Here is a 42,366-nt window from a genome sequence, read left to right on the forward strand (position 1 = left end):
CACCCTCTCTATCGAGGAAGGCGCCATCCAAGCATGGCCCGGTGCCTGGGCCGGCAAGAACTTCCACGACATCCTGATGAACCTAGGCTATGACCTAGACTCGCCCTGGCAGGACCTACCGCAAGAAGACCGCGACTGGATCCTCTTCACGGACGAGCGCCCCGTAGTCACGGTCAAGCCTTTGCGTGGCAAGGACCAGATTCAGCGCAATTATGAGGGAACGTGGCGCTCGGTGGCCAGCTATCTCAATAAGACGCTGGCGGAGACCCAATCGGATACGCTACGCAAGCGCACCCTGTCCTATATGGAATCCCGCGAGTGCGAGACCTGTGGCGGCCGCCGCCTCAACCCGGCCGCACTGAAGGTGACCTATGCGGGCATGCCTATCGATGAGCTGGGCGCGCTGCCGCTGGATAGGGTGCATGAGGTGCTCAGCAAGCAGAACCCGGAGGAGAATTCGGCCGAGGATTTGCTCCTGCGGCAGATTTTGCCCGCGTTGACCTCGGCGCTTGAACTTGGCTTGGCTCACCTCAGCCTGGATCGGCCGACGCAAAGCCTGTCCGGCGGCGAGATGCAGCGCATCCGTTTGGCGGCGCAGCTGCGCTCTGGCCTCTTCGGCGTGGCCTATGTGCTCGACGAGCCCTCGGCCGGCCTGCACCCCGATGAGCGCGACGCGGTCATGGATATGTGCCGCCGTTTCATCGCGGCCGGCAACTCCGTGCTCTTGGTGGAGCATGACATGGATTTGGTCGCGCAGGCGGACTGGCTGGTTGACGTCGGCCCGCTAGCAGGCGAGCGCGGCGGCAACGTCGTTTATTCGGGCCCGGTCGCAGACTACGACGCGGATACCCCTACCGCCAACGCGCTGGCTCACCGCACGTTCGCGCTTGCCGACGACCCCCGCACCCCCTCCTCCCACCTTGCCCTGCGCGGCATTAACGCACGCAGCATCGACAACCTGGATGTGGACTTTGGCTTGGGCCAATTCACAGCGGTCGCCGGTGTCTCCGGTTCGGGCAAGTCCACCCTGGTCAGCACGGTGCTGGCTGGCCTGCTGCGACAGTCCGCCACGGCTGTTTCCGATGAGGAAGAGACCGAGGACAAGGGCTGGTCCGTGGAGAGCACGGAGGGCTTTGAGCGAGTAAAGCGCGTCGTGCAGATTACCCAGAAGCCCATCGGCCGCACCCCGCGTTCCACGCTGGCAACCTATACCGGGCTTTTCGATAACGTCCGTAAGCTCTTCGCCTCCACCGACGAGGCCAAGCAGCGCAAGTGGACGGTCTCGCGCTTTTCTTACAACGTAAAGCAAGGCCAGTGCCCCACCTGCGGCGGCGCGGGCAAGATCGAGGTGGAGCTGGTCTTCTTGCCAGGCTCGTACACCACCTGCCCGGAGTGCGACGGCGCTCGCTTCAACGACGAGACCTTGGAGGTGACCTGGCAGGGCCGCACCATCGCGGACATCTTGGAGCTCACCGTAGATGAGGCCGCGGAGGTCTTTGCCGAGGAAGAAAAGATTTACCGCGCCATCGCCACGCTGCAGGCCGTCGGTCTGGGCTACCTCCGCCTGGGCCAGGGCGCGCCGGAGCTGTCTGGCGGCGAGGCCCAGCGCATCAAGCTGGCCACGGAGCTGCAGCGCTCCCGCAACTCGCGTCGCGGCCACACGGTCTACCTGCTGGACGAGCCCACCACGGGCCTGCACCCAGCCGATATCGACCTGCTCAATACCGAGCTGCACAAGCTGGCGGATGCGGGCCATACGGTAATCGTCGTCGAGCATGATCTTTCGGTCATGGCGCATGCGGACCGCATCATTGAGATGGGCCCGGGCGCTGGCGAAGATGGCGGCCGCATCATCGCGGATGCCACCCCGGCGCAGGTCGCCGCAGAGGATACCGCCACCGGCCGTGCTTTGAGCGCACGCCAAGCGCACTAAGCGGCGAGCCTTAGCTGCCCGTAAGCTGTGGGATTCCTCTCTGGGATCTCACAGCAAAATGGGGTAGAGGTAGAGGGTATGACTACTAAAGGCCCTCATGGCGATAATAATGAAACCCGCAGCTGGTCCAGCCCGGCGGATGATGCCACGCGCCAGATAGGCCGTGTGCCCGATAATGCCGCCGGCCCCAGCCGCGACCAAGCGCGCCGCGAGCACCCCAAGCAGTACTTCCCAGGCGAGCAGCAGCCGCAGAATGAGACTCGTCAATTCGATGCGGCCGCTGGCTATCAGCAGGGCTACGGCCAGCAGCAAAGCTACGGCCAGAACTATCAGCAGCCGGCCGGGCAGGCATATGGCCAGCAGTACGCGCAGCAGCCCGAGTACGAGCCGGTGCCGTCGAACTATGATCCGGACCAGCCGGAAAAGCGCAAGAAGAAGGGCGGCGGCGGTGGCGCCATGGCCGGCGTCTTCGCAGCCATCGCGGTACTTGCAGTACTGGCCGCGGCGGTCCTGTTTTTCCTATGGCGCAATGCCGCGGACGAGGCGGATAAGCCGGACCCACAGCCGGTGACGGAAACGCTGACCACGGAAGTTCCCACCACCGTGACCCAGACCGAAGAGCCGGATACGCAGGATGAGAACTCCAATAATCTGCCGAAGCTGCCGGACTTCCAGAATGACCTGCCGTCCGATATCCCGACCGAGCTGCCACCAGAGGTACAAGACCAGCTGGATAAGGGTAGCGACGTGGACATTGAGGGCCTCCTCAATGACCTCCTGAGCGGCGGCGAGCAGTCGGCCAACCAGCAGGGCGCTCAGAACTAAGCGCCCAGCACCTGCCCGGTAAGGGAAATGGCGCGCGGGCAGGTAAAATCGGGCGGCATGAATGAATCGATGCAGTTGGCTGAGAAGGTAGCCGCCCAACTGGCGCGCCACCTCACGGATGTCGTCCTGTGCCCTGGTTCCCGCAACGCGCCGCTGTCGCTGGCGCTGCTGGCGCGTGATGATATCCGCGTACACACCCGCCTGGACGAGCGCGGGGGAGCGTTTACCGCCCTGGGTATGGCGCGGGTGCAGCGCCGCCACGTGGGCGTGGTGATGACCTCGGGAACTGCGGTAGCCAATACTTTGCCGGCCGTGGTGGAGGCACACTATTCCCATACGCCGCTGGCGATTATTAGCGCGGACCGGCCGGAGCGCCTGGTGGGCACGGGGGCGTCGCAGACCATCGAGCAGCAGGGCATCTTCGGCGTCTATGCGGACACCACCCAGGTCACCGGCGCGGACGATATCGCGGCTATGGCCCAGCGTTTCCGCGAAGACCTACAGGTACACATCAATGTGGCCTTTGATGCCCCGCTTGTCAGCGCCACCCTGCCAGACCACACCTCCGGCGACGGCGTGCGCGAGGCCGCACCAGCCTTTGTCGACCACGGTGAGGTGGCCGTGGATTTGAGCAAGAACACGCTGGTCATTGCGGGCGACGAGGCCTGGGAGGTAGAAGGCCTCCAAGACGTGCCGACCATTGCGGAGCCGAGCGCGCCGGGCCCGTATCATCCGGTGCATCCGGCGGCGGCACATATCTTCCGCAAGGCGCAGGTCTCCGCGAATGATTATGTGGTCAATACCAAGGTGGAGCAGGTCATCGTCGTAGGGCATCCGACGCTGCACCGTGGCGTGCTAGCGCTGATGAACGATCCGGATATTGAGCTGGTGGTGCTCTCGCGCACCAAGGACTTCACCAACCAGCGCGGCCAAGACGCTCGGCTTGGCACCACCGTCAAGGTCACCGGTGAGCCGAGCCGCGAGTGGATGAAGATCTGCGAAGGCGCAACCGATATGGCTGGGCAAGCCGTGCGCGAGACCCTCGAGGATGAAGAACTGGGATTTACCGGGCTGCACGTCGCGGCCGCGGTGGGCGATACGCTCTCCGTCAATGACACCCTGGTGCTCGGCGCTTCGAACCCGGTGCGTGATGCCTCCATGGTGGGCCTGCCTTTCGACGGCGTGGATACCTACTCGCCGCGCGGGGCGGCCGGCATCGACGGCACTATCGCCCAAGCCATCGGCATTTCCTTGGCCACACAATCGCTGGATCCCACCAACTGGCGCGCCCCGCGAGTTATGGCGCTCATGGGCGATGTCACCTTCTTACATGACGCAAATAGCCTGCTCATCCCGGAAGACCAAGCGCGACCGGAAAACCTCACCATCGTGGTGGCCAATGACAATGGCGGCGGCATCTTTGAGACCCTGGAACAAGGCGCCGATGCGCTGCGCGAGTCCTTCGAGCCGGCGTTTGGAACGCCGCATGGGGTGGACGTCGGCAAGCTGGCAGAAGCCTATGAAGCAGACTACCGCGAGGTGACCACCCCGCAGGAGCTATTGGATACGTTGGCGGAGCTGAAGGAATACTCCACCGGAATTACCGTCGTGGAGGCCAAGACCACCCGTGCCACGCGCCGGGCGCTCAATGAGAAGCTCACAGCAAAGGTAGGCCAGTAAGTGGCCCCGCCGCAGCATAAGCCGCACGCGGCCGTGGTGCCGCGCTATACGCCCGCGGTCTATCGCCGCCGCCTGCACCAGCTGACGCTGGCGCTGTATTTAGCCGCGCTGGTGGGTGTGGTGGGCATGGTCATTGGGCCGGCGCTGAATGACCACGCCATCGCCAGCCACCCCGCGCGTGCTTTGGCCACGGTCAAGGATGTGGGCATGCTGCGCACCACGGTGGATTTCCAAGACAGTGAGGGGATTTACCACACCCCACAGCACGGGCTGCTCTATCCCAGTGGGCTGGGCGAGGGGCAGCAGGTGTGGGTGCAATACGCTCAAGACGACCCAGACCTGGTCAAGGTCGAAGGCCGCGAATGGACTCTGGCCATTATCCCGGCGCTCTCGGTAGGGATAGTTGCCACGCTCATCGCGGCCGTGATGTGGAAGCTGATTAGCTTCTTTACCCGCCGCGCGGAGAAATAATTAACCAAGATTTTCCGCTGGCTTCACCATAAACTTAAGAAAATGGGCCATGATGGTGGCATGCGTGTTGCGATCGTGGCTGAATCCTTCCTCCCCAATGTCAATGGTGTGACCAACTCCGTGCTGCGCGTTTTAGAGCACCTGCACGAGACGGGCCAAGAGGCCATCGTCATCGCGCCGGGCGCCCGTGAGGGGCAGGAGGAAATCCCGGACTACCTAGGATTTCCCATCTACCGTGTGCCCACCGTGCGCGTGCCGCTGGTGGATTCGCTGCCGGTGGGCGTGCCTACCACAGCGGTAGATGAGGCGCTGCGTGACTTCAAGCCGGATATCATTCACCTGGCCAGCCCCTTCGTACTCGGCGCGGCGGGCGCCTTCTCCGCCCGCCAGCAGCGCATACCGGCCGTGGCGCTGTACCAGACCGATGTTGCCGGATTTGCCACCAAGTACCATGCCTCCGCGCTGGCCTATGGCGTGTGGGAATGGCTGCGCACGATTCATAACTCTTGCCAGATGACCCTGGCACCGTCCTCACTGACCATCCGGGACTTGGAAAAGCACCACATCAAGAATGTGCGCCATTGGGGCCGCGGCGTGAACGCGGAGCTATTCCATCCGTCCAAGCGCTCTGACGAGCTGCGCCGCAGCTGGGATCCGAGCGGCACCAAGAATGTGGTTGGATTTGTCGGCCGCCTCGCCGCGGAAAAGGGCGTGCACCGGCTCTCGGCGCTCAATGGGCGCGAGGATATTCAGCTGGTCATCGTGGGTGATGGGCCGGAGCGACCGCTGTTGGAAGCCCAGCTGCCCGGCGCCGTCTTTACCGGTGCGCTGTCCGGCGAAGACCTCGCCGCCGCCTATGCTTCCTTGGACGTCTTCGTCCACGCCGGCGAGTTCGAGACCTTCTGTCAGTCCATCCAGGAGGCGCAGGCCTCCGGCGTGCCGACCATCGGGCCGCGGGCTGGTGGCCCGGTAGACCTCATCGACGAGGGCTATAACGGCCTTCTGCTGGATGTACAGACCTTTGTGGAAGACCTTCCCAATGCGGTGGACGCTCTGCTCAATCCGGAGATCCACCAGGAAATGCGAGACAATGCCCGCGAGTCCATTTCCTCCAAGACGTGGAAAGCACTGTGCGAGCAGCTCGTGGGCTATTACGAAGAGGTACTGGAGGATACTCGCCGGGTGCCACTGACCATTCTGGGCCAGCGTCCGGAGCTGCCGCGATGGGCGGCTCGTGCCCTTGGCGCCCGCGTAGCCTAGACTGATCATTTGTGTCTAAGGCAGATCTGGATAAAAAGCCCTTCGATGTGGCGCGCATGTTTGACGCCGTGGGCGAGAAATACGACCTCACCAATACCGTGCTGTCCTTTGGGCAGGACGCGCACTGGCGCAAGCGCACCCGCGAGCGTTTGAACCTTAAGCCGGGCGAGAAGGTTCTCGACCTCGCAGCGGGCACGGCCGTGTCCACCGTGGAACTTTCCAAGTCCGGTGCGTGGTGCGTGGCGTGTGATTTCTCTCGTGGCATGCTGGCCGCCGGCCGTGAGCGCGACGTGCCCAAGGTGGCTGGCGATGGCATGAAGCTGCCGTTTGCGGATAACACCTTTGACGCCGTGACCATCTCTTATGGCCTGCGCAATATCCACGACTTTGAGCTCGGCCTGCGCGAAATGGCGCGCGTGACCAAGCCGGGCGGGCGCCTTGCGGTGGCGGAATTTTCCACCCCGGTGGTACCGATTTTTGGCACCGTGTACAAGGAATACTTGATGCGCCTGCTCCCGCCGGTAGCGCGCCTGGTCTCTTCTAATCCGGAGGCTTATATCTACCTCGCGGAATCCATTCGTGCGTGGCCGGGGCAGGAGGAGCTTGCCGCGGTTATCAATCGCAATGGTTGGGCCGAGGCCGGCTGGCAGAACCTTACCTTCGGCATCGTGGCGCTGCACTCGGCGGTAAAGCCAGCTTAGGCGCTGCTCCGCCCGTGCCTGGGGGAGCAGGGGTTAAGTCGCGGTTGAATCCCAGAGGGGCGTATCGCGGCGAAGGGACGAGACCGTGCGGCCGGCGGCGCGCCAGGTGCGTGCGATGAGGTCGCGGTCATCGTCAGTAATGAGGTTGCCCATCAGGCGCGCGGCGGCCGGCATGAGCATGCGGCCGATGGGTCCGCGCAGGGCCAGTGGGCCGGCCAGCGGTAGGAACTGCGGATAAGTGAGCAGGCGCGCGGCCGTGCGGGCCAAGAGGAAGGACTCGCCGTAGTGCTCGCGCAAGACGGCCGGCCAGGCCAGGGTGAAATCCTTCGGGCCGAGCAGGGCTACGGCCAGCGCGGCGGTCTCTAAGCCGTAATCGATGCCCTCGCCGTTGAGGGGATTGATGCAGGCGGCGGCATCGCCAATGATCATCCAATTGGCGCCGGCGACGTTGGACACCGCACCGCCCATGGGCAGCAGGGCAGAGGTGACGTGCTCAATCTCGCCGAGTCCCCACTCGGGGCGCTGTTGGGCGGCGTAGAACTCGAGCAGCTTCTTGGTGTTGATCTTGGCTGGGCGCTGCGCGGTTGAGAGCGCGCCGAGGCCGATGTTGACCTGACCTAGCTCGGCGCCGAGCGGGAAGATCCAGCCATAGCCGGGTTGCACCTCGCCGCCTTCGTCCTTGAGCTCAACGTGGGAGTGCATCCAGGGCTCGGTGGCATGCGTAGAGGAAGCATAGGAGCGTGCGGCAATGCCATAGACCTCCTCGCGGTGCCAGGTGCGGCCGAGCTTCTTACCAAAGGTAGAGCGCACGCCATCGGCCACGATGACCCACTTGGCATGCACGGTGGCCTCGCCCACGCGGAAGGAGGTCACGCGGTTTCCCTCCATTACCGGATCGGTGGCGGGGGTGCCGGTGAGGAGGGTGGCGCCGGCTTTCCGGGCGGCGTCGGCAAGCAGGGCATCAAAGCGGAAGCGCGGCAGGGCCGTGCCGACCTGGGAAGGGTAGGTCTTCGGCCAGGGCGCGGTAATATCGCCGCCGTAGCCGTGCAGCTTCAGGCCGCGATTGCGATAGGAGGCGTTGACCGCAATGCCGAGCTCATCGAGCTGGTGCATTGCGCGCGGGGTGAGCCCGTCGCCGCAGGTTTTATCGCGGGGAAACGTCGCGGAATCAATAAGGAGGGTGTCATAACCGGCGCGTGCGGCATGAATCGCGGCGGCGGCTCCGGCCGGCCCAGCGCCAATGATGGCGACCTCGACATAGGTTTGGGAATCGATCTGCTCCGACATGAGGACTATCATTGCATGAGTTCGACCCCTCGAGTGTGTTTAGGGGCGCAGTTTGGACTACGGTAGGTAGTCGATTATCTCTGGCTTTTAGTTGCAAGGAACACTATTTAATGACTCACGGTCAATCGCATGCCACGCACGTGGATCTTGGTGATCCGCAGCTCAATGAGCGCATTGGCGCGGGCATGAAAGCAGTAGAAGACAAGCTGCGCAGTGAAATCGACCGCGGCCAGGACTTCTTAAAGGATAAGGTCAGCCACCTGTCACAGGCCGGTGGCAAGCGCTTTCGCCCCATGATGGCGCTGTTGGCCTCCGAGTATGGTCCGCGTCCGGGCTGCGAAGAGGTTGTTAAGGCCGCCACCGTCGTGGAGATGGTGCACGTGGCCACCCTTTATCATGACGATGTCATGGATGAGGCGGACCGCCGCCGCGGCGTGGAGTCTGCCAATTCGCGGTGGAATAACTCCGTGGCCATCCTCGCCGGCGATGCGCTCTTGGCGCACGCGTCCCGCCTGATGAGCGAGCTGGATACCCACACCGTGGGCCACTTTGCCGATACCTTTGAAGAGCTGGTTACCGGCCAGATGCGCGAGACCATCGGCGCGGGTGAGGCCAATGCCGTGGAGCACTACACGGCCGTTATCCGTGAAAAGACCGCGGTGCTCATCGCCTCTGCTGGTTACCTGGGTGCCTACCACTCCGGCGCCTCGGCCGAGCATGCCGCAGCCCTGCACCGCATTGGTGGTGCCATCGGCATGATCTTCCAGATTGTGGACGATGTCATCGACATCTTCTCTGACCCAAAGGAATCCGGTAAGACCCCGGGCACGGACCTGCGCGAGGGCGTATTTACCCTGCCGGTTCTCTACGCCTTGGAGGAAGAGGGCGAAGTGGGCGACAAGCTGCGTGAGCTGCTTACTGGCCCGCTGCATTCCGACGCCGAGGTGGAGCGCGCCATCGAGCTGCTGCACCAATCTGGTGGCCGTCAGAAGGCGCTGGAGGACATCAAAGCCTACCTGCGCACGGTGGAGGAGCAGCTCGCCGTGCTACCGGAGAACTCCGCGAGCCAGGCCTTGCGTCAATTGGCGGATTACACGGTGCGCCGCGTGGGCTAGCTGCTTGGCGACGCCCCTCTTTCCCGCCCATTCTTCCCCCATGCGCTGGCGATTTGTAGGTGGGAGGGTGGTTCGTAGTAAAGTACTTACTCGCACCACACAGTGCATGCCAGGTTGCCCGAGCGGCCAAAGGGAGCGGACTGTAAATCCGCCGGCATTGCCTTCAGAAGTTCGAATCTTCTACCTGGCACAGAATGAACCCCGCAAGCAAAAGCTTGCGGGGTTCCGTCGTACCTGCGGCTACATCTTTTAAATCCCGAAGTAGGCGCGCAGGTCGGCCGCTATAGCATCGAGGCGGTCGGCGTCGGGGGATTCGAGGTAGCACTTCAGCTTCGGCTCGGTGCCGGAGGGGCGCACGATGACGCGGTCATCGTTGTCGGTGAAGAACTTGGAGCCTTGGGCGAATTTCTCCACCTTTGCTACGGGGGAGCCAGCCAGTTCAGTGGGCGGGGTGGAAGCGACCTTATCCATCGCTTGGGCGATGATGCTGAGGTCATCGACGCGGAAGGTCAGCGGCTGGGTGTAGAGGGCGCCAACGGTGGCGTAGATGCCCTCTAGGCGCTCTAGCAAGGTGGTTCCTGCGACCTTACACTCGGCCGCGAGGCTGGCGAGCACTACGGAGGTAGCGACGCCGTCCTTGTCGCGGACAGCGGTGGGGTCGGGGCAGAATCCAATGGCTTCCTCATAACCAAAGGCGAGGTCCGGGGTGCGGGCGATCCACTTGAAACCGGTGAGGGTCTCCTCGTGGCCGAGGCCATAGTGGGCGGCGATGCGCCCGAGCAGGCGGGAAGAGACGAGCGAGTTGGCGAAGTTGCCTGTCGCGCCCTGACGGGCAAGATAGTCGCCCAAAAGGGCGCCGGTTTCATCGCCGGTGAGCTGGCGCCACGAGCCAGAGGAAGTGGGCACGGCGGCGGCGCAGCGATCCGCATCCGGGTCATAAGCGATAAGAATATCGGCGCCGATCTTCTCAGCGTGGCAGATGCCCAAGTCGAGGGCGCCAGGCTCTTCCGGGTTGGGGAAGGAGACGGTGGGGAAATCAGGATCCGGTTGGGCCTGCTCAGGAACCAGGGAGACGCGGAACCCGCAGCGGGTCAGTAGCTTTTCGCCCAAGGCGGCACCGACGCCGTGCATGGCGGTCAGCGCGATGGTGACATCGGTTTGTGTGCCCACGAGCTGCGCGGCGCGGTCGAGGTACTCGGCGCGGGTATCGACGTCCGCGATGTTCTCGGTGGTTAGCGGGATTTCATCGGCATGGGGTGCCGCGGCGATGGCGGTGGCGATTTCGGCATCGGCGGGAGAGACCAGCTGTACGCCTTCTGCTGGGCCGGTGGCGATGCGGCCGCCCAGGTAGACCTTGTAGCCATTATCGGCCGGCGGGTTATGCGAGGCAGTGACCATAATGCCGGCATCCGCCTTGAGCGAGCGGACCGTGAACGCGGTCAGCGGAGTGGGGTTCTGCGCTGGCAGAACCAAGGCCTTGCCGCCGGCCGCGGAGATGACCTGTGCGGCATCGCGCTGGAACTGCGCGGAGCCGTGGCGGGCATCGCAACCAATGGCTACCACTGGGGTGTCCACGTGCTGTTTGAGCCAGGAGATTAGCCCATAGGTGGTGCGGATGATTACGGCGCGATTCATGCGGGACTCGCCCGCGCCCACGGCGGCGCGCAGGCCCGCGGTGCCGAAGGCGAGGGGACCGGCGAAGGCGGCGGCGAGCTCGTCGGTATTGCCCTCTTCAATCCAGGTCATCACCTGGCGGGCGGTGTCCGGATCGGGGTCGTGCTCGGCCCAGGTGCGGGCGTAGTCATAATCCACGGTGGCGGCCTGTGACATGGCTTAGAGCTCCTCGAGGATCTGGGCGGAGGAAGACAAGCCCAGGCGGGTTGCGCCGGCCTCAATCATGGCCAAGGCGTCCTTGGCGGTGCGGATGCCGCCAGAGGCCTTCACGCCCAGCTTGTCGCCTACGGTCTCGCGCATGAGCTTAACGGCGTGTACGGAGGCGCCGCCGGCCGGGTGGAAACCAGTGGAGGTCTTGACAAAATCCGCCTGGGCGGCTGCGGCGGCCTTGCAGGCGAGGACAATGGCGTCGTCGGAAAGCGCGGCGGACTCGATGATGACCTTGAGCACCTTGCCTGGGATAGCATCGCGCACGGCCTGGATTTCGGCCTGCAGATCCTCGGCGCGGCCCTCGATGGCCAGCGGGATATTGATGACCATGTCCACCTCTTCGGCGCCATCAGCAACCGCGCGGGCCGCCTCAGCGGCCTTAATCTCCGGCTTTACGGCACCGGAAGGAAAGCCCACGACGGTGGCAATATGCAGCGAATCAGGAACCTCGATGGGCAGGGCGGACGGGGAAACACAGACGGAATAGGTGCCCAGCTCGGCCGCCTCATTCACCAAGGCGCGGAACTGTTCCGGGGTGGCCTCCGGCTTGAGAAGGGTGTGGTCGATGATGGAAGCAACGTCGGTGCGGGAAGTCATAATTGTTCTCCTTAGCGGGTGAGGCGGGATTCGGAACGGGCCATCTTGAGGTCAGAGACGATGTACAGGGCAATGCCGATGGCGGCGACGGCCGCGAGGATCCACAGCACGGTGTTATAGCTGGTGAGGTCCTGCAGCTTTGCCGTATAGGCAATGCCCAGCGGGATGGCGATATTGATGGTCAGGTTATAAAAGCCGATGGCGATGCCGGACTTGGCGGCGGTGATATTGCGCAGCGCGGTATTGACCAGCGGGGCGTACATCAGCGCAAAGCCAGAGGCGAAGGCCACGATGGCCAGGATGAGTACGGCGACGTGAAGCTGCACGAAGAGCGCGGCCGCCACTAGTGCGCCGGCAACCAGGCCGAAGGCGGTGTAGATGGTGGCGCGGGAGGATAAAACCGCACCGATCTTGCCGGAGAAAATACCGATGAGGATGGCGCAAACATAGCCCGGGATCATCAGCAGGGAGGCCTTATCGATGTTCATGCCATGCAGGTCGTGCGCGGCAAATGGCAGCAGGAAGATGAAGCCCATCTGGGTGGAGTAGACGAAGAAGACCATGAGGATGGTCCACACGTAGCGGCCGTTAGTAAAGAACTCCGGGGTGACCACGGGGTGCTTGGCGCGGCCGATGTGGATGATGAAGCCTACGACGCCAAGGAGAGCAAAGATGAGCCATGCCCAGTTGAATTCCTGCATAAACATGGTCAGGCCGGTGGCGAAGACCGCGATGAAAAACAGGCCCAGGGCGTCGAGGTGGCCTTCCACAGCCTCATCTTCTGGCACCAGCTTGATAATCGGCGGGATGGCCAGGATGAGAATGAGCGGGATGAGGAACATCGCCGTCCACGAGACATAGGTGGAAATAAAGCCGGAGGTCAACGCGCCGATGAGCAGGCCGGCCTGGAAGGCGGCGGTGGAAAAGCCGAGGTAGGTCTTTTGATCGGCCTCGCCCAAGTGCTTGGTCACGTAAATGACATACAGCGTCTCTGCGGCGGCAAGGCCGGTGGTTTGGATGAGGCGGCCGGTGAGCACCATGGGCCAGAAGCTGGAAAAGGCGAAGGCCAAAAGCGAGCCCACGGCGATGAGGACAACGCCGGTGAGCATGAGCTTGCGGATGGAGATGGAATCCGCCAGCGCGGCGTAGACCACGGCGCCGATGCCGATAATCACGCCTGCGAGGGAAGCTTGAAGGGAGGCGGTGGTATCGGAGATGTCGAGCGCCTCGGCGATCGGCATGGTCATCGTCTTAAAGCCGTTATCAATAACCAGCGAGAAGACGAAGACAAAGAGCAGGATAGGTACGGCAACCTTGGGGTTTACTGCGGAGCCTGGCCGCTTGTCCTGCGGGGAAGCGGTGGGGTGGGTGGAAGTCACGGGGGAGAGGTTCCTTTTAGTCGAGCGCGTTCAGGGGAAGCGCGAGTTCAATCATGGTGCGGAAGGCGGTCTGGCGTTCCTCCGCGGAGAGGTGGGTATCGTGCACCAGGTTGTCAGCCACGGTGAAAAGTCCCAGGGCGTCGACGCCGGCCTCAGCCGCGGTGGCATAGAGTGCTGCGGATTCCATCTCTACGCCGAGCACACCCATGTGCGCCCAGCGCTCGTTCACGCTCTGGTCAAAGTTGTAGAAGATATCCGAGCTCAAAACATTGCCCACGTGGATATGGGCCTGCTGCTTTTCGGCCTGATCCACCAAAGCCTTGAGGAGCTTCCACGAGGCGGTGGGGGCGTAGCTGCCCGGCAGGTTGTACTGGCTCAGGAAGTTGGAATCGGTGGAGGCCGACGAAGCAACGATGACATCGTGCAGCTCAATGTCTTCCTGCATGGCGCCAATGGAGCCGACACGGATGAGCTTCTTTACGCCGTAGTTGTGGATGAGCTCCCAGGAGTAGATCCCGATGGAGGGAATGCCCATGCCGGAGCCCATGACGGAGATGGGCTTGCCGTTATAGGTGCCGGTAAACCCCAGCATATTGCGCACACCGTTGAACTGGACGGTATCTTCCAGGAAGTTCTCGGCGATGAACTTCGCGCGCAGCGGGTCACCGGGCAGGAGGATGGTTTCCGCAATGGGCGCGCCCTGCGGATTGATGTGTGGGGTGGCAATATCGGTAGCGGGCATATCTTCGCTCCTTGGCATGGGGTGGGGGGATTTTACAGACCCAGCTTAAACCCTCAGGACCCCATGTCAACGGCCGTATTTGCGGCTTTTCAACAACTGCGGAAAGCCTCACTGGACTCAGCCACCAGCGTCCGTGCCGGGGTCACTGCCCGCGGTGAGTAGTGCCACGCTTGCCGACGCCCCTTTTTCCCACCCCCCAATCCACATGCCTTCGCATGGCTGCTGGCGCACGACAGGAGGCGTGGCCGAGCGGCCCGCAGGGGTGGGCTGCCATGCCGTTCATTCAACTGCTTTCAAAAGGATCGAAAAGACGCTTAAAACGATCTGCATTTTTGGGCTCTGACGTGGCGATTTGTGTAAAACGTTGAAAGCAGGTTAGATTATTGGAGTCCGCAACGGAGAGCACAACGAAATAGCGATGTGTTCAACGCTAGGATGTGCCCCCTTAGCTCAGTCGGCAGAGCGTTTCCATGGTAAGGAAAAGGTCGACAGTTCGATTCTGTCAGGGGGCTCCATTCATGTTCGGAGGAAGAAATTCCCCCAAGGTGAATATGGCGGTGTAGCTCAGTGGTAGAGCAAGCGACTCATAATCGCTGTGTCGCGAGTTCAATTCTCGCCATCGCTACCGGGAAAGAAAGGCGCCCGCAGGGCGCTTTTTTATTACCGCGCTGAAGGTAGTCCAGGCTGTGCCTAGTTTCGGATTGGAACTATGGCTCTGGTAAGGTCTTCAACGCTTGATGCTGAGGCATTGAGGAATAAAAGAATAGGGGCGTGGCGCAATTGGTAGCGCAACGGTCTCCAAAACCGTAGGTTGCAGGTTCGAGTCCTGTCGCCCCTGCATAGTAAACCCCGTCACCTCAGGTGGCGGGGTTTCTTCATGCCCTATTTTCTTCGTGACGCTTAGCCCGCCCACATGTTGTCAAGGCCACGTCCGGCAAATGCCGTGGTCAGCTTTTCATGCTGTGCAAGCTTTGCTAGGGTTGACAAAGTTATGGAGGTGCGCGTTAAGCGCCCTATTAGATTTAGTTCCCAAGGAGGGTTAGCTGTGAGCGATGAGCAGCAGCCGAAGAATTCGGGTGCATCGCGCCCGACCGGTAAGCGTCAGCTCTCTGGTGCGGCTACCACGTCCTCCGCGGACTACGCCGATAAGCACGTCGTCCGCGTCGAGGATAAGAACCACGATGACACCCCAGGTGGTGGCGTAGCCGCCTTCCCGGGTGAGGTCGCATCCGAGATGAAGAAGGTGGTGTGGCCTACCGCTAAGGAGATGCTGCAGTACACCCTCATTACCTTTGCGTTCCTTATCGTGCTGACCGTTTTGGTCTGGGGCGTTGACACCCTGGCTGGTCTCGGAGTTGAGCAGGTTCTCTCAGATTAGTAAGATAGGCGCATAATCTTTTATCCCGCTGTTTCCGCTAAAGGAACGGCGGGATACTTTTTGCCCATACGCGGGCGGGTAGGCTGGTCCTACGCAACGCGCCGAGGAATTTTTGGAGTAAGAATTATGAGCGACGAAAACAACGTCGAAACCGTAGGCACCTCCCTGGAAGAGGCAATGCAGTCCAACGTGCAAGAGCAGGCGGCAGAGCACGCTAGCTCCGTAGAAGAAGCACAGCAGGAGGACGCTACCCCAGCCGCTCCGGCAGCGGAAGAAGCTGAAGGAACGGCTGAGTCCACCGACGCTGCAGGCGAGTCCGCCGACGCAGCGGAACCGGCAGCGACCGAAGCAGAGGCCGAGGGTGCAGCCCCTGAGGCCAGCGAAGACGAATCCGAGGATGCCGCCTACCGCAAGCGCCTGCGCGCCTTTACCCGCGAGCTGAAGAAGCAGCCGGGCCAGTGGTACATCATCCAGTGCTACTCCGGCTACGAAAACAAGGTAAAGACCAACCTGGACATGCGTGCCCAGACCCTCGAGGTAGAAGACTCCATCTTCGAGGTCGTTGTTCCTATTGAGCAGGTCCTGGAGACCAAGGACGGCAAGAAGAAGATTGTGAAGCGCAAGCTGCTGCCGGGCTACGTCTTGGTTCGTGCTGAGCTTAACGACGCCGCATGGTCCGTCATCCGCGAAACCCCAGGCGTGACCTCCTTCGTGGGCAACGAGGGCAACGCCACCCCGGTCAAGACCCGCGACGTGGCTAAGTTCCTCATGCCGAACGAGGCGCCGTCCACCAAGGGCGATGCTGCGCCGAACGAGGCAGAGGGCGAGCAGGTTGTGGCTATGCCGGAGAAGGAAGAGGCCAAGAAGTACGCGCACGACTTCGAGGTGGGCGAGGCAGTGACCATCCTGTCCGGCCCGCTGGCCGCCGTATCCGCGACCATTTCTGAGATCGACCCGGAGACCGGCAAGATGCAGGGCCTGGTGTCCATCTTTGGCCGCGAGACCCCGGTGGAGCTGTCGCCGACCGAGATCGAGCGCATCTCCTAAAAAGTGATTTTGTGCAGGGCGCACGGTGTTCTAAACTGGAACGCCGTGCGCCTTTGGCGTGCGTATAAGAAAACGTTTCATCCTCCGGTGGCCCACTGAAGGTGAGCATCCGGACGGGATCCCGTTATTCATCGTGGCGGACATCCCGGTAACACAGGAAAGAGGTAATTCGATGGCTCCTAAGAAGAAGGTATCCGGCTTCATCAAGCTGCAGATCGAGGCAGGCGCCGCTAACCCGGCACCGCCAGTTGGCCCGGCACTGGGTGCCCACGGCGTCAACATCATGGAGTTCTGCAAGGCTTATAACGCCGCTACCGAGAACCAGCGTGGCAACGTGGTTCCGGTTGAGATCACCGTCTACGAGGACCGTTCCTTCGACTTCAAGCTGAAGACCCCGCCGGCAGCTAAGCTGCTGTTGAAGGCCGCTGGCATCCAGAAGGGCTCCGGCGTCCCACACACCGACAAGGTCGGCTCTGTGTCTTGGGATCAGTGCAAGGAAATCGCAGAGACCAAGTTTGCGGACCTGAACGCACGTGACATCGAGAACGGCGCCCGCATCATCGCCGGTACCGCCCGCTCCATGGGCATCACCGTTGATGGCGCACCGGAGAAGTAAAAACTTTATGTGGTAGGGCCAGCTACGGCCCGCCGAACACCACACCAATCCAGAAAAGGAATTGTTAAATGAGCACCAAGTCTAAGGCTTATAAGGCCGCTGCGGAACTGGTTGATAAGTCCCGCCTGTACCGTCCGATCGAGGCTACCAAGCTGGCCAAGGAGACCTCCTCCAAGAACTTCGACGCCACCGTTGACGTCGTCTTCCGTCTGGGCGTTGACCCGCGCAAGGCTGACCAGCTGGTTCGCGGCACCGTTTCCCTTCCTAACGGCACCGGTAAGGACGTTCGCGTTGCTGTCTTCGCTGAGGGCGAGAAGGCTACCGCCGCTCAGGAAGCTGGCGCTGACATCGTCGGCACCGCTGAACTGATCGAGCAGATCAACGAGGGCAACATCGACTTCGACGTTGCTATCGCTACCCCGGATCAGATGGCCAAGGTTGGCCGCGTTGCTCGCGTCCTGGGCCCGCGTGGTCTGATGCCGAACCCGAAGACCGGCACCGTTACCGCAGACGTTGCTAAGGCAATCTCTGAGGTTAAGGGCGGCAAGATCTCCTTCCGCGTTGATAAGGCTGCCAACCTGCACGCCATCATCGGCAAGGCATCCTTCGATGCTGAGAAGCTGGCTGAGAACTACGGCGCTCTCATGGACGAGATCCAGCGCCTGAAGCCTTCTTCCGCTAAGGGTATCTACATCAAGCGCGCTACCATCTCCACCACCTCCGGCCCGGGCATCCCGGTTGACGGCTCCGTGGTCAAGGATTACACCGCGTAAGCAGTCCTAACGCACTGCGTTCAAAGTTAAAGGGCTTCGAGGATTGCCTCGAAGCCCTTTTTCTATGTCTTAGCCCGCCTGCAGCTACACGGCGTCAATATCGTCTGGCACCCAATCGCCGCCATCGAAGTAGACGTTGCGTGCCAAAGGAATTTGGTGCGAAGCAGACTCCAGGATGTGCATAAAATATCCGGCTGTATTCGGAATGGCAAGGGTATCTCCCACGGCAATGCCATCCGGGAAGTCCAGTTCGCGGCGCAGGATAACCTCATCTTCAATGCAGTAGGCACCCACCACAAAGCCGGTGCGTGGCTCGCGGGAGATTTCCTCTACTGGGCCGGCCGTAGGTACCAGCAGGGGGTCGAGCAGGATGTCATCCGCGGCGGTCCGGCATTGGGTGCGATTCATCGCCACGCCGATAAGGGGCAGGCCATCAGAGCGTTCTTTGAGGAAGCTCACCTCGGTGAGGATAACTCCGCAGCCGTCGAGGAGGCTGCGGCCGGGCTCCAGGTGAAGTGCGATGTCCCGCTCGCGCAGCGCCGTGCCAGCGGTGCCGTAGCCAAGCACCTCGCCGGAGAGGAGCTGGTCTAGCCACTGACCGCGGGTCGGCTCCTGCCAGAAGGGGTAAGTATTGGAGAGCGGATCCGCTTTCCACGTGAACGGCTCACCGGTACCAGCGCGTTGGGAGGCGATGCGCTCGAGGTAATTCTCCCACTGCTCGCGGGATTCTAGGTAGCTCATGGGTACGCCGCCGCCGATATCGATGAAACTAGCGGGCTGGCCTAATGCGCGTACGTGCTCGACCAAAGCAATAGCCTCTGCAAGGGCGGTTCGGCGGTCGGCCTCGCTATAGCCATGCAGGTGCACGTGGACGCCCACAACACGAAGCTCCTGTGGCCACTCGGCTTGCCGCCATGCCGGCAGCCTCTCCCCGAAGCGGGTGGGAGGTAAGGAGTCCGGATCTGGAGCCAGGCGTGGCGCCACGCGCGCGGTGGTGTCTAAATCCCGCGCGATGGCGGCGATGCGGCGGGACTCGGCGCGAGAATCACAAGAGATAGTAACTCCCCGCGAAACCGCGAGGCGGAGCAAGCCATCTGTTTTGATAGCGGCGCTGAGGATGATGCGCTCTGGGGCGACACCGCGGTCGAGCACTTGGCGGAGCTCGTTCTCGCTGGCTACATCCACCCCGAGCCCGGCATCGCGTGCAGCATCGACAAAGCACAGCGCCTTATTGGCCTTGCGTGCGAAAAACACCTGAGTCTTTACGCCGTGGGAAGCGCCCGCATCGAGTAACTCCTGGGCATTGTGGCGCAGCGGAGCGGGATTCAACACGTTCACCGGAGAACCGTAGCGCGAGGTCAATGCGCTGACGTGCTGCGGGTTTTCGACGAGCCCACGCATCCATCGTTCCCACCGGGCCCGCAAGGGGACGGTGCCGTGGACGGGTAGTGGTTCTACAGGGGTGGTGGTCATGGGTTTCCTACTTTCTCCGCCCAGCGGGGGATGTCATCGTGCACGGAACGGTTAAGGGAGTCATGGCCGGGCAGGGAGAGTTCATTCATCCGGCCAATTTCCACCACGCCAGCAACGTCGTGGAAGGGGGAGGGGGTGGCTTGGGGAGCAACGGTGGCGTCAATAAGCAGGTCCACGCCGCCCTTTTCCCGCCAGGAATCTATCTGCTCAGGCGTGCCGAGGTAGTCGGTATTTACCACACCGGAGTGGATCAGCTCGAGCAGACGCCTAGCTGTGACCGGTGGCGGACCAAAAGCCACGCGCTCAAGGGTGCGTGAAAGTTCGCGGAAGCCGGGCATGGGGCCATGCGCCTTGTGCCAATCGACGCAGTCTTGGAAAACCCCGCGAAACGCGGCACCCACGGCCGCGGCTGGGGTGAGCGGACCGCTACCTTCGGCCGCACGTAGGGAAGCCTCGAGCTCAGCGACGGCATCGCCGGTGAAATCCTGGCCATCGATAACGGCGGCGAGGTCCGCTGTTGAGAAGTCACCGAACTCGCCTGCAGCCCCAATGAGGATCTCACGCAGCTCCGCAGCGTTGTCGATATGCGCGCAGGCCTGCCGCCACCGCGGTGATACCTCCGGCAGCGGTGTCTCCGGAGAGGGCTTTACCTCCATGAAGCGCCCGCTGCGGCTAACCGGGTAGATGGTTTCGGCGGTATCGCCATATAGCAGGCATACATCGATGAAGCTCAAGGCGGCACCGCGTACGCCGATTCGCTGTGCGGAGCTGGGGAGATCGGCACCGAAGTAGAGACCGGTGACCGGTACGCAGGAGGCCTCATAGGCCAAAGAACCTGCGTGGAGATGGTCGTGGCCGGTGCAGACTAGAACCTCGTCAAAGGGGGCGCCATCGACCATGAACCCTTCTCCTTCGGCGCCTACCGCGGTCACGCGGTGCGGCAGGTGCCGGATGCGAACGTGGGCCGGTGCGCGGCGCACTGCTGCGGACCAGGTATCGGTGAGGAATTGGCCCACCTGGGCCCGCGGCGGGAAAGCATCGGTGGTGACTTCACCGCGGCGGGTGCGCCAGGCGTTGAAACTATCGTGGGCCGTGGTGACGATGGCGCAGTTGACGTTGAGGCGCCACTGCGGCGGCTGCTGCGGGCGGTAGACAGCGCCCGCACCGGCGGGGTAGGGATCAAAGACGGTGACATCGAGTGGAACGCGGGCGCGCTCGATGAGTTCCTCGACGGCCCACAGGCCACGCGGGCCACCTCCAATGATGGCAATGCGGCGGGCAGAACGAGAAGAGGTCACTGCGCCGACCCCTCGATGCGCGCGGCTAGTTCAGCGGGCGAAATGTCGAAGTTTTCGCACACCCAGGAGTCGTTATAAATGGTGTCCAGGTAAGGCTGGCCGGCGTCGTGCAGCACGGCAACCACTTCGGCCCCTGCCGGTAGGGAGGGTGCGAGGCGTTGGAAGGCGGCGATGACGGCACCGCCGGAAGCGCCGGGCAGTAGGCCCTCTGCTTGAGCGAGCTGTCGGGCAGCAACGATGGCATCGAGATCCGGAACCCGCTCCACGGAAGAAGGCGAAAACTTGGTGGATAGATCGGTTACGATTCCGGCGCCGTAGCCAGGCAGCATGCGGGTGCCGCGCTCACCGCCAAAAAGCACGGAGCCTTCCGCATCAACGCCGATTGTGTGGGTATCGGCACCGATCTCAGAGAGCTTGCGTACGCAGCCGCCAAGGGTTCCGGTGGTGCTCATAGCCACGAGCAGATGGCTGGGCGCCTGACCGAGCTGGTCCACAATCTCCGCCATGGTGCCCTCCGCGTGGGCGTGGAAGGCCGCTTCATTGGAATACTGGTTGAGGTTGAAAGAATCGGGGATCTCTTCCAAAAGCTCGGCCACGCGGGTGCGGCGGGCGGTGAGCCAATCACCGGTTTCTGGATCGGGGTGGTCGAGCAATTCCACGTGTGCGCCGTAGGCCCGCATGGTAGCCACCGTGGAGGCGTTGACCCGCGGATCCACCACGCAATGGAACTTCATCCCCTGGAGCGGGGCTTGGCGAGCTAGAGCCATGCCCAGATTGCCGGAGGAAGATTCCACCAGCGTCGAACCCGGGCGGATATCGCCGGCAGTAAGCGCCGCCTGGATCAGTGCTCGTGCCGTCCGGTCTTTGGCAGAACCGCCGAGGTTGAATTGTTCGAGTTTGAGATAGAGGTGGACATCCGGCCGGGGACTAATCGCTTCCACTCGCATGAGCGGGGTATTGCCAATGGGCGGGTGCGCTTGAGAATGAATCCTGGGGCTCATCATTGGCTCCATGGTAGACCTTTACGTCCACCTTTTCCGCCGGCTCAGTCCTTGATCTCCGCATAGGCATCGAGCGCGGCTTGGCGCGATTCCTGCAGGTCCACGATGGGCGGGGCGGACAGCGCCGGCGCCCAGCGGCGCACGTACTCGCCCTTAGGGTCGAAGCGCTGGGCCTGCGTTTCGGGGTTGAAGATGCGAAAGAAGGGCGCGGCATCATCGCCGCAGCCGGCCACCCACTGCCAATTAAACGGGTTGGAGGCAGCATCGGCGTCCACCAAGGTGTCCCAGAACCACTCCTCGCCCAGGCGCCAGTGGATGCCCAGGTTCTTGGTGAGGAAGGAGCCCACCACCATGCGCACGCGATTGTGCATGTACCCGGTGGCCCAGAGCTCGCGCATTCCGGCGTCGACAAGCGGAATGCCCGTAGTGCCGGCCTGCCAGTCCTTGAGCCGTGGGTCATCCCAGGACCAGTCGAAGCGGTCGAATTTCTCCCGCACGTTCTCGGTCGCGAGATTGGGCAGGTGGTAGAGGCGGTGCCAGGCAAAGTCGCGCCACAACAGCTCGGAGTGGAACTTTGCGGCTCCTGGCTCCTCGGCCGCAGCGAACCACACCTCGCGCGGGGAGACCTCGCCAAAGCGCAGGTGGGGCGAGAGTAGGGAGGTGGCATTGAGCGCGGGGATATCGCGCTCCTCGGCATAGTTGGGCAAGTCCAGCTGGGCTAGTCGCTCTCGCGCGCCGGTCTCGCCGGGCGTCCAGTGCTCGGCCAGGGATGCGGCCCATGCCGGTTCGGTGGGCTGGGACCAGGCAGATGCACTGCTTGCCGACGCCCCCATTTCCGGCACCCCCTCTGGCTCATCTCCCGCCACCTGGGAGGCGGCGGCCTTGGAGAAAGGAGTAAAGACCTTATAGGGCTGGCCCTGGCCATTGGTGACCTCCCAGGGCTCCACCAGGGTGAAGCCGGGCGAGGACGTCGCGGTGATGCCCTGGGAGGCCAAGGTTTCCTTGACGGTGGCATCGACCTCGCGCAGCGGGCCGTGGTAGCGGCGGGTCCACGTGACGGTGGTGGCGCCCAGTTCGGCGGCGAGGCGGGGGATTTCCTCGCGGGCATCGCCGGCGGCGCGAATGAGTTCTACGCCGTGGTCGGCAAGGTCGCGGGCGAGGGCGTAGAGGGAACGTTCGCGCCACCACGTGGTCGCGCCGCCCAGCGGGCGGGTGCCGGGATAGGCGGGCTCGTCGAGGACGACGGCGATCAAGGGGGCGTCGCCAAGCGAGGCGGCCTCGGCCGCGCGGGAAAGGGCCTGGTTATCGTGCAGGCGCAGGTCATCGCGGAACCACATCAGGCTGGTCATAGCGGCCATGCTACGCGGAGCACACGGCGATTTGGAGAAACCGAAGTGGGGAGGTAGTGTTTTCCACGAAGTTTGAACGGCCACTTCACGGCCGAGTCAAAGTTCACCGAAGACCGTTGGTCATCCATTTGGATCGAAGGTTCTCCATCCTAGGAGGCGGCCCACGCAGGAGACACTTTGCGATTATTCGCGGCATTCTCTTATGTCGCGCGCCCTGTGCTCTTGCACGGGGCTTTTGTTGTTTCGGGCAACCGAAGCGAGGAAGGCCCCGGCGGAATAATAAAAGAGATGTTTTGGAAGGAGGCGAGAGACAATGGCAAACCCAAAGAACACTGCAGACTTGGCAGAGCTGAAGGAGAAGCTGGCTGGCGCTAACTCTGTCGTATTGACCGAGTACCGCGGCCTGACCGTATCCCAGCTGCAGGAGCTGCGTAACGATCTGGGCTTTGACGTTGAATACTCCGTCGCCAAGAACACCCTTTTCAAGATCGCTGCCAAGGAAGCTGGCATCGAAGGTCTTGATGATTTGCTGACTGGCCCGACCGCAATTGCGTTCATCAAGGGCGAGGCAGTGGATGCTGCGAAGGTCATCACCAAGTTTGCTGATGACAACAAGGCACTCGTCATCAAGGGTGGCTACATGGACGGCAACGCACTGTCTGCCGACCAGGTTGAGGCCATCGCCAAGCTGGACAACCGCGAGACCACCCTCGCAAAGCTGGCTGGCGCTATGAAGGGTTCTATGGCGAAGGCAGCCGCTCTCTTCAACGCTCCTGCAACCAAGGCTGTACGCACCGTCGCAGCTCTGCAGGACAAGAAGGAAGCAGAAGCTTAAGTCGTCACAACAGACGCACAATTACAACACCGTGTGCGCGGCATAAATCACGCGCAGCGCACACACAACACAGAAAGGACTTGCCATCATGGCTAAGCTCACCAAGGACGAGCTCATTGAAGCTTTCAAGGAAATGACCCTCATCGAACTGTCCGAGTTCGTTAAGGAATTTGAAGAGGTATTCGACGTTGAGGCTGCTGCTCCGGTTGCTGCTGTTGCAGCTGGCGCTCCGGCTGAGGGCGGCGCTGCTGCCGCTGAGGAGAAGACCGAGTTCGACGTCGTTCTGACCGACGCTGGCGCTAAGAAGATTGGCGTTATTAAGGCTGTCCGCGAGATCGTCTCCGGCCTGGGCCTGAAGGAAGCTAAGGAAATGGTCGAGGGTGCTCCTAAGGCTATCCTCGAGGGCGCTTCCAAGGACGACGCTGAGGCTGCTAAGACCAAGCTGGAAGAGGCTGGCGCTTCCGTCGAGCTCAAGTAATTTCACTGAGCTTTACGCTTTCAAACCCCCACTTCTATCGCTCTACGCGGTGGAGGATGGGGGTTTCCTCGTTTTGTGCCTTGGCGGATTCTTCCTGTCACAGTGATTGAACTGTGCGGGGGAGGTCGCGCCCTATAAAGCGGCCGCGTTGGGCGCCGTAGGTGGCACGACTTCCGGAGGATTGTGGCCGCAATATGGGTTTCTTTGTGCCGGAAGGATGGTAGGGAGGGCACCGCGGGCCTGTAGAAACAAGGAATCACCGCCAAGGGCTGTAGAATTAGCCCCCATGCTGCCCAAGTCCCGCATTTTTTCCGTCCTGCTCTTAGGCCTCGGCGTCGCGCTCATCGCCGCCGGTATTGTGGCGCCGGCGTTTTTGGATTACTCCCCGCGGCTGCCGCTGAACCTGAAAAACAGTACGTGGACACTGCGCGATGATTCTGCGGATTCGCAGCAGCTGTCCAAGGACGGCACTACGCCGTATTCGGGCCCCATGACGTACCAAATCAACATGGATATCCAAGAGCCCTCGGACGATGAGAAGGCCACCGTGCGCATCGGTGAGACCCGCATGCGCGGCGAGGGGGAGGGCCTCAATGATCTAAGCCAGGCCCAGGTGTGGAGCTATCCCGTGGACCGTCTGAGCGGCGAGGCGGCGGGGGAGGCCACGTTGAGCCACACGCTTGCGACCCCGCCCGACACGGTGACTGTGGACGGCTATTGGCTCAAGTTCCCAGCGGACGCAGAGAAGACTAACTACCCTGTCTTTGATCCGACGCTGCGCAAGGCCGTCGATGCGGTCTTTGAAGAAGAGACCACGATGGACGGCCGCACGGTCTACCGCTACCACCAAGAAATTGAGCCGACCAACGTGGCGCAGCTGTATGCGGCCGATGGAAATACCACCAGCCTGCCCAAGGAAGGCGGCGGCGAGGAGCAGGGCTACCTGACCCACTCCGGCAGCCGCGACTTTTACGTGGATCAACAAACCGGCCTCGTGGTGGGCATGGAAATGGACATCGATGATTACTACGCGGACCGCGAGGGCGTGAGCCGCGAGCGTGCCTTCGTCTTTAATGGCTCTACCTCAGAAGAGGACCAGCAGGCGCTGCTCAAAGAGGCGGCAGATTTCCCGCGCGACCGCGTAGCGGAGATCGTGCGGTGGGTTGCCATCGGCCTCGGCGCACTTTTAGCCCTGCTCGGAATCATTGGCGCACTCGGCCTATTTGGCGGCAAGAATAAGCATGCTCGCTCGCGCCATAACCGTGGACGCGTCGGCGGCAACGCGGTTCCGGCCAGCCGCTAAAAGCGCAGTTAAGATACTTATTCGCCACCAGGTTTGCGGTGTGGCGAGAATTTAGTGGTAGGGTGCACGGTGGTTGTCGCGCACAGTGGCGCGACGTGGACGCGTTAGCGCCGCGGCGAGCACGAGCTTGCCCCCTAGCGCGGTAGCGACACGCCCCAAGAGTGGTGTGTCTTTACATGGCAGGTCTTTTCCTATAAGCTGTTTCGTTGCGCTGGAATCTGGATCTTCGGTGCACATTTAGCCTTTCAGGCCGGTGATGGCAAAACCGACTTGACAAGGTGATTTTGTGCATTCTGAACCCAGACACTCCACAGCAGACCGAATGCTAGAATTACCAGCGGTTTTGCGGCTCGTCGGCCAGGGCGAGCAGGCAATCCGCGTGAGGTGCTGGAAGGACCCATCTTGGCAGTCTCCCGCCAGACCAAGTCAGTGGCCAATATCCCCGGAGCCCCGAAGCGATACTCGTTTGCAAAAATCAGCGAGCCTATCGCCCTGCCGGGTCTCCTTGACGTACAACTTGATTCCTTTGATTGGCTCGTCGGCGCGCCGGAGTGGCGCGAGCGCGAGCAGGCTGAGCGCGGCGATGACGCCCGCGTGACGAGTGGCCTCGAGGACATCCTCGAAGAGCTCTCGCCGATTGAGGACTACTCGGGCAATATGTCCCTGTCCTTGTCGGAGCCGCGCTTTGAGCCGGTGAAGAACACCGTGGATGAGTGCAAGGAAAAGGACATCAACTACTCCGCGCCGCTGTACGTGACCGCAGAGTTTATTAATAACGACACCCAAGAGATTAAGTCGCAGACCGTCTTCATCGGCGATTTCCCGATCATGACGGATATGGGCACGTTCATCGTGAACGGTACCGAGCGCGTCGTCGTCTCTCAGCTGGTGCGCTCCCCGGGCGTGTACTTCGATCGCTCGATCGATAAGTCCACCGAGCGCCCGCTGCACTCCGTGAAGGTTATTCCTTCCCGCGGTGCATGGTTGGAGTTCGACGTCGACAAGCGCGACACCGTTGGCGTGCGCATTGACCGCAAGCGCCGCCAGCCGGTAACCGTGCTGCTGAAGGCACTGGGCTGGAGCGAGGAGCAGATCAAGGATCGCTTCGGCTTCTCCGAGCTCATGATGTCCACCCTGGAGTCTGACGGTGTAGCGAACACCGATGAGGCACTGCTGGAGATTTACCGCAAGCAGCGCCCAGGCGAACAGCCCACCCGCGAGCTGGCTCAGTCCTTGCTGGATAACTCCTTCTTCCGTGCAAAGCGTTACGACCTGGCTAAGGTCGGCCGCTACAAGGTCAACCGCAAGCTGGGGCTCGGCGGCGACCACGATGGTCTGATGACCCTGACCGAGGAAGACATTGCCGTCACCCTCGAGTACCTGGTCCGCCTGCACGTAGGCGAGCGCGAGATGAAGGCACCGAACGGTGAGATGATCGCCCTGCACACGGACGACATCGACCACTTTGGTAACCGTCGCCTGCGCACCGTAGGTGAGCTCATCCAGAACCAGGTCCGCGTCGGCCTGTCCCGCATGGAGCGCGTTGTGCGCGAGCGCATGACCACCCAGGACGCGGAGTCCATCACTCCGACCTCCCTGATTAACGTGCGCCCGGTCTCTGCTGCTATCCGCGAGTTCTTCGGTACCTCGCAGCTGTCCCAGTTCATGGACCACAACAACTCGCTGTCCGGCCTGACCCACAAGCGTCGCCTGTCCGCGCTGGGCCCAGGCGGCCTGTCTCGTGAGCGCGCCGGCATTGAGGTGCGAGACGTTCACGCTTCTCACTACGGCCGTATGTGCCCGATTGAGACCCCTGAGGGCCCGAACATTGGCCTGATTGGTGCGCTGGCGTCCTATGCCCGCGTGAATGCTTTCGGCTTCATTGAGACCCCGTACCGCAAGGTTGTGGACGGCAAGATCACCGACCAGGTGGAGTACCTCACCGCCGATGAAGAGGACCGCTTTGCAATTGCTCAGGCCGAGGTCGAGCAGGACGCAGAGGGCAACCTCACCGGCGAGCGTATTGAGGTCCGCCTGAAGGACGGCGACATCGGGCTTACCGACGCCGCCGGTGTGGACTACGTCGACGTCTCCCCGCGCCAGATGGTTTCCGTGGGTACCGCCATGATTCCGTTCTTGGAGCACGACGATGCTAACCGTGCCCTGATGGGTGCGAACATGCAGAAGCAGGCAGTGCCGCTGGTGCGCTCCGAGGCCCCGCTGGTTGGTACCGGCATGGAGCAGCGCGCTGCGTACGACGCTGGCGACGTTGTCATCACCCCGAAGGCCGGTGTGGTCGAGAACGTCACCGCTGATGTCATCACCATCATGGATGATGAGGGCCAGCGCGATACCTACATCCTGCGTAAGTTCGAGCGCACCAACCAGGGCACCAACTACAACCAGACCCCGCTGGTTTCCATGGGCGAGCGCGTTGAAGCCGGCCAGGTTCTGGCCGATGGCCCTGGTACCCACAATGGTGAGATGTCCCTCGGCCGCAACTTGCTGGTTGCCTTCATGCCGTGGGAAGGCCACAACTACGAGGACGCCATCATCCTCAACCAGCGCATCGTGGAGGAGGACATCCTGACCTCCGTCCACATCGAGGAGCACGAGATCGATGCCCGCGATACCAAGCTGGGCGCCGAGGAAATCACCCGCGAGATCCCGAACGTCTCCGAGGACGTCCTGAGCGACCTGGACGAGCGCGGCATCATCCGCATCGGTGCCGACGTCCGCGCCGGCGACATCCTGGTGGGTAAGGTCACCCCGAAGGGTGAGACCGAGCTGACCCCGGAGGAGCGCCTGCTGCGCGCCATCTTCGGCGAGAAGGCCCGCGAGGTCCGCGATACCTCCATGAAGGTGCCGCACGGTGAGGTAGGCAAGGTCATTGGCGTTGCTCGCTTCTCCCGCGACGATGATGACGATCTGGCCCCTGGCGTCAACGAGATGATTCGTGTCTACGTTGCCCAGAAGCGCAAGATCCAGGACGGCGATAAGATGGCCGGCCGCCACGGCAACAAGGGTGTTGTGGGCAAGATCCTGCCGCCAGAGGATATGCCGTTCATGGAAGACGGCACCCCGGTGGACATCCTGCTTAACACCCACGGTGTGCCGCGTCGTATGAACATTGGCCAGGTCCTCGAGGTTCACTTGGGCTGGCTGGCACACGCTGGCTGGAAGGTCGATACCGAGGATCCGAAGAACGCCGAGCTGCTCAAGACCCTGCCGGAAGAGCTCTATGACGTGCCTGCGGATTCCTTGACCGCCACCCCGGTCTTCGACGGTGCTACCAACCACGAGATCGAGCGCCTGCTGGCTTCCTCCCGTCCTAACCGCGACGGCGATGTGCTGGTGGATGAGCATGGCAAGGCCACGCTTTTCGACGGCCGCTCGGGCGAGCCATACAAGTACCCGATCTCTGTCGGCTACATGTACATGCTCAAGCTGCACCACTTGGTCGATGAGAAGATTCACGCCCGTTCCACCGGTCCTTACTCCATGATTACCCAGCAGCCGCTGGGTGGTAAGGCCCAGTTCGGTGGCCAGCGCTTCGGCGAGATGGAGGTGTGGGCAATGCAGGCATACGGCGCTGCCTACACCCTGCAGGAGCTGCTGACCATCAAGTCCGATGACGTCGTTGGCCGCGTGAAGGTCTACGAAGCCATTGTTAAGGGCGACAATATTCCAGACCCGGGCATCCCTGAGTCCTTCAAGGTGTTGCTCAAGGAGCTGCAGTCCCTGTGCCTGAACGTGGAGGTTCTCTCCACCGACGGCACGCCGATGGAGCTGTCTGGCTCTGATGACGATGACATGGATAGCCCATCGCTTGGCATTAACCTGTCCCGCGATGAGGGCTCCTCCGCTGACATCGCCTAGTTAGTTTCTTGGTCCACCGCGGGGAAATCCCCGCGGCTGGGCATAAACGTTTCATTCATAGAAAGCCATCAATTCCTCGACAACGAGGATGAAAGGGAGACATTACGTGTTTGACGTAAATCTCTTCGACGAGCTCCGCATCGGTCTGGCCACCGCAGACGATATTCGTCGCTGGTCCAAGGGCGAGGTCAAAAAGCCTGAGACCATTAACTACCGCACCCTGAAGCCGGAGAAGGACGGCCTTTTCTGCGAGCGCATCTTCGGCCCTACCCGTGACTGGGAGTGCGCTTGTGGCAAGTACAAGCGCGTCCGCTACAAGGGCATCATCTGTGAGCGCTGTGGCGTTGAGGTGACCAAGTCCAAGGTTCGCCGTGAGCGCATGGGCCACATCGAGCTGGCTGCTCCGGTAACCCACATTTGGTACTTCAAGGGCGTTCCTTCCCGCTTGGGCTACCTGCTGGACCTGGCTCCGAAGGATCTCGAGCGCATCATCTACTTCGCAGCCAACATCATCACCTCCGTGGATGAAGAGGCTCGCCACAATGACCAGTCCACTCTGGAAGCAGAGATGCTTCTGGAGAAGAAGGACGTTGAGGACGATACCGAGTCCGAGATCGCAGAGCGCGCCTCCAAGCTGGAGTCTGACCTGGCTGAGCTGGAAGCAGCCGGTGCCAAGGCAGATGCCCGCAAGAAGGTCCAGAACGCTGCCGATAAGGAGATGCAGCACATCCGCGAGCGCGGTGAGCGCGAGATCGCCCGCCTGGATGAAATCTGGAACACCTTCATCAAGCTGGCTCCAAAGCAGATGATCATCGATGAGACCATCTACGAAGAGCTGGTTGACCGCTACGAGGATTACTTCACCGGCGGCATGGGTGCAGAAGCCATCCAGACCCTGGTCCGCAACTTCGACCTCGAGGCTGAGGCCGAGGAACTGCGCGAGATCATCAACAACGGCAAGGGCCAGAAGAAGATGCGTGCCCTGAAGCGCCTGAAGGTCGTTGCTGCCTTCCTGCGCTCCGGCAACGACCCAGCCGGCATGGTGCTGGACGCCATCCCGGTTATCCCGCCAGAGCTGCGCCCGATGGTGCAGCTGGACGGTGGCCGCTTCGCTACCTCCGACCTGAACGACCTCTACCGCCGCGTGATCAACCGCAATAACCGTTTGAAGCGCATGATCGACCTGGGTGCTCCAGAGATCATCGTGAACAACGAGAAGCGCATGCTGCAGGAGTCTGTGGACGCGCTCTTCGATAACGGCCGCCGTGGCCGTCCGGTTACCGGCCCGGGCAACCGTCCGCTGAAGTCCCTGTCTGACTTGCTCAAGGGCAAGCAGGGCCGCTTCCGCCAGAACCTGCTGGGTAAGCGCGTGGACTACTCCGGCCGTTCCGTTATTATCGTTGGTCCGCAGCTGAAGCTGCACGAGTGTGGTCTGCCGAAGCTCATGGCGCTCGAGCTGTTCAAGCCGTTCGTTATGAAGCGCCTGGTAGAAAATGACTACGCCCAGAACATCAAGTCCGCCAAGCGCATGGTTGAGCGCCAGCGCCCTGAGGTGTGGGACGTTCTGGAGCAGGCCATTTCTGAGCACCCAGTGATGCTTAACCGTGCACCTACGCTGCACCGCCTGGGTATTCAGGCCTTCGAGCCGAAGCTGGTTGAGGGTAAGGCTATTCAGCTGCACCCGCTGGCTTGTGAGGCGTTCAACGCCGACTTTGACGGTGACCAGATGGCAGTTCACCTGCCGCTGTCCGCTGAGGCACAGGCTGAGGCCCGCGTCCTGATGCTGGCGTCCAACAACATCCTGTCCCCGGCATCCGGTAAGCCGCTGGCCATGCCACGTCTGGACATGGTTACCGGCCTGTACTACCTGACCATGGACAAGTCCGAGGATGAGATCGGTGGCAACGGCCGCTTCCGCGAGGCAGAAGAGGACAAGCCAGCAACTGGTGTCTTCTCCTCCTACGCCGAGGCTCTCATGGCCTATGACCGCGGCACCGTTGGCCTGCAGGCCCCGATCAAGGTTCGCATCGATCACCTTCGCCCGCCGAAGGAGATCGAGGAAGAGCAGTTCCCAGATGGCTGGTCCAAGGGCCAGGCATGGATGGGCTACACCACCATCGGCCGCGTCATGTTCAACGAGCTGCTGCCATGGAACTACCCGTACCTCGAGGGCATCATGGTCCGTAAAGGCGGCGGCTCCGGCAACAAGGTTCTCATCGGTGACGTGGTCAATGACTTGGCCAATAAGTACCCGATGATCACCGTTGCTCAGGTGCTGGACAACATGAAGGATGCTGGCTTCTACTGGGCAACCCGTTCCGGCGTGACCATCACCATGTCTGACGTTCTGGTTCTGCCGAATAAGACCGAGATCCTTGAGTCTTATGAGAAGGAAGCAGAGCGCATCGAGCGCAAGTACTGGGAGCAGGGCGCCCTGACCGAGCGCGAGCGCTACGACCGCCTGGTTGAGCTGTGGAAGGACGCTACCGATACCGTCGGTGAGGCCGTCGAGAACATGTACCCGGACCACAACCCGATTCCGATGATTGTGAAGTCTGGTGCTGCCGGTAACATGCGTCAGATCTGGACGCTGGCCGGTATGAAGGGCATGGTTGTGAACTCGCACGGTGATTACATCACCCGTCCGATTAAGACCTCCTTCCGCGAAGGCCTGTCCGTGCTGGAGTACTTCAACAACTCCCACGGTTCCCGTAAGGGCCTGGCCGATACCGCACTGCGTACCGCTGACTCCGGCTACCTCACCCGTCGTCTGGTGGACGTGGCCCAGGACGTCATCGTCCGCGAAGAGGACTGTGGCACCCGCCAGGGTGTCCGCGTCCCAATCGGCGAGGAATCCGGCGACAAGGTTGTTCTCTCCGAGCTGTGGGAGACCTCCGCATCCGGCCGTGTTATCGCGACCGACGTCAAGGACGCCAACGGCGAGCTTGTGGCCGAGGCCGGCTCCGACCTCACCGAGGAGCTCACCCAGAAGCTGCTTGACGCAAAGGTTACCGAGGTCAAGGTTCGCTCCGTGCTGACCTGCCAGACCCCGGCCGGCGTTTGTGCTAAGTGCTACGGCAAGTCCATGGCTTCCGGCCAGCTTGTCGATATCGGCGAGGCCGTCGGCATTGTGGCTGCACAGTCCATTGGTGAGCCGGGTACCCAGCTGACCATGCGTACGTTCCACCAGGGTGGTGTCGGTGGCGATATTACCGGCGGTCTGCCGCGTGTTCAGGAGCTCTTCGAGGCCCGTAACCCGAAGAACCGCGCTCCAATCGCTTCCGTTGACGGCACCGTTTCCCTGTCCGATGAGGGCAACTTCTGGACCTTGACCATCACGCCGGATGACGGCTCTGATGATGTGGTTTATGAGAAGCTCTCCAAGCGTCAGGGCCTGGCTCAGGTTCGTCGCCCGATGGAGTCCAACCCGGACGCCATGATTGAGCGTTCGCTCAAGGACGGCGACCATGTTGAGACCGGTGACCGCCTGATGCGTGGTGCGGCTGACCCGCACGACGTGCTCGAGGTTCTCGGCCGCCGTGGCGTGGAGCAGCACCTCATCAACGAGGTTCAGGCTGTGTACCGTACCCAGGGTGTGGCTATTCACGATAAGCACATTGAGATCATCATCCGCCAGATGCTGCGCCGCGGTACCGTCATTGATGCGGGTACCACGGACTTGTTGCCGGGTAATCTCATTGACCTTTCTGAGGCTAAGCAGCTCAATGCTGCCCAGGTTGCAGAGGGCGGTGAGCCGGCTCAGCTGCGCTCGGAGATCATGGGTATTACCAAGGCTTCCTTGGCTACTGAGTCTTGGCTGTCCGCTGCATCGTTCCAGGAGACCACTCGCGTGCTTACCGACGCCGCTATTAATAAGCGCTCCGATAAGCTCATTGGCCTCAAGGAGAATGTCATCATTGGTAAGCTGATTCCGGCTGGTACCGGTATTTCTCGTTACCGCAATATCTCCGTTAAGCCGACCGAGGCTGCGCGCAATGCTGCATACTCGATTCCGACTTATGGCGATTCCATCTATGGCGATGACGGCTTCGGTGAATTCACCGGCGCTTCCGTCCCGCTGGATGAGGACTTCACCTTCTAACATGCAGTTCAATTTGCGTTAATGCGGGAAATAAATGGCCCCGCCTTCCTGAACGGTAGGAAGGCGGGGCTGTTTCGATGTCTAGGGCGCACCGCTAAACTGCTTTGCTAGTATGAATGCAGCTTTTGGCCAGCCACTTTAAAGGAGTGCGGCCTAAGTCATTGAAAACTGCACATTTCACGGGTGCTTGCGCGCTGCTCTGTTGTGCAGCTGTGTCGGGCTGAGATGCCACAGAAATTGTGGCGAACCGTTGAACCTGATCCGGATAATGCCGGCGAGAGGGAGGAAATTATGACTACTAATACACGTGTGTCCGCTGCCCCGAAGCGCAGCCTGAATTGGCGCGTGGTCGATATTGTGGTGGCATCCGTGTTGGGTGTGGCCTGTGGCTTTGTGTTCCTAGGGTGGAATGCGGTGGGCTATGCCTGGTTTGAGGCCATGGATGCCGTGACACCGGGTCTGGGGGGTATCGCTACGGGTATTTGGCTTATCGGTGGCGTGCTTGGTGGCCTGATTATTCGGAAGCCAGGTGCCGCCATCTATGTTGAGGTATTGGCCGCCACCGTATCGGCGGTGCTGGGCTCCCAGTGGGGCATTAGCACCTTGTACTCCGGCCTCGCGCAGGGCATTGGTGTGGAGATCATCCTGGCCATTTTCCTCTACCGTAAGTTTGGTCTGGGCGTGTCTATTTTAGCCGGCATGGCTGCCGGTTGGGGTGCTTTTGTTCTGGAGCTATTTCTCTCCGGCAACCTGGCGCGTAGCTTTGAATTCAAAGTTATTTACCTTGCTACGCTGAGCGTTTCCGGTGCTATTTTGGCCGGTGCGTTGGGCTACTTTGTGGTCAAGGCGTTGGCAAAGACCGGTGCTTTGGACCGCTTTGCCGCAGGCCGTGAACAGCGTGCTTAGGGCGAGTTGTTTCGGTGTCTGATTTTTCGACGCTGGCGGGAAACGCCACCAAGATAACCGCCCGAGGCTTTGGGTGGACCCATGCAGGGCGAAAGCAGCCGGCCTTGGCCGATATTGACTTGGTCATTGAGCCAGGTGAACGCGTGCTTCTCTGCGGCGACTCGGGATCGGGTAAGTCTACTTTGCTGGCTGCGATGGCTGGAGTGCTCGGCTCCGACGAGGAGGGCACCCGCACGGGCGAGATACTTCTGGAAGACTCCAGCGGCATGGTGGAGGAACCGGGGTGCTCCATCCCGGTAGGGCTGGTGCTCCAGGATCCGGATTCGCAGGTGATCTCCGCGCGTGTGGGGGACGATATTGCTTTTGGCTGCGAAAACCTGGCTTACCCGCGTGAGGAAATTTGGCGTCGAGTAGCGGCTGCCAAGGAGTTGGTGGGTCCTTTTGTACCGCTGGACTTTCCCACCGAGCGGCTCTCCGGTGGGCAGAAGCAGCGCTTGGCACTCGCCGGCGTCATCGCTATGGGGGCGGGCGTAGTGCTTCTCGACGAACCCACGGCCAACCTTGACCCCGCCGGCGCACGCGATGTGGTGCGCGCCGTGTCTAGGCTGGTGGAAGAAACCGGCGCGACGCTCGTGGTGGTAGAGCACCAGCACGCGGCGTGGGACGGCGTGCTCGACCGCGCAGTGGAGCTGGACCGCGGGCGCATCGTGGCCGACATTTCCTTCGCGGAGGTGGCCCGGCGACGCCAGGTTGCAGGATTGCCGCAGGCGCGCCGTATGGGCGAGGCCGAATTGGCAGGGCGCGACGCCGCGCTGTGGAGTACCGACCTCGTCACCCGCTATGGCCCGCCGCGCACGATTGCGCTGCCGGCGGGAGCATCCACGGTCATTACCGGGCCGAATGGCGCGGGTAAGTCCACCTGGTTGATGACCATGGCTGGGTTGCTGCCGGCTGAATCAGGTGAGATTGGGGTCGCTGATTTCGTACGTCGCGGGGTCAAGGGGTCGCCGCTACGCTGGAAATCGCGGGAGCTGGCGGACCGCATTGGCTTTGTCTTCCAGAATCCGGAGCACCAATTCGTCGCCCGCACGGTAGCCGAGGAGCTGCGCGTTGCGCCCAAGGTAATGCGCGTGGACCCGCCGGAGGAGAGGATCGCGCAGCTTGTGGAATCACTGCGGCTGGAGCATCTCTTGGAGGCCAACCCGTTTACGCTCTCGGGCGGCGAGAAACGGCGCCTGTCAGTGGCCACTGCCTTGGTGACCGCGCCGTCGGTGCTGCTTTTGGATGAGCCCACCTTTGGGCAAGACCCCCAGACCTTTGTGGAGCTGGTGCGCTTGCTGCGGCAATTGGCAGATGATGGCACCACCATCGCCTCGATTACCCATGACCCGCTATTTATCCAGGCCTTGGGGGATCACCGAGTGGAGGTTCACGGTGCCTAATCTTTTGCGCGGGGCTAACCCGCTTAGTCGCATCTTTTTGATGTTTATCTGGGTTACCCCACTATTGGCCTCCATTGACTGGGTTTCGGCTGCGGTGTCGCTGGCGTTGACGCTGACCTTCGCCCCGCTTTGCGGAGTGTCGTGGGTGCGGCTATTTAAGGCCGGTTGGTTCCTGTTTCTCATCGCGCCGATTTCCGGTATTTCCATGCTGTTATACGGCGAGCCAGGTGGCAAGGAGTATTTCAGTTGGTGGCTCATTGCGGTCACACAGAACTCGCTAACCCTCGCTATCGCCATTACGCTGCGCGTTTTTGCTGTGGCGCTGCCCATGGTGGTCTTAGCCCGCGATATTGATCCGACGGAGTTGGGGGATGCGCTCTCGCAGATCCTCAAGCTGCCCTCGCGCTTTGTTATTGGTGCGGTCGCCGGCGTGCGTATGATGACGCTCTTCCAGTCCGACTGGCAGTCGTTGGGGATGGCGCGCAGGGCGAGGGGGCTGACGGACGTCGGCAAGCTGCAGCATGTGCTGACCATGTCCTTCGGGCTCTTGGTGATTGCGCTGCGCCGCGGTGGCAAGTTGGCGACCGCCATGGAGGCGCGCGGTTTCGGCCGTACCCCGCCTGGCGGTGGGAAGCGCTCGTGGGCGCGTGAGTCGCGACTGCGGGCCCGCGATGGGTGGATTATGGCCTGCGGCGCCGTCCTTGCTTTCGTACCGGTGGTAGTTTCGGTACTCACTGGGGCCTGGAGATTCTTCGGCCTATAAACCGCGAAAGCAGTGATTAAGCGACCATGGACTTAGATAGCCAACAAGAGCGCCTTTTAGAGGACATCGTCAAGCTGGCCGCAGCCAGAAAGCGGGCCTTTAAGCCGGTGACCGTGCTTATCGACGGCCCCTCGGGCGCCGGCAAAACCTGGACCTCCGCCGCGCTGGCCGAGCGCACCAATTGGCGGGTGGTGCACCTCGATGAGTTTTATCCCGGCTGGCATGGCCTGGATAAGGGCTCGGGCATGGTGGCCGAGCAGGTTTTGCGCACCATGAACCCCGGTTACTGGCGCTGGGACTGGGAAGCAGGCGCCCCAGGGGACTGGGCCAGCTTGGATGTGCGCGATGATCTCATCGTGGAAGGCGTGGGCTCGGTAACCGCAGCCAATATTGCCGCGGCCAAGGAGAGGGGAGCGGTAGTGAGCGTGCTTATCGACGGCCCCCGTGACCAACGCCGCGAACGCGCCATCGCCCGCGAGCCTGGCTACGAGCCGTGGTTTGAAACGTGGGAGGAACAGGAAAAGGAGTACTTTGCTACCAAGGCCGCCGAGGCGGACCTGGTCTGGGAATGGTCCTAGCAGGAGGAAGCAGCCGATCGCGTTTTGTATTAAGCGCGGTCGGTTTGCTACTCTAAACGTCAGTTCACTATGCGTGTCATAATGGCGCGCGGTGAAGAGTCTGATCCTTAACAAGGCACCGGCCTTGGAAAGAGTTCTGGACATGCGGCAGCGCCCCGGGAAAGAGCGCCCATTTTTGCATGTTTGGTTCTTTTCTTTTGGTCTCGGTGCGATTCGACAGAAAGACTGTTAAATGCCAACTATTCAGCAGCTGGTCCGCAAGGGCCGCCACGATAAGCGTAAAGAGGTTTCCACCGCTGCGCTGAAGGGTTCCCCGCAGCGTCGCGGTGTGTGCACCCGCGTGTACACCACCACTCCTAAGAAGCCGAACTCCGCACTGCGTAAGGTTGCTCGTGTTCGCCTGACCACCGGTATTGAGGTTTCCGCCTACATTCCGGGTGAGGGCCACAACCTGCAGGAGCACTCCATGGTCCTCGTTCGCGGCGGCCGTGTGAAGGACCTTCCTGGTGTTCGTTACAAGATCATCCGCGGCGCTCTGGATACCCAGGGTGTCAAGGACCGTAAGCAGGCACGTTCCCGTTACGGCGCAAAGAAGGGACAGTAATAAACAATGCGTAAGAATGCTGCTCCGAAGCGTCCTGTAGTCAAGGACCCGGTATACAACTCCGAGCAGGTAACCATGCTCGTCAACAAGATCCTCCAGGACGGCAAGAAGTCCACCGCAGAGCGCATCGTTTACGGCGCTCTCGAGGCTTGCCGCGAGAAGACCGGTACCGATCCGGTTGGCACCCTGGAGAAGGCACTGGGCAACATCCGCCCAGACCTCGAGGTTCGCTCCCGCCGTGTCGGTGGCGCTACCTACCAGGTGCCGGTTGAGGTTCGCCCTGACCGCGCTAACACCCTGGCACTGCGCTGGATGGTGACCTTCACCCGCCAGCGTCGCGAGAACTCCATGATCGAGCGTCTCGCAAACGAGATCCTGGATGCCTCCAACGGCCTCGGCGCTTCCGTTAAGCGTCGTGAGGATACTCACAAGATGGCAGAGGCCAACCGCGCCTTCGCCCACTACCGCTGGTAATTTCAGCACCCACATCAATGGCCCAAGCAACGAGAAACAAGTTTCGCGCTGGCTGCCGGCAGTTTTCCTGCCGCGGCAACACAAAACTCCATATCTCTTGCTTGGGCCATTTTTTGCCCTAATGGGTGTGATCTCTGGGCGGTATACCTGCCCAGTCCAGCGGCATCGTGGAGTGTCCAGTACACTGAAGCGATGGAAGTCTAGGGGCAGGCTGCTCCGAGGACGGCCAAATAGTGGCAAAAATATACATGACCTTATCCATGCAGGCGTCATAGCCAGAAACCTGGTCACGGCGTCGACGACTATTAAGTTGGGGTATAAACGTGGCACAAGAAGTGCTTAAGGACCTGAACAAGGTCCGCAACATCGGCATCATGGCCCACATCGATGCTGGTAAGACGACGACCACCGAGCGTATTCTCTTCTACACCGGTATCAACCGTAAGGTGGGCGAGACCCACGACGGTGCTTCCACCACTGACTGGATGGCACAGGAGAAGGAACGCGGCATCACCATTACCTCCGCTGCCGTGACCTGCTTCTGGAACAACAACCAGATCAACATCATCGACACCCCGGGTCACGTTGACTTCACCGTTGAGGTTGAGCGTTCCCTCCGTGTTCTCGATGGCGCCGTCGCAGTCTTCGACGGTAAGGAAGGCGTTGAGCCGCAGTCCGAGCAGGTGTGGCGTCAGGCTGCTAAGTACGACGTTCCGCGTATCTGCTTCGTTAACAAGATGGACAAGCTGGGCGCAGACTTCTACTACACGGTTTCCACCATCGTTGATCGCCTGGGCGCTAAGCCGTTGGTTATGCAGCTGCCTATCGGCGCTGAGGATGACTTCGACGGCGTCGTTGACCTGCTGAACATGCAGGCTATCACCTGGCGCGGCAAGGTCGAGACCGGTGCTGAGCCTACCTACGAAGAGATCCCTGAGGACCTCAAGGACAAGGCTGCAGAGTATCGCGAGAAGCTGGTTGAGACCGTTGCTGAGTCCGATGAAGAGCTCATGGAGAAGTACTTCGGCGGCGAGGAGCTGACCATTGAAGAGCTCAAGGCCGGCATCCGTAAGCTGACCATCAACTCCGAGGTTTACCCGGTTTACTGCGGTACCGCTTACCGCAACAAGGGTGTGCAGCCGCTGCTGGACGCTGTTGTTGACTTCCTGCCTAACCCGCTGGACGTTGGCGAGGTTATCGGCCACGAGGTGGGCAACGAGGACAACCAGCTCACCCGTAAGCCTTCCGTGGAGTCTTCCTTCTCCGCACTGTCTTTCAAGATTGCAGCCCACCCGTTCTTCGGCCAGCTGAACTTCATCCGCGTGTACTCCGGCCAGGTAACCCCGGGTACCGAGGTTATGAACTCCACCAAGGGCAAGAAGGAGCGCATCGGTAAGCTCTTCCAGATGCACGCCAACAAGGAGAACCCTGTTGAGCAGGCAGACGCCGGCAACATCTACGCAGTTGTTGGCCTGAAGGAGACCACCACCGGTGACACCCTGTGTGACAAGGATGACCAGATCATCCTCGAGTCCATGGACTTCCCGGATCCGGTTATCAAGGTTTCCATCGAGCCGAAGACCAAGGCCGACCAGGAGAAGCTGGGTAACGCAATTCAGAAGCTGGCTGCTGAGGACCCAACCTTCACCGTTGAGCTGGATGAAGAGACCGGCCAGACCGTTATCGGCGGCATGGGCGAGCTCCACCTCGACGTTCTGGTTGACCGCATGAAGCGCGAGTTCAAGGTCGAGGCAAACATCGGTAACCCGCAGGTTGCATACCGTGAGACCATCCGCAAGAAGGTTGAGTCCATGGAATACACCCACAAGAAGCAGACCGGTGGTTCCGGCCAGTTCGCTAAGGTTATCTGCACCATCGAGCCGTACAACCCGGACCCAGAGACCCTGGAAGAGGGCGAGTCCGCAACCTACGCATTCGAGAATGCCGTTACCGGTGGCCGCGTTCCGAAGGAATACATTCCTTCCGTTGACGCTGGTATCCAGGACGCAATGCAGTACGGCTACCTGGCAGGCTTCCCGATGGTCAACATCAAGGCCACCCTGGAAGACGGCGCTTACCACGACGTTGACTCCTCCGAGATGGCCTTCAAGCTGGCCGGCTCCCAGGTCTTCAAGGAAGCAATGGCCAAGGCTAAGCCAGTTCTGCTCGAGCCGATGATGGCCGTTGAGGTTGTTACCCCTGAGGAGTACATGGGTACCGTTAACGGTGACATCTCCTCCCGTCGTGGCCAGGTCTTCGCTATGGATGACCGCTCCGGTGCGAAGGTTGTTAAGGCTAAGGTGCCGCTGTCCGAGATGTTCGGTTACATCGGTGACCTGCGTTCTTCCACCGCAGGCCGCGCAAACTTCACCATGGTCTTCGATTCCTACGCAGAGGTTCCTTCCTCCGTGGCACAGGAGATCATCGAGGAGCGCACCGGCGGCGCTAACTAAGCGCTAGCCCCGTCTCCTCCGCGGTTTAGTCGGGCTGGTACTCTTCGCCAGTAGATGCCAGACCCGCCGCGGGGCGGGACAACTGGGCCAGGGTAGCGGCGGGCTGAGTTTGCAGCTTGGGCCTCTAAGTTGTGAATTGAGCCGGCCGTTACCCTCCCAGGATCCTTTTCAAAGATTCTTGTCGAGGGAAATGGCCGCGATTTTTCGCGGGGTTACCTCCTATAACGGCGGTTTGAAAAAACCGCGACATAAATCTAGGATCGTGTAACTGGCACGTAAAGAAAGCGTCATTAGCGCTTTGCCCCACATACTGTGGGTCGGGTGCCAATGACAACTGTCAACCACGTGGCTGCGAAGGTCGTAGCCACCATATAGTCCAGGAGGACATACAGTGGCAAAGGAGAAGTTCGAGCGTACGAAGCCGCATGTGAACATCGGCACCATCGGACACGTCGACCACGGCAAGACCACCACCACCGCAGCGATCACCAAGGTTCTGGCTGACCAGTACCCTGAGGAGAACGAGGCATTCGCGTTCGACATGATCGACAAGGCTCCTGAGGAGAAGGAGCGCGGTATTACCATCAACATCTCCCACGTTGAGTACTCCACCCCGAAGCGCCACTACGCACACGTTGACGCTCCGGGCCACGCCGACTACATCAAGAACATGATTACCGGCGCTGCTCAGATGGACGGCGCTATCCTGGTTGTTGCTGCAACCGATGGCCCGATGCCGCAGACCCGCGAGCACGTTCTGCTTGCTCGCCAGGTTGGCGTTCCTTACATCCTCGTTGCACTGAACAAGTGCGACATGGTTGATGATGAGGAAATCATCGAGCTCGTTGAGATGGAGATCCGTGAGCTGCTCGCAGAGCAGGACTACGATGAGGAAGCTCCTATCGTTCACATCTCCGCTCTGAAGGCTCTCGAGGGCGATGACAAGTGGGTACAGTCCGTCGTTGACCTGATGGAAGCATGCGACAACTCCATCCCGGATCCGGAGCGCGCTACCGACCAGCCGTTCCTGATGCCTATCGAGGACATCTTCACCATTACCGGCCGCGGTACCGTTGTTACCGGCCGTGTTGAGCGTGGCCGTCTGAACGTCAACGAGGACGTTGAGATCATCGGTATCCAGGAGAAGTCCCAGACCACCACCGTTACCGGTATCGAGATGTTCCGCAAGATGATGGACTACACCGAGGCTGGCGACAACTGTGGTCTGCTTCTGCGTGGTACCAAGCGTGAGGACGTTGAGCGTGGCCAGGTTGTTATCAAGCCGGGCGCTTACACCCCGCACACCAAGTTCGAGGGTTCCGTCTACGTCCTGAAGAAGGAAGAGGGCGGCCGCCACACCCCGTTCATGAACAACTACCGCCCGCAGTTCTACTTCCGTACCACTGACGTTACCGGTGTTGTTAACCTGCCAGAGGGCACCGAGATGGTTATGCCTGGCGACAACGTTGAGATGTCCGTTGAGCTCATCCAGCCGGTCGCTATGGACGAGGGCCTGCGCTTCGCTATCCGTGAGGGCTCCCGCACCGTCGGCGCTGGCCGCGTTACCAAGGTTATCGAGTAATCGATACCCCGTAACCGCTCAGTAGAGCTTTAAAGAGTCCGCTCCACCTTCGGGTGGGGCGGATTTTTGATCTCTGGCCACGCCGAGTTCAGAGGGTCGTTGCAACACTTTCCCTTAGGAGGGTGTTGTTGTGTCTGAGATTATTGGCCCGTTTCATT

The 42,366-nt window shown here is 61.3% G+C and carries 33 protein-coding genes, 4 tRNA genes and 1 riboswitch (1 of these 38 only partly in view); of the genes, 28 read left to right on the forward strand and 9 right to left on the reverse strand.

The window, feature by feature from the left end; all coding sequences use genetic code 11:
- From QP941_RS08205 to QP941_RS08230, 6 genes are all read left to right on the forward strand, one after another.
- A protein-coding gene (locus tag QP941_RS08205; RefSeq protein WP_284868642.1) for an ATP-binding cassette domain-containing protein crosses the window boundary here: on the forward strand, positions 1-1,933 show its 3' portion. 470 nt of this gene lie to the left of the window's left edge; the window shows 1,933 of its 2,403 coding nt (coding positions 471-2,403); the start codon falls outside the window, past its left edge; it ends in the stop codon at positions 1,931-1,933.
- 78 nt (positions 1,934-2,011) lie between these two features.
- Positions 2,012-2,758, forward strand: coding sequence for a hypothetical protein (locus QP941_RS08210; protein ID WP_284868643.1), 747 nt, complete (start codon positions 2,012-2,014; stop codon positions 2,756-2,758).
- Positions 2,759-2,815: 57 nt separating this feature from the next.
- Positions 2,816-4,438, forward strand: coding sequence for a 2-succinyl-5-enolpyruvyl-6-hydroxy-3-cyclohexene-1-carboxylic-acid synthase (menD, locus tag QP941_RS08215; RefSeq protein WP_284868644.1), 1,623 nt, complete (start codon positions 2,816-2,818; stop codon positions 4,436-4,438).
- Positions 4,439-4,909, forward strand: a complete 471-nt coding sequence (locus tag QP941_RS08220; RefSeq protein WP_284868645.1) for a DUF3592 domain-containing protein — start codon at positions 4,439-4,441, stop codon at positions 4,907-4,909. It abuts the gene before it with no gap.
- Positions 4,910-4,969: 60 nt separating this feature from the next.
- Positions 4,970-6,169, forward strand: a complete 1,200-nt coding sequence (locus QP941_RS08225) for a glycosyltransferase family 4 protein (RefSeq protein ID WP_284868663.1) — start codon at positions 4,970-4,972, stop codon at positions 6,167-6,169.
- 11 nt (positions 6,170-6,180) lie between these two features.
- The gene (locus QP941_RS08230) at positions 6,181-6,870 is read left to right on the forward strand and encodes a demethylmenaquinone methyltransferase (protein WP_005322922.1); all 690 of its coding nucleotides are present in this window, start codon (positions 6,181-6,183) and stop codon (positions 6,868-6,870) included.
- Between the two features lie 33 nt (positions 6,871-6,903).
- On the opposite strand, the gene QP941_RS08235 is transcribed toward QP941_RS08230, so the two are convergent.
- Complete coding sequence (locus QP941_RS08235) at positions 6,904-8,169, reverse strand: geranylgeranyl reductase family protein (protein ID WP_284868646.1); 1,266 nt, start codon at positions 8,167-8,169, stop codon at positions 6,904-6,906.
- Between the two features lie 98 nt (positions 8,170-8,267).
- On the opposite strand from QP941_RS08235, the gene QP941_RS08240 reads away from it, so the two are divergent.
- Together QP941_RS08240 and QP941_RS08245 are read left to right on the forward strand one after the other, a co-directional pair.
- Entirely contained in the window at positions 8,268-9,272 is a 1,005-nt protein-coding gene (locus QP941_RS08240) for a polyprenyl synthetase family protein (RefSeq protein WP_284868647.1), read from the forward strand.
- A gap of 108 nt (positions 9,273-9,380) precedes the next feature.
- Positions 9,381-9,462, forward strand: a tRNA-Tyr gene (locus tag QP941_RS08245).
- 59 nt (positions 9,463-9,521) lie between these two features.
- Here the strand turns inward: QP941_RS08245 and QP941_RS08250 are convergent.
- The 4 genes from QP941_RS08250 to deoD are packed head-to-tail and all read right to left on the reverse strand — an operon-like array spanning position 9,522 to position 13,874.
- Positions 9,522-11,102, reverse strand: coding sequence for a phospho-sugar mutase (locus QP941_RS08250; RefSeq protein ID WP_284868648.1), 1,581 nt, complete (start codon positions 11,100-11,102; stop codon positions 9,522-9,524).
- A 3-nt stretch (positions 11,103-11,105) separates the two neighbouring features.
- Entirely contained in the window at positions 11,106-11,753 is a 648-nt protein-coding gene (gene deoC, locus QP941_RS08255) for a deoxyribose-phosphate aldolase (protein ID WP_284766047.1), read from the reverse strand.
- Positions 11,754-11,764: 11 nt separating this feature from the next.
- On the reverse strand, positions 11,765-13,132 hold the full coding sequence (locus QP941_RS08260) for an MFS transporter (RefSeq protein WP_284868649.1): 1,368 nt from the start codon (positions 13,130-13,132) through the stop codon (positions 11,765-11,767).
- Between the two features lie 16 nt (positions 13,133-13,148).
- Entirely contained in the window at positions 13,149-13,874 is a 726-nt protein-coding gene (gene deoD, locus QP941_RS08265; protein ID WP_284868650.1) for a purine-nucleoside phosphorylase, read from the reverse strand.
- 439 nt (positions 13,875-14,313) lie between these two features.
- Between deoD and QP941_RS08270 the strand changes: the two genes are divergently transcribed.
- The 7 genes from QP941_RS08270 to rplA all read left to right on the forward strand — a co-directional run bounded on the left by QP941_RS08270 (position 14,314) and on the right by rplA (position 17,688).
- Positions 14,314-14,389, forward strand: a tRNA-Thr gene (locus QP941_RS08270).
- A 38-nt stretch (positions 14,390-14,427) separates the two neighbouring features.
- A tRNA-Met gene (locus QP941_RS08275) sits at positions 14,428-14,499 on the forward strand.
- Between the two features lie 140 nt (positions 14,500-14,639).
- Positions 14,640-14,712 (forward strand) — tRNA-Trp (locus tag QP941_RS08280).
- 207 nt (positions 14,713-14,919) lie between these two features.
- Positions 14,920-15,252: a preprotein translocase subunit SecE gene (gene secE / locus QP941_RS08285; RefSeq protein WP_204610288.1), complete on the forward strand. Its 333-nt coding sequence runs from the start codon at positions 14,920-14,922 to the stop codon at positions 15,250-15,252.
- A 126-nt stretch (positions 15,253-15,378) separates the two neighbouring features.
- Positions 15,379-16,299: a transcription termination/antitermination protein NusG gene (gene nusG / locus QP941_RS08290; protein ID WP_284868651.1), complete on the forward strand. Its 921-nt coding sequence runs from the start codon at positions 15,379-15,381 to the stop codon at positions 16,297-16,299.
- A 172-nt stretch (positions 16,300-16,471) separates the two neighbouring features.
- On the forward strand, positions 16,472-16,915 hold the full coding sequence (rplK, locus tag QP941_RS08295) for a 50S ribosomal protein L11 (RefSeq protein ID WP_049358678.1): 444 nt from the start codon (positions 16,472-16,474) through the stop codon (positions 16,913-16,915).
- A 68-nt stretch (positions 16,916-16,983) separates the two neighbouring features.
- Complete coding sequence (rplA, locus tag QP941_RS08300) at positions 16,984-17,688, forward strand: 50S ribosomal protein L1 (RefSeq protein WP_005322897.1); 705 nt, start codon at positions 16,984-16,986, stop codon at positions 17,686-17,688.
- Between the two features lie 84 nt (positions 17,689-17,772).
- Here rplA and QP941_RS08305 read toward each other — a convergent pair whose 3' ends face one another.
- From QP941_RS08305 to QP941_RS08320, 4 genes are read right to left on the reverse strand one after another with little or no spacing between them, the layout of a single operon-like run.
- Entirely contained in the window at positions 17,773-19,161 is a 1,389-nt protein-coding gene (locus QP941_RS08305) for a type III PLP-dependent enzyme domain-containing protein (protein WP_284868652.1), read from the reverse strand.
- On the reverse strand, positions 19,158-20,459 hold the full coding sequence (locus tag QP941_RS08310; RefSeq protein ID WP_284868653.1) for an FAD/NAD(P)-binding protein: 1,302 nt from the start codon (positions 20,457-20,459) through the stop codon (positions 19,158-19,160). The genes QP941_RS08305 and QP941_RS08310 overlap by 4 nt, the downstream gene beginning before the upstream one ends.
- Positions 20,456-21,463 (reverse strand): pyridoxal-phosphate dependent enzyme, encoded by a 1,008-nt coding sequence (locus QP941_RS08315; protein WP_502869205.1) that lies wholly within the window; start codon positions 21,461-21,463, stop codon positions 20,456-20,458. The genes QP941_RS08310 and QP941_RS08315 overlap by 4 nt, the downstream gene beginning before the upstream one ends.
- 41 nt (positions 21,464-21,504) lie before the next feature.
- Positions 21,505-22,809 carry a cryptochrome/photolyase family protein gene (locus QP941_RS08320; protein ID WP_284868655.1) on the reverse strand — a complete coding sequence of 435 codons (1,305 nt, stop codon included), beginning with the start codon at positions 22,807-22,809 and terminating at the stop codon, positions 21,505-21,507.
- A 313-nt stretch (positions 22,810-23,122) separates the two neighbouring features.
- Here QP941_RS08320 and rplJ point away from each other — a divergent pair, with 313 nt between their 5' ends.
- The 13 genes from rplJ (at position 23,123) to tuf (ending at position 42,208) form a co-directional block, all read left to right on the forward strand.
- Positions 23,123-23,644: a 50S ribosomal protein L10 gene (gene rplJ, locus QP941_RS08325; protein ID WP_284768303.1), complete on the forward strand. Its 522-nt coding sequence runs from the start codon at positions 23,123-23,125 to the stop codon at positions 23,642-23,644.
- Between the two features lie 88 nt (positions 23,645-23,732).
- A complete protein-coding gene (gene rplL / locus QP941_RS08330; protein ID WP_023020528.1) occupies positions 23,733-24,122 on the forward strand; it encodes a 50S ribosomal protein L7/L12 in 390 nt (129 codons plus the stop codon).
- A gap of 286 nt (positions 24,123-24,408) precedes the next feature.
- Positions 24,409-25,425 carry a cell envelope lipid trafficking protein PgfA gene (gene pgfA / locus QP941_RS08335; protein ID WP_284868656.1) on the forward strand — a complete coding sequence of 339 codons (1,017 nt, stop codon included), beginning with the start codon at positions 24,409-24,411 and terminating at the stop codon, positions 25,423-25,425.
- 384 nt (positions 25,426-25,809) lie between these two features.
- On the forward strand, positions 25,810-29,304 hold the full coding sequence (rpoB, locus tag QP941_RS08340; protein WP_005322877.1) for a DNA-directed RNA polymerase subunit beta: 3,495 nt from the start codon (positions 25,810-25,812) through the stop codon (positions 29,302-29,304).
- Positions 29,305-29,410: 106 nt separating this feature from the next.
- Complete coding sequence (locus tag QP941_RS08345) at positions 29,411-33,406, forward strand: DNA-directed RNA polymerase subunit beta' (protein WP_284868657.1); 3,996 nt, start codon at positions 29,411-29,413, stop codon at positions 33,404-33,406.
- 169 nt (positions 33,407-33,575) lie between these two features.
- Positions 33,576-33,708, forward strand: a riboswitch (TPP riboswitch).
- Complete coding sequence (locus QP941_RS08350) at positions 33,698-34,312, forward strand: ECF transporter S component (protein WP_284868658.1); 615 nt, start codon at positions 33,698-33,700, stop codon at positions 34,310-34,312. Its footprint overlaps the riboswitch before it by 11 nt.
- A 14-nt stretch (positions 34,313-34,326) precedes the next feature.
- Complete coding sequence (locus QP941_RS08355; protein WP_284868659.1) at positions 34,327-35,754, forward strand: ABC transporter ATP-binding protein; 1,428 nt, start codon at positions 34,327-34,329, stop codon at positions 35,752-35,754.
- A complete protein-coding gene (locus tag QP941_RS08360) occupies positions 35,747-36,517 on the forward strand; it encodes an energy-coupling factor transporter transmembrane component T family protein (RefSeq protein ID WP_250411672.1) in 771 nt (256 codons plus the stop codon). The genes QP941_RS08355 and QP941_RS08360 overlap by 8 nt, the downstream gene beginning before the upstream one ends.
- A gap of 26 nt (positions 36,518-36,543) precedes the next feature.
- Complete coding sequence (locus QP941_RS08365; RefSeq protein WP_284868660.1) at positions 36,544-37,095, forward strand: isopentenyl transferase family protein; 552 nt, start codon at positions 36,544-36,546, stop codon at positions 37,093-37,095.
- 232 nt (positions 37,096-37,327) lie between these two features.
- Positions 37,328-37,699, forward strand: coding sequence for a 30S ribosomal protein S12 (rpsL, locus tag QP941_RS08370; protein ID WP_005322866.1), 372 nt, complete (start codon positions 37,328-37,330; stop codon positions 37,697-37,699).
- Positions 37,700-37,705: 6 nt separating this feature from the next.
- Positions 37,706-38,173, forward strand: a complete 468-nt coding sequence (gene rpsG, locus QP941_RS08375) for a 30S ribosomal protein S7 (protein WP_005322865.1) — start codon at positions 37,706-37,708, stop codon at positions 38,171-38,173.
- 323 nt (positions 38,174-38,496) lie between these two features.
- Complete coding sequence (fusA, locus tag QP941_RS08380) at positions 38,497-40,626, forward strand: elongation factor G (RefSeq protein ID WP_284868661.1); 2,130 nt, start codon at positions 38,497-38,499, stop codon at positions 40,624-40,626.
- A 391-nt stretch (positions 40,627-41,017) separates the two neighbouring features.
- Positions 41,018-42,208, forward strand: coding sequence for an elongation factor Tu (gene tuf, locus QP941_RS08385; protein WP_284766029.1), 1,191 nt, complete (start codon positions 41,018-41,020; stop codon positions 42,206-42,208).
- Positions 42,209-42,366: the final 158 nt, after the last annotated feature.

It is taken from the genome of Corynebacterium sp. MSK150, from assembly GCF_030229215.1.
Lineage (GTDB): Bacteria > Actinomycetota > Actinomycetes > Mycobacteriales > Mycobacteriaceae > Corynebacterium.

Coding starts and splice junctions, on each gene's coding strand:
- rplA (WP_005322897.1), top strand. CDS start 16,984: ATGAGCACCAAGTCTAAGGCTTATAAGGCCGCTGCGGAACTGGTTGAT.
- deoD (WP_284868650.1), bottom strand. CDS start 13,874: ATGCCCGCTACCGATATTGCCACCCCACACATCAATCCGCAGGGCGCG.
- rpsG (WP_005322865.1), top strand. CDS start 37,706: ATGCGTAAGAATGCTGCTCCGAAGCGTCCTGTAGTCAAGGACCCGGTA.
- rplL (WP_023020528.1), top strand. CDS start 23,733: ATGGCTAAGCTCACCAAGGACGAGCTCATTGAAGCTTTCAAGGAAATG.
- rplJ (WP_284768303.1), top strand. CDS start 23,123: ATGGCAAACCCAAAGAACACTGCAGACTTGGCAGAGCTGAAGGAGAAG.
- QP941_RS08305 (WP_284868652.1), bottom strand. CDS start 19,161: ATGACCACCACCCCTGTAGAACCACTACCCGTCCACGGCACCGTCCCC.
- QP941_RS08315 (WP_502869205.1), bottom strand. CDS start 21,463: ATGATGAGCCCCAGGATTCATTCTCAAGCGCACCCGCCCATTGGCAAT.
- QP941_RS08320 (WP_284868655.1), bottom strand. CDS start 22,809: ATGACCAGCCTGATGTGGTTCCGCGATGACCTGCGCCTGCACGATAAC.
- pgfA (WP_284868656.1), top strand. CDS start 24,409: ATGCTGCCCAAGTCCCGCATTTTTTCCGTCCTGCTCTTAGGCCTCGGC.
- menD (WP_284868644.1), top strand. CDS start 2,816: ATGAATGAATCGATGCAGTTGGCTGAGAAGGTAGCCGCCCAACTGGCG.
- rplK (WP_049358678.1), top strand. CDS start 16,472: ATGGCTCCTAAGAAGAAGGTATCCGGCTTCATCAAGCTGCAGATCGAG.
- nusG (WP_284868651.1), top strand. CDS start 15,379: ATGAGCGACGAAAACAACGTCGAAACCGTAGGCACCTCCCTGGAAGAG.
- QP941_RS08365 (WP_284868660.1), top strand. CDS start 36,544: ATGGACTTAGATAGCCAACAAGAGCGCCTTTTAGAGGACATCGTCAAG.
- deoC (WP_284766047.1), bottom strand. CDS start 11,753: ATGACTTCCCGCACCGACGTTGCTTCCATCATCGACCACACCCTTCTC.
- QP941_RS08240 (WP_284868647.1), top strand. CDS start 8,268: ATGACTCACGGTCAATCGCATGCCACGCACGTGGATCTTGGTGATCCG.
- QP941_RS08235 (WP_284868646.1), bottom strand. CDS start 8,169: ATGATAGTCCTCATGTCGGAGCAGATCGATTCCCAAACCTATGTCGAG.
- QP941_RS08225 (WP_284868663.1), top strand. CDS start 4,970: ATGCGTGTTGCGATCGTGGCTGAATCCTTCCTCCCCAATGTCAATGGT.
- QP941_RS08210 (WP_284868643.1), top strand. CDS start 2,012: ATGACTACTAAAGGCCCTCATGGCGATAATAATGAAACCCGCAGCTGG.
- rpsL (WP_005322866.1), top strand. CDS start 37,328: ATGCCAACTATTCAGCAGCTGGTCCGCAAGGGCCGCCACGATAAGCGT.
- QP941_RS08350 (WP_284868658.1), top strand. CDS start 33,698: ATGACTACTAATACACGTGTGTCCGCTGCCCCGAAGCGCAGCCTGAAT.
- QP941_RS08250 (WP_284868648.1), bottom strand. CDS start 11,102: ATGTCACAGGCCGCCACCGTGGATTATGACTACGCCCGCACCTGGGCC.